At 44.6% G+C, this 57,671-nt stretch carries 61 protein-coding genes, 1 tRNA gene and 3 pseudogenes (1 of these 65 running past the window's edge); 21 read left to right on the top strand and 44 right to left on the bottom strand.

What is annotated here, in order from left to right; translation table 11 throughout:
* Positions 1-1,860, bottom strand: partial view of a selenocysteine-specific translation elongation factor gene (selB, locus tag MBEAL2_RS15690; RefSeq protein WP_052947755.1) — the 5' portion only. Its footprint begins 72 nt before the window's first position; only the first 1,860 of its 1,932 coding nucleotides appear in the window; it begins with the start codon at positions 1,858-1,860; its stop codon lies off the left edge, out of view.
* Between the two features lie 127 nt (positions 1,861-1,987).
* Positions 1,988-2,110: a hypothetical protein gene (locus MBEAL2_RS32950; RefSeq protein WP_439644878.1), complete on the bottom strand. Its 123-nt coding sequence runs from the start codon at positions 2,108-2,110 to the stop codon at positions 1,988-1,990.
* A 276-nt stretch (positions 2,111-2,386) separates the two neighbouring features.
* Here MBEAL2_RS32950 and MBEAL2_RS31140 point away from each other — a divergent pair.
* A tRNA-Sec gene (locus MBEAL2_RS31140) sits at positions 2,387-2,483 on the top strand.
* A gap of 173 nt (positions 2,484-2,656) precedes the next feature.
* On the opposite strand, the gene MBEAL2_RS15685 is transcribed toward MBEAL2_RS31140, so the two are convergent.
* Positions 2,657-3,004, bottom strand: a complete 348-nt coding sequence (locus tag MBEAL2_RS15685; RefSeq protein WP_047153218.1) for a type II toxin-antitoxin system HicB family antitoxin — start codon at positions 3,002-3,004, stop codon at positions 2,657-2,659.
* Between the two features lie 260 nt (positions 3,005-3,264).
* Between MBEAL2_RS15685 and MBEAL2_RS15680 the strand changes: the two genes are divergently transcribed.
* Entirely contained in the window at positions 3,265-3,768 is a 504-nt protein-coding gene (locus tag MBEAL2_RS15680; protein WP_047153217.1) for a hypothetical protein, read from the top strand.
* A 229-nt stretch (positions 3,769-3,997) separates the two neighbouring features.
* Here MBEAL2_RS15680 and MBEAL2_RS15675 read toward each other — a convergent pair whose 3' ends face one another.
* From MBEAL2_RS15675 to MBEAL2_RS15645, 7 genes are all read right to left on the bottom strand, one after another.
* Positions 3,998-4,243: a hypothetical protein gene (locus tag MBEAL2_RS15675; protein WP_201780823.1), complete on the bottom strand. Its 246-nt coding sequence runs from the start codon at positions 4,241-4,243 to the stop codon at positions 3,998-4,000.
* 238 nt (positions 4,244-4,481) lie between these two features.
* A complete protein-coding gene (locus MBEAL2_RS15670; RefSeq protein ID WP_047153215.1) occupies positions 4,482-4,988 on the bottom strand; it encodes a carbonic anhydrase in 507 nt (168 codons plus the stop codon).
* Between the two features lie 36 nt (positions 4,989-5,024).
* A complete protein-coding gene (locus MBEAL2_RS15665; protein ID WP_173427723.1) occupies positions 5,025-5,390 on the bottom strand; it encodes a Na-translocating system protein MpsC family protein in 366 nt (121 codons plus the stop codon).
* Positions 5,391-5,577: 187 nt separating this feature from the next.
* Positions 5,578-8,190: a DUF2309 domain-containing protein gene (locus MBEAL2_RS15660; RefSeq protein ID WP_236692899.1), complete on the bottom strand. Its 2,613-nt coding sequence runs from the start codon at positions 8,188-8,190 to the stop codon at positions 5,578-5,580.
* A 5-nt stretch (positions 8,191-8,195) separates the two neighbouring features.
* On the bottom strand, positions 8,196-9,713 hold the full coding sequence (locus MBEAL2_RS15655; protein ID WP_047153212.1) for an NADH dehydrogenase subunit 5: 1,518 nt from the start codon (positions 9,711-9,713) through the stop codon (positions 8,196-8,198).
* Positions 9,714-10,465: 752 nt separating this feature from the next.
* A complete protein-coding gene (locus tag MBEAL2_RS15650; protein ID WP_047153211.1) occupies positions 10,466-10,804 on the bottom strand; it encodes an SdpI family protein in 339 nt (112 codons plus the stop codon).
* 158 nt (positions 10,805-10,962) lie between these two features.
* Entirely contained in the window at positions 10,963-11,517 is a 555-nt protein-coding gene (locus MBEAL2_RS15645; protein ID WP_161798219.1) for a transposase, read from the bottom strand.
* 128 nt (positions 11,518-11,645) lie between these two features.
* On the opposite strand from MBEAL2_RS15645, the gene MBEAL2_RS15640 reads away from it, so the two are divergent.
* Positions 11,646-11,828, top strand: a complete 183-nt coding sequence (locus MBEAL2_RS15640; protein ID WP_047153209.1) for an aspartyl-phosphate phosphatase Spo0E family protein — start codon at positions 11,646-11,648, stop codon at positions 11,826-11,828.
* Between the two features lie 59 nt (positions 11,829-11,887).
* On the opposite strand, the gene MBEAL2_RS15635 is transcribed toward MBEAL2_RS15640, so the two are convergent.
* Together MBEAL2_RS15635 and MBEAL2_RS15630 are read right to left on the bottom strand one after the other, a co-directional pair.
* A complete protein-coding gene (locus tag MBEAL2_RS15635) occupies positions 11,888-13,162 on the bottom strand; it encodes a PAS domain S-box protein (RefSeq protein WP_047153208.1) in 1,275 nt (424 codons plus the stop codon).
* A 228-nt stretch (positions 13,163-13,390) separates the two neighbouring features.
* Complete coding sequence (locus tag MBEAL2_RS15630) at positions 13,391-13,774, bottom strand: YmaF family protein (RefSeq protein ID WP_047153207.1); 384 nt, start codon at positions 13,772-13,774, stop codon at positions 13,391-13,393.
* Between the two features lie 431 nt (positions 13,775-14,205).
* On the opposite strand from MBEAL2_RS15630, the gene MBEAL2_RS15625 reads away from it, so the two are divergent.
* A complete protein-coding gene (locus MBEAL2_RS15625; protein ID WP_052947754.1) occupies positions 14,206-15,006 on the top strand; it encodes a polysaccharide deacetylase family protein in 801 nt (266 codons plus the stop codon).
* A 63-nt stretch (positions 15,007-15,069) separates the two neighbouring features.
* On the opposite strand, the gene tkt is transcribed toward MBEAL2_RS15625, so the two are convergent.
* On the bottom strand, positions 15,070-17,085 hold the full coding sequence (gene tkt / locus MBEAL2_RS15620) for a transketolase (RefSeq protein ID WP_047153206.1): 2,016 nt from the start codon (positions 17,083-17,085) through the stop codon (positions 15,070-15,072).
* A gap of 188 nt (positions 17,086-17,273) precedes the next feature.
* Between tkt and MBEAL2_RS15615 the strand changes: the two genes are divergently transcribed.
* Complete coding sequence (locus MBEAL2_RS15615) at positions 17,274-18,488, top strand: S1C family serine protease (protein ID WP_047153205.1); 1,215 nt, start codon at positions 17,274-17,276, stop codon at positions 18,486-18,488.
* Between the two features lie 55 nt (positions 18,489-18,543).
* Here MBEAL2_RS15615 and MBEAL2_RS15610 read toward each other — a convergent pair whose 3' ends face one another.
* The 8 genes and pseudogenes from MBEAL2_RS15610 to MBEAL2_RS15575 form a co-directional block, all read right to left on the bottom strand.
* Positions 18,544-19,278 (bottom strand): glycerophosphodiester phosphodiesterase, encoded by a 735-nt coding sequence (locus MBEAL2_RS15610; RefSeq protein ID WP_369405506.1) that lies wholly within the window; start codon positions 19,276-19,278, stop codon positions 18,544-18,546.
* A gap of 59 nt (positions 19,279-19,337) precedes the next feature.
* Positions 19,338-20,618: an ABC transporter substrate-binding protein gene (locus tag MBEAL2_RS15605; protein ID WP_047153203.1), complete on the bottom strand. Its 1,281-nt coding sequence runs from the start codon at positions 20,616-20,618 to the stop codon at positions 19,338-19,340.
* Between the two features lie 23 nt (positions 20,619-20,641).
* Positions 20,642-21,469, bottom strand: coding sequence for a carbohydrate ABC transporter permease (locus MBEAL2_RS15600; RefSeq protein WP_047153202.1), 828 nt, complete (start codon positions 21,467-21,469; stop codon positions 20,642-20,644).
* A gap of 16 nt (positions 21,470-21,485) precedes the next feature.
* Positions 21,486-22,349, bottom strand: coding sequence for a carbohydrate ABC transporter permease (locus MBEAL2_RS15595; protein WP_047153201.1), 864 nt, complete (start codon positions 22,347-22,349; stop codon positions 21,486-21,488).
* Positions 22,346-23,385 (bottom strand): annotated as a pseudogene (locus tag MBEAL2_RS15590) (ABC transporter ATP-binding protein). Before MBEAL2_RS15590 ends, MBEAL2_RS15595 begins: the two are co-directional and overlap by 4 nt.
* A complete protein-coding gene (locus MBEAL2_RS15585; protein ID WP_052947753.1) occupies positions 23,367-24,059 on the bottom strand; it encodes an HAD family hydrolase in 693 nt (230 codons plus the stop codon). Before MBEAL2_RS15585 ends, MBEAL2_RS15590 begins: the two are co-directional and overlap by 19 nt.
* The gene (locus MBEAL2_RS15580) at positions 24,046-24,633 is read right to left on the bottom strand and encodes a glycerol-3-phosphate responsive antiterminator (RefSeq protein ID WP_047153200.1); all 588 of its coding nucleotides are present in this window, start codon (positions 24,631-24,633) and stop codon (positions 24,046-24,048) included. The genes MBEAL2_RS15585 and MBEAL2_RS15580 overlap by 14 nt, the downstream gene beginning before the upstream one ends.
* A gap of 251 nt (positions 24,634-24,884) precedes the next feature.
* Positions 24,885-26,084 (bottom strand): NupC/NupG family nucleoside CNT transporter, encoded by a 1,200-nt coding sequence (locus MBEAL2_RS15575; RefSeq protein WP_047153199.1) that lies wholly within the window; start codon positions 26,082-26,084, stop codon positions 24,885-24,887.
* An 87-nt stretch (positions 26,085-26,171) separates the two neighbouring features.
* Between MBEAL2_RS15575 and MBEAL2_RS30295 the strand changes: the two are divergent.
* Positions 26,172-26,467: pseudogene (locus MBEAL2_RS30295) on the top strand (YitT family protein); the annotation flags it as partial.
* A gap of 29 nt (positions 26,468-26,496) precedes the next feature.
* Positions 26,497-26,586 (top strand): annotated as a pseudogene (locus tag MBEAL2_RS34000) (hypothetical protein); the annotation flags it as partial.
* 114 nt (positions 26,587-26,700) lie between these two features.
* Here MBEAL2_RS34000 and MBEAL2_RS15570 read toward each other — a convergent pair.
* Both MBEAL2_RS15570 and MBEAL2_RS30285 read right to left on the bottom strand, forming a co-directional pair.
* Positions 26,701-27,435: an MBL fold metallo-hydrolase gene (locus MBEAL2_RS15570; protein WP_047153260.1), complete on the bottom strand. Its 735-nt coding sequence runs from the start codon at positions 27,433-27,435 to the stop codon at positions 26,701-26,703.
* 159 nt (positions 27,436-27,594) lie between these two features.
* Positions 27,595-27,768, bottom strand: coding sequence for an aspartyl-phosphate phosphatase Spo0E family protein (locus MBEAL2_RS30285; protein ID WP_161798218.1), 174 nt, complete (start codon positions 27,766-27,768; stop codon positions 27,595-27,597).
* 207 nt (positions 27,769-27,975) lie between these two features.
* Here MBEAL2_RS30285 and asd point away from each other — a divergent pair, with 207 nt between their 5' ends.
* Positions 27,976-28,824 (top strand): archaetidylserine decarboxylase, encoded by an 849-nt coding sequence (asd, locus tag MBEAL2_RS15565; RefSeq protein ID WP_047153198.1) that lies wholly within the window; start codon positions 27,976-27,978, stop codon positions 28,822-28,824.
* 35 nt (positions 28,825-28,859) lie between these two features.
* On the opposite strand, the gene MBEAL2_RS15560 is transcribed toward asd, so the two are convergent.
* The 3 genes from MBEAL2_RS15560 to MBEAL2_RS31815 form a co-directional block, all read right to left on the bottom strand.
* Complete coding sequence (locus MBEAL2_RS15560) at positions 28,860-29,315, bottom strand: endonuclease domain-containing protein (protein WP_047153197.1); 456 nt, start codon at positions 29,313-29,315, stop codon at positions 28,860-28,862.
* Positions 29,316-29,416: 101 nt separating this feature from the next.
* Positions 29,417-30,055 (bottom strand): class D sortase, LPxTATN-specific, encoded by a 639-nt coding sequence (gene srtD, locus MBEAL2_RS15555; RefSeq protein WP_047153196.1) that lies wholly within the window; start codon positions 30,053-30,055, stop codon positions 29,417-29,419.
* Positions 30,056-30,072: 17 nt separating this feature from the next.
* The gene (locus MBEAL2_RS31815; RefSeq protein ID WP_047153195.1) at positions 30,073-31,287 is read right to left on the bottom strand and encodes a hypothetical protein; all 1,215 of its coding nucleotides are present in this window, start codon (positions 31,285-31,287) and stop codon (positions 30,073-30,075) included.
* A gap of 387 nt (positions 31,288-31,674) precedes the next feature.
* Between MBEAL2_RS31815 and MBEAL2_RS29345 the strand changes: the two genes are divergently transcribed.
* From MBEAL2_RS29345 to MBEAL2_RS15515, 8 genes are all read left to right on the top strand, one after another.
* On the top strand, positions 31,675-32,721 hold the full coding sequence (locus MBEAL2_RS29345) for a YsnF/AvaK domain-containing protein (RefSeq protein ID WP_052947752.1): 1,047 nt from the start codon (positions 31,675-31,677) through the stop codon (positions 32,719-32,721).
* Between the two features lie 275 nt (positions 32,722-32,996).
* Positions 32,997-34,079, top strand: coding sequence for an ROK family transcriptional regulator (locus MBEAL2_RS15540; RefSeq protein ID WP_047153194.1), 1,083 nt, complete (start codon positions 32,997-32,999; stop codon positions 34,077-34,079).
* 12 nt (positions 34,080-34,091) lie between these two features.
* Positions 34,092-35,384 carry an extracellular solute-binding protein gene (locus tag MBEAL2_RS15535; protein WP_047153193.1) on the top strand — a complete coding sequence of 431 codons (1,293 nt, stop codon included), beginning with the start codon at positions 34,092-34,094 and terminating at the stop codon, positions 35,382-35,384.
* A 67-nt stretch (positions 35,385-35,451) separates the two neighbouring features.
* Entirely contained in the window at positions 35,452-35,811 is a 360-nt protein-coding gene (locus tag MBEAL2_RS29340) for a carbohydrate ABC transporter permease (RefSeq protein ID WP_052947751.1), read from the top strand.
* A complete protein-coding gene (locus tag MBEAL2_RS29335) occupies positions 35,778-36,335 on the top strand; it encodes a carbohydrate ABC transporter permease (protein ID WP_052947750.1) in 558 nt (185 codons plus the stop codon). Before MBEAL2_RS29340 ends, MBEAL2_RS29335 begins: the two co-directional genes overlap by 34 nt.
* A gap of 6 nt (positions 36,336-36,341) precedes the next feature.
* Positions 36,342-37,193, top strand: a complete 852-nt coding sequence (locus MBEAL2_RS15525; RefSeq protein WP_047153192.1) for a carbohydrate ABC transporter permease — start codon at positions 36,342-36,344, stop codon at positions 37,191-37,193.
* A gap of 4 nt (positions 37,194-37,197) precedes the next feature.
* Positions 37,198-38,190 carry an SIS domain-containing protein gene (locus MBEAL2_RS15520; protein ID WP_047153191.1) on the top strand — a complete coding sequence of 331 codons (993 nt, stop codon included), beginning with the start codon at positions 37,198-37,200 and terminating at the stop codon, positions 38,188-38,190.
* Position 38,191: 1 nt separating this feature from the next.
* Positions 38,192-39,115, top strand: a complete 924-nt coding sequence (locus tag MBEAL2_RS15515; protein ID WP_047153190.1) for a carbohydrate kinase family protein — start codon at positions 38,192-38,194, stop codon at positions 39,113-39,115.
* 78 nt (positions 39,116-39,193) lie between these two features.
* On the opposite strand, the gene MBEAL2_RS15510 is transcribed toward MBEAL2_RS15515, so the two are convergent.
* Entirely contained in the window at positions 39,194-39,529 is a 336-nt protein-coding gene (locus tag MBEAL2_RS15510) for a hypothetical protein (RefSeq protein WP_082129964.1), read from the bottom strand.
* A gap of 84 nt (positions 39,530-39,613) precedes the next feature.
* Here MBEAL2_RS15510 and MBEAL2_RS15505 point away from each other — a divergent pair, with 84 nt between their 5' ends.
* Entirely contained in the window at positions 39,614-39,820 is a 207-nt protein-coding gene (locus MBEAL2_RS15505; protein WP_047153188.1) for a YolD-like family protein, read from the top strand.
* 11 nt (positions 39,821-39,831) lie between these two features.
* Positions 39,832-40,092: a DUF2164 domain-containing protein gene (locus MBEAL2_RS15500; protein WP_047153187.1), complete on the top strand. Its 261-nt coding sequence runs from the start codon at positions 39,832-39,834 to the stop codon at positions 40,090-40,092.
* A 35-nt stretch (positions 40,093-40,127) separates the two neighbouring features.
* Here the strand turns inward: MBEAL2_RS15500 and MBEAL2_RS15495 are convergent, their stop codons facing one another.
* Genes MBEAL2_RS15495 through MBEAL2_RS15485 form a run of 3 tightly spaced genes read right to left on the bottom strand, consistent with a single transcriptional unit; the run spans position 40,128 to position 45,143 of the window.
* Complete coding sequence (locus tag MBEAL2_RS15495; RefSeq protein WP_047153186.1) at positions 40,128-40,358, bottom strand: hypothetical protein; 231 nt, start codon at positions 40,356-40,358, stop codon at positions 40,128-40,130.
* A 12-nt stretch (positions 40,359-40,370) separates the two neighbouring features.
* Positions 40,371-40,613, bottom strand: coding sequence for a hypothetical protein (locus tag MBEAL2_RS15490; RefSeq protein ID WP_047153185.1), 243 nt, complete (start codon positions 40,611-40,613; stop codon positions 40,371-40,373).
* Positions 40,614-40,628: 15 nt separating this feature from the next.
* Complete coding sequence (locus MBEAL2_RS15485) at positions 40,629-45,143, bottom strand: cation-translocating P-type ATPase (protein WP_047153184.1); 4,515 nt, start codon at positions 45,141-45,143, stop codon at positions 40,629-40,631.
* Between the two features lie 154 nt (positions 45,144-45,297).
* Between MBEAL2_RS15485 and MBEAL2_RS32285 the strand changes: the two genes are divergently transcribed.
* Positions 45,298-45,684 carry a hypothetical protein gene (locus MBEAL2_RS32285; RefSeq protein WP_152667811.1) on the top strand — a complete coding sequence of 129 codons (387 nt, stop codon included), beginning with the start codon at positions 45,298-45,300 and terminating at the stop codon, positions 45,682-45,684.
* 71 nt (positions 45,685-45,755) lie between these two features.
* Here MBEAL2_RS32285 and MBEAL2_RS15475 read toward each other — a convergent pair whose 3' ends face one another.
* The 5 genes from MBEAL2_RS15475 to MBEAL2_RS15455 all read right to left on the bottom strand — a co-directional run bounded on the left by MBEAL2_RS15475 (position 45,756) and on the right by MBEAL2_RS15455 (position 49,382).
* A complete protein-coding gene (locus tag MBEAL2_RS15475) occupies positions 45,756-46,076 on the bottom strand; it encodes a hypothetical protein (RefSeq protein ID WP_047153182.1) in 321 nt (106 codons plus the stop codon).
* Positions 46,077-46,175: 99 nt separating this feature from the next.
* On the bottom strand, positions 46,176-47,465 hold the full coding sequence (locus MBEAL2_RS15470) for a VTT domain-containing protein (protein WP_052947749.1): 1,290 nt from the start codon (positions 47,463-47,465) through the stop codon (positions 46,176-46,178).
* Between the two features lie 27 nt (positions 47,466-47,492).
* On the bottom strand, positions 47,493-48,335 hold the full coding sequence (locus MBEAL2_RS15465; RefSeq protein WP_047153181.1) for a hypothetical protein: 843 nt from the start codon (positions 48,333-48,335) through the stop codon (positions 47,493-47,495).
* Between the two features lie 13 nt (positions 48,336-48,348).
* A complete protein-coding gene (locus MBEAL2_RS15460; RefSeq protein WP_161798217.1) occupies positions 48,349-48,834 on the bottom strand; it encodes an anti-sigma factor family protein in 486 nt (161 codons plus the stop codon).
* Entirely contained in the window at positions 48,831-49,382 is a 552-nt protein-coding gene (locus MBEAL2_RS15455) for an RNA polymerase sigma factor (protein WP_047153179.1), read from the bottom strand. Before MBEAL2_RS15455 ends, MBEAL2_RS15460 begins: the two co-directional genes overlap by 4 nt.
* Before the next feature lie 255 nt (positions 49,383-49,637).
* Between MBEAL2_RS15455 and MBEAL2_RS15450 the strand changes: the two genes are divergently transcribed.
* Positions 49,638-50,033, top strand: a complete 396-nt coding sequence (locus tag MBEAL2_RS15450) for a hypothetical protein (RefSeq protein ID WP_047153178.1) — start codon at positions 49,638-49,640, stop codon at positions 50,031-50,033.
* Between the two features lie 86 nt (positions 50,034-50,119).
* Complete coding sequence (locus MBEAL2_RS15445) at positions 50,120-50,374, top strand: DUF1292 domain-containing protein (RefSeq protein WP_047153177.1); 255 nt, start codon at positions 50,120-50,122, stop codon at positions 50,372-50,374.
* Between the two features lie 73 nt (positions 50,375-50,447).
* On the opposite strand, the gene MBEAL2_RS15440 is transcribed toward MBEAL2_RS15445, so the two are convergent.
* The 9 genes from MBEAL2_RS15440 to sipW all read right to left on the bottom strand — a co-directional run bounded on the left by MBEAL2_RS15440 (position 50,448) and on the right by sipW (position 57,610).
* Positions 50,448-52,094: a thiamine pyrophosphate-binding protein gene (locus MBEAL2_RS15440; RefSeq protein WP_236692898.1), complete on the bottom strand. Its 1,647-nt coding sequence runs from the start codon at positions 52,092-52,094 to the stop codon at positions 50,448-50,450.
* A 17-nt stretch (positions 52,095-52,111) separates the two neighbouring features.
* The gene (locus MBEAL2_RS15435) at positions 52,112-52,363 is read right to left on the bottom strand and encodes a hypothetical protein (RefSeq protein ID WP_047153176.1); all 252 of its coding nucleotides are present in this window, start codon (positions 52,361-52,363) and stop codon (positions 52,112-52,114) included.
* 1 nt (position 52,364) lies between these two features.
* Positions 52,365-52,748, bottom strand: a complete 384-nt coding sequence (locus MBEAL2_RS15430) for a DUF1540 domain-containing protein (protein WP_047153175.1) — start codon at positions 52,746-52,748, stop codon at positions 52,365-52,367.
* Positions 52,749-52,905: 157 nt separating this feature from the next.
* Positions 52,906-53,940, bottom strand: a complete 1,035-nt coding sequence (locus MBEAL2_RS15425; protein WP_161798216.1) for a GGDEF domain-containing protein — start codon at positions 53,938-53,940, stop codon at positions 52,906-52,908.
* A 33-nt stretch (positions 53,941-53,973) separates the two neighbouring features.
* Complete coding sequence (locus tag MBEAL2_RS29330; RefSeq protein WP_052947747.1) at positions 53,974-54,825, bottom strand: M73 family metallopeptidase; 852 nt, start codon at positions 54,823-54,825, stop codon at positions 53,974-53,976.
* An 82-nt stretch (positions 54,826-54,907) separates the two neighbouring features.
* Complete coding sequence (locus MBEAL2_RS15415) at positions 54,908-55,504, bottom strand: CalY family protein (RefSeq protein ID WP_047153174.1); 597 nt, start codon at positions 55,502-55,504, stop codon at positions 54,908-54,910.
* A 105-nt stretch (positions 55,505-55,609) separates the two neighbouring features.
* Entirely contained in the window at positions 55,610-56,209 is a 600-nt protein-coding gene (locus tag MBEAL2_RS15410) for a CalY family protein (RefSeq protein WP_047153173.1), read from the bottom strand.
* A 104-nt stretch (positions 56,210-56,313) separates the two neighbouring features.
* Positions 56,314-56,904, bottom strand: coding sequence for a CalY family protein (locus MBEAL2_RS15405; RefSeq protein WP_047153172.1), 591 nt, complete (start codon positions 56,902-56,904; stop codon positions 56,314-56,316).
* A 115-nt stretch (positions 56,905-57,019) separates the two neighbouring features.
* On the bottom strand, positions 57,020-57,610 hold the full coding sequence (gene sipW / locus MBEAL2_RS15400; protein ID WP_047153171.1) for a signal peptidase I SipW: 591 nt from the start codon (positions 57,608-57,610) through the stop codon (positions 57,020-57,022).
* Between the last annotated feature and the right edge of the window lie 61 nt (positions 57,611-57,671).

Raw genomic sequence — 57,671 nt, 5'->3', positions numbered from 1 at the left:
AAACGGAATGAGGTATTTGCGGGATAAGCCAAGCACTTCCTTCGCAGCGGCAGGCGTTACCACCGGTTCTTTGCCAAGCGACGATTGCAGCTTTTCAATTCCTTTATCCCATTCCTTCCTATATATATAAAACTCATCCGTAATCTGAACAATCTCTCCCTTATTAAGAAGGTACGCTTTTAAGTCACCAGCTGCCGCTTCCGGAATCTTATACTCCTCCATAAGCGCGTTCCATGCCGGGGGAGTGATCCCCGCCCTCTCTAATTGTAGCAGCGCCTGCTCCATGGCCTGTTTATGCCTTTCAGGGAACTCGGCAGTAAAGGAAGGCAAAAAGATAACATCCGCTGTTTCGGCAAGCTTCCCACGCCGGCATGCCCATTGAATGAACAAACGCCACAGCTGCTCCGGCGTGTTTTTGAAACGCGCGCTTTTCAGCGCGGCCTTCCCCATACCCGGCCGGAGCGGGTGCTTCTCATGATACTCCTTCAAATCTCCCTCCACGCGCTCCATCCAGCGTTCTAACGTAGAGGCCAGCAGAAGAAAGCGCCCTTCCTTTCCGGAAGCATTTTCTGAGCCGCCAATGGACAGGATGGTTTCCTTTTGTCTTAGAATGGCTAACATTTCTTCTTCATTTACTGCAAGCTGCTGCATGGCGTCGTCCACCGTCGCAAACTGAACCTGTTCCAGGTATTGTTCTAATTGCTCGCGCGGGTCCCCCTCCGCAAGCCGCCGCAGCCTGGACGCTGTTTCTTCCCCGAAGCGATGCCGCTCTGCATACGGATCGATAACCTGGCCGCCGCCAATCGTTGCCATTGGAGAAAGCCTGCGAAGAATAAAGGGTTCGCCCTTCTTCGTAACAATGCTCTCTTCCAGCTGCAGCTGGCATACCGTTTCCTCTCCGGGCTCCAGCACGTTTCTGTCAAAAAAAATAACGGTGCCCATTACTTCCGACGTGCCAATGTGCAGGCGCACCCTTGCCCGCTGTTTCAACGAAAAAGAGAGGCTCTTTAACACAGCCAGGCGAATATCAATCCGTTCTGTCATTTGAAAATACCCTGGCGCTGCCAGCGTCGTGCCTCTCGCCGCTGTTTCCGATTGTCCACCCGTTATATTGACTGCAGCCCGCTGTCCGGCGAACGCTTCGCTTACCTGTTTATGGTGTACATGGACCTGTCTTACGCGCACGGTACCACCATCCGGCAGAAGCTGCAGTGAATCTCCTTCTGCTATCGTTCCTTCATAAACAGTCCCTGTGACAATCGTGCCGGCACCTTTTATTTTAAACGCCCGATCAATCGGCATCCGTGCAGGCGCGCCCTGCTTTCTGGAAGGAATCGAGGCAATGCCTGTCTGCATCTCTTGTTTTAGAAGGTCGATGCCCGCTCCGGTCTTTCCGCTCACCGCCACGATGGGAGCCCCGGATAAAAAGGTCGTATCCGCCCATTCCTTTACTTCCTCCCGAACCATGGCCAGCCACTCACTGTCAACGATATCCGTCTTCGTTAAAACGATAATGCCCTTATGAATGCCAAGAAAGCCGAGAATATCAGCGTGTTCCCTCGTCTGGGGCATCACACCTTCATCGGCGGCGATGACAAGCAGAACAAGATCGATGCCTGCTGCGCCCGCAATCATCTGCCGGATGAAACGTTCGTGCCCGGGTACATCCACTACCCCGACTGTTTCGCCTCCGGGCAGCGTACAGGGCGCAAAGCCAAGTTCAATGGAGATGCTCCGTTCCCTTTCTTCTTTAAGCCGGTCCGTATCAATGCCAGTAAGCTGTTTAGTCAGTGTAGTTTTACCGTGGTCAATATGGCCGGCAATGCCAATCGTATGGTATGTAAGGTCATTTGTGTTCAATCGTAATACCGCTCCTCTCCTCCCGCCTGGCGCAGCTCATTCGTAAGCAGGCGGCGGTAAAGCTTTTGATGCACTCTTCTCTTCATCTTAACGGTATTGTGTCTTTTTTTCAAAAAAGGTTACTTTTCTAATTAACTCTGGTTGTTTCGACACGAATTAAAACCTGTTTTGAGTTAATAGACGGCATGTCTGCATCCATGTACTCCATTGTTTCAGGTCCGCCAAATTCAGTAACCATTACTGCTTTCAAGCTGAATACCTCCTCATGGTATGATCTAGATAGTATATTTCACATCCAATCTGGAATTCCCTTCCTCTCTTACGCAAACAATTGGGCAATGTTGCAAAAATTCACTTTTGAAGGTTTTCCATTGAGTAAATCAGGCAAAAATAACAAAAGGATAGAAGAAGGTGCTCGAAAACGTTATGCAAAAGCACATGAAAAAGCTGGTTTATAGGATTTTTACGCGGGTTATGTTACAATAGTACGCATGGTTAAGACAGTTAACCGTTTCGAGTATGATTTGGGGGTGGATGGGGTGCTGGTGCCCTCCCCGGTCTTCAAAACCGAGTGGGACGTCCGTGAGGCGTCCGGTGGGTTCGATTCCCACCCTCTCCCGCCAATCCTTATATACCAAGGGTTTCATCCGCTTATACACATGTAATTCTTGTGGTCACAACTCTGTGGTTTTTTTCTATTTAGTCACAAATTGGTCACACGATTTTGAAATGATACCTTTTGCCAATAAATTATGAAAAAAGAGCCCTGGGTTTAACTATCCAAGACTCGTTCTATTTAGCGGGATAATTTATATAGTACATATTGATTCAAAGAAACTCCCTCTTTCTCCGCCATTACCGTTAGGTGCTTATGGAGAGATTTTGGAATTCGTACATTAAACTTACCACTATAATCATCATCCACAGGTTCTGGAACTGGATCTCCGTATTCCAATTTTACTTCAATCCATCCTTCCATCGCTTCACGAATAGATTCATACGCTTCTCGCAGGGTATCTCCATATGAAGCGCAACCCTCTAATTCCTTTACTCTAACGTAAAAATAATTATCTTCCCCAATTCCTTTGGTAAATTCCAATGTATAAGGTAAATTCATGTAATACTCAATATTTTTATTTTCCATACACTCACCTCATATAGATAGTATCATATATGGTACCAAATAATAAATAAAGTAAAGTTTTATATAAAATAAATGCTCTTTTCGCAAAGATTATTGCTATTAATATAAGATTTTTATTTAGCTACCATGTAAGATCCTAACACAACAAGTAATTTACTTGTTTAATCTTTGTCTTTATTCTTTCGCTACCCTTCTTACCAATATTGAAAAATCTTGATATAATTCATTTGTTTACTTAAAAAGGGAGGTCCCAAAATATAATGGATAGGTTAATACGATTTATAATTGCAGTAATTATTGGTTATATCATCACAAATGGAACCTATAATATTTTTGCAAGTTCTTTATTCAATAGCGTCCCGATCCTGGGAGATGTCTTAACCGGATTTGATATTGCCTATATAATGCAAAATACGCATGCTGGTATGGAATTAAGTGAAGCCGCCAACGTGATGGTTTCCGTGTTAGTATGGTATTTTTTTAATATCGTACTTGAAGGTATTATGCATAGAGAAAATTCACGACTCTTTATCACTATTCAAGTTATCAGCTTCTACCTGTTAAACTTGATTTTTCTTATATTACCAATATTCTTATTTTCAAGAACATTTATGAAATTATTCAACATATTATTGAAAACATTACAAAAGCATTATATGGATGATCCCTCTTTATTAAAGGGGTTGCAAAAAGCCTTATGGGTCCGTTTTGGAGTAGAAAATAAGAGCAATAAGCATCAGAAAAGGACTTTTATGTCGTTTTAACATAACTATAGAAAAAAGACCGACTTTATTTGTCCCTCCTAAAAATTTATTCTTTTGTAACAATTTTTACTTATCGAAAATTACAAAGAGGTATCCCGCAAAGTTTGAACTCACGAGATGCCTCTTATTTTTACACGTTGTGGTAAAGATGTGGTCAAGCTACCACATTGTTTCGAAAATCTAATAATATTTTCAAGTTATTGAACAACCAAATGAGTGTGATTTCTTATTACCCCAAAATTTTCCCAATCATGACTTCAATACAATCACTATTGTCAAGACAAAGTACGTTGCGTGCCTCACGCTCCGGTTTGCTCATATTCCACCACGTTTTCAAATCCGAAGAAGGTGTCCCGGACATGATAAAGGAATTAAGCATCATTCTCTTATCGTCACAGGAAGGCTGTAACCGTGCTTCTAACTCCTTTATTTTTAAATAGAAGCTAACTTTGGGGTCATCCGGCATAGTCCTCAACAAGCCCTTCGGGTCGATGAAGGATAAGTAAAACAAGAGCCATGTCGGCTCTTAAAAATATCGTTTATAAAGTTCACTGCGTCGCTCCCCCCGCAACTGGGCATAAATTTGAGTGGTTGATGCCTTTTCATGTCCCAGCATCTAAGAACGCCCTTTTCCTATATAATAGAAAAGGAGATGCGCTTATGTTTGAGAAATCAAAAAATCATGAGTGTGTGGGCGTATTTCATCAATTTACTTATGAAACTTTTAGTTCTGATAGATTCCCATTCGATTTGTCCATGATGATTCCGCGAACGTTCACATTGGATGGAACAAGTGAATGATTTCGAATAATCTGGACACTTGTTTGTACACCATCCATTATCGTTTTGCTGCCCTCTAACCATTCACGCATAGAGGTCTCAGGAAATTCAGGCATACAAGTTTTAAATAGATAATCTAATACTTCTCTTTGTTCTCGTAATTCTTCTTTTTCATAAATTTTGTCCAATACTTCTTGCATATTAACTGCATTTGTTGGTTTGCCTTTTGTGCCGACTACATAAATTTCCTCAACGTTTTCCTCATACACCGAAAGGATGATATCTCGCATGAGATCGCTATAGGGTTCTGTGATAACAGGACCATAAATTTGTAACACTAACATATCATCAGAATGGATATTGAACGCTTTTTGTACCTGTTCTATTGTGTTATCCATTCCTATAATAAATAAGCTTTTATTTATTTGCTCCTTAATCATTTTATTCACCCCTATAATAAAATTATATGAATCAATTTATGAAAATTGGGCTTCCAAATTCTTTGCAAATTTAAAAACCATGAGTCGTTCTCCCGTATTTGTACTAATATCGGTGTGGAAACTGGCGACCTCTTCACCTGTAATCTTGAAGATGATTTCTTTTAATTGTTCAATCCCCGATTCTACCAAGCCATTACGGTTCCTTTTGACAGACAACATTCCATCTTTATCTTTGCATAAGGAATATTCAGCGGGAGTTAAGACATGATCCAATTGAACAATAATCATGTTTCGTAAGATATCGGATTTTACAGCTACCGCTCCAACGCCTAGGTAATTTTTTTCCCATTGTGTTAACGCTTTACTGATTTCAGCTTCTGTAGCGCCTTTCGATTTTCTTATACTTATTTTCTTATCCCTCTTTGTTAATACTTTACTGATTTCAGCTTCTGTAGCCTCTTTTGATTTACTCATACTTATTTTCTTATCCCTCTCTCATAGAATTGACCTAATCAAGGAACACATTGGTATAGTATTGGAAAAACCAATCCTTTCTATCCCTGCTCCCGGTCGATTGGTGGGAAAGATGTCATGACCAACTTTCCCAGTTTCCCTCTGGTTCTATGCATGCAAGCCGAATCCATCCGTTTTGGACTTTTTGACGAAATTCAGGCACTTGTTCCAACAACCGTTCCACGTACTTTCTTGGCGCTTGAATCACCACCAACAAACGCAATGGTTCATGGTACATTTCATTATCCGATTGTGCGACAGACTGCCAAGGAAGTCCTGTCAATAAGTCACTGGCGTTCCCCTGCATAACACCAATCCCAGAGGTTACGGTTTGAGTCGCTTTATTCCCGCTTCCGTAATAATGAGGGGCAACGGTAGATGCATAATATTGCAGATTAATCCATTGGGCAACCGTTACCGGACCTGTAATGATGTTGGAAAGCAACGTGCCGGTCCTATCCTTTTTCCAGTCGTAGGTTTGGAGAAACGTTCTTCCATCCAAGTTGCAATTTCGGGTAAGTGTACGACTTCCAATGATAAAGGAGGCGTTACGCGCTAACCCCCATTCTGGCCGTATCTCACTCCAATCCTCAGCAAAGCGTTGTGCCTCCGCATTTGGATTTCTGAGCTGTGTGCGAATATTTGGTAAGCGTGAAAGTCGTTCTGCATTTGCCTTCTCACTCACCCTTTGCATCGTAGATTCAATTTGATTCAAAGCTTCTTGCGCTGCAGGAGAAAGTGCGGGAACATACAGCCAACGTAACGTATCCAATGATGTGATATGTTCGGCAGCCGCAAATAGGGTATCATCGGGAATCACAATACCCTCAGTTTTAAGTGCTTGCCTGACACTTGGCAGATTGCATAAGGTCGCAAGTACCCGGGCATTGAATCCACTTGACGTCCCTCCACATGCCCCACAATCCAAAGATGAAGCATAAGGATTATTGGTACTGTGGCTACCGTGACCGCAAATAACCACCAAAGGAGCGAAACGCTCGGTAAGCCCCATCATTTTTAGAGCTTGCCGTGCATAGTACACTTTTTCTTTCTCGGAAAAACCAATCGTTAACTCCGTTCCCGTAGTGTGTATCTGACTGAGTGTGAGTTCTGTTGAAGGTTTACGGAGCCATGTGTTCCGAAGTCTGCGCAAGGAAATCCCTATGCCCCGTGGAACAAAGCAGCGTGCCAAGGTCTGTAAACAAAGCCAAGGTCCGCTAATCTCCGGCAGTACGAGACTTGTAAACATGTTGTGTTTCATTGCGTCAAACGTAAAACTAAGAGAATTAGCCGCCTGTTGTCTCTGAAGATAGGAGTTATATTCCTTATCATGTGACATTTCTTTGACTTTATGTTTGGGCTTAAACATCACTGGTAATGAGTTATGGGTGTGTTGGTTCCCAAGTGTACAGGTTTCTATCGGAAGCCCGAAAAAGCCAGCTGTTCCAAAGGTTTCGAATGGACCTGCCTGTTCAAGGTGGCGGCGAAAGGACTCAGAACGTGTATCAATACAAAACACAAATTGAGCTAATGTAGGCGGCGTAGGTTTGGTTTCTGTGTGTGCTCCAGATGTGATCCTCTTCCTAACATTTTCTTCGTAGGTTTGTTCCCAAGCTTCCAGCCAAAGCCGATTCCGTACCGTTTTATCGAAACGATAAGCAAGGTTCAACCGTGCTTTTAATTCGGAATCGGATACCTTCGCCCATTCGTGAATTGGCAGGTCCCCCCATTGTACACAGGCAGCAATCAATGATTCCAAAAGTAAGGGTTCCTTCGTTCGTTCCTTCGACAAAGGAAGATACCGTTTGAGGAAGGCCCACTCCATACAAATTCGAACAGCCAAATATTCCAAAAGCAGGGAGCTTTCTTGATCGTTTTGTTGGGAACGCCAAAGCATCATCCCCGCCCACCCGGGCATGGTAAGCAAATGGGCCTCCAGGTAACCTTGTATATTCGACTCAGGGATTTCAAGTTTCAACAAAACTTCTTGTAATGCCCGGTCCGCCTCACTTGGTAGTCCTTTCAGTTGTTTCCGTACGCCGGATGATATTGCTGGGTCAAACTGAACAAATCTCTTCCACGCCTGATAGAATCCTTTTTCTCGTTGGGGCATGGACCAAACCGCTTGAGATTCATCCAAGAATAATTTGCACCACTTGATACAATGGCGATTGAGATTGGAAGCTACCTCTGTAATCCCATCCTGTTCCAAACGCTGACTGTAGGTTCGTACAACATCTGGTTTTGTAATCTGAGGGTTAAACCAGTTTAGTCGTTTTGCCAACCGTTTCACCTCAGGTGTTGTCAGAAGTTTCGAAGATGGCGCATTTAGTAAAGCAGTCAGGCAGAACTGTTCGGCAACTTTTCGCGGTAGGTTTAACGACTGGGAATCAAGCCATTTTTGAAGACCCATTTCAAGAAACGACATGTGAATCTCGCCATGATTCCACGCAGAATGGAATACGAAATCGCTCGGATACATATCTACATCACACGTCTCTTTGAATCGTCGTGCCACTTGCTCAAAAGAATGCCGCTCCAATCTCATCCACGGGTGACGTGCCGCAAATGTTTGTATAGGTCCAAGAGGTGCGATAACTTCACTCGCGGATTTGACATACTGCTCAATTTCTCGAATTTGGAAATCAGATTTCTTTTTTACCTGCACTGGTTGGGCAGTAGGAATCACATCTATTACCTCCTCGTTAGGGATTTTATTAGATATGTTGGATGGATCTCGACAGAATCGTTTTGAGGTTCACTCAGATGCACAAGCCATAAATAAAGAATGGCAAAAGACGTTGATGACTGCCGACGAACGAACCACGATCCTATAAAGCTTCCAAGGAACAATAGAAACACAAGCAAAATACCCGATAGTATGGGCGGTTGCAATCCTTTTTGTACGGCTGCCTGTAACAGTAGATAAAAGGCGTTATGAGTCATGTAAAATACGACTGCAACTCCTGCAAATAGGGAAGCCCCTGCAATACGCCCAATGCGGCCATATCCTTGAGCCACAAGTTTTGTCCATGCCAGTGATACAGACCAACCTAAGAATATGGCACTTACCAATTGATACACGTGACCGCGGGACGTAAGCCAAACAACTATACCTACGATAAGCCCTAATACAACGCCAATGACGTTCCAAAAAAGGGAATATGGTGCATAGCGAGATAGGGGTTTATTGTGCTCGATTGCAGAACCAGCTCGTAAGAATAAAGTTGCTTTGAAAACTCCGTGTAATATGGCGTGAGCAATCGCTGCCCAATATGCACCTAATGCACACTGAATTAACATGAAACCCATTTGTGCCATTGTAGATCCTACGAGTTGTCGTTTATAGTCCACCTGAACCAACATGATTCCGGTCCCAATCAGGACTGAAAGGCTACACCACACGAGCAAAACCATCTGTGCCGCACTGTCGTTAAAAATTGGAGCAAAAAGGGTCAGCAGAAGTCCTCCGGCATTCACAATGCCCGCATGCATGACAGCGGAAATTGGTGTGGGAGCCACGACCGAATCTAACAACCAGCGTTGGAACGGCCATTGAGCAGCTGGGATTATGACAGCTACGACAAGAAGTAGATTGATAGATGTCCTCTCCCATGAACTAAACTCTGCAAGACTGGTTGGGGTTAGAATAAGTGACACCTGCCAATGGCCTGTAACATGCGCCATCCAAAGTATCGCGACGAGCAAGATAAGCCAACTCATTAAAAACAGTCGCCCGGAAAGAAAAGCTGCATTTCGGGCGACATGCCACTCTTTTTTCAAACGGATGAGCCACGTGAGTCCAAGAAGCGTAGCTCCCCAACAGGCCAAAAGCCACCGTAAATCGTCACTCAGCCAAGCAACGGAATCCGCAACCGTAGTGAAGGTAAGAAGCGCAAAATAGGTTCGGTACGAACAATCGCCCAGTAAGTAATGAACCGAGTAACGCTGTACAAATAAATTAATGGTAAGAACGAACAATGCGATAAGCCAGGATAATGAATCAAACTGCCAAGGACCCAAAAAGACATTTCTATGATCAAAAACAAGAGCTAATAAGGCAACTATTGGCGGTAATGATATAAGGCCGATATGAATCCGAACAAAAGTTACGGGAACACGAGGGTAAAACAGAAATATCGCGCTAAGCAAAGAAATTGCAAGTACGATAAGAAATGCGATTGGGAATGAAATAAAGCTAAGGCCTATCATCCGGTTTCCTCCCTTGCAAGAATTAGATGAAAGCAACAAAAATACTAAAATCAGAAATAACCATTGGTATCATTTTAAAAACGCTCCTTTCCTTGTTTAGGCCCTTTTTTTCAAATAAAAAAAACCGACAAATCCAGAATTCATGGTCTTATAACCATTAATCTCTGAAACTTGTCGGTTTACTGTCAACTAACCAATTGGTTTTTTGAAAAGTCTACCTAATTTTCTATATTGAATTGCATTCGAAACTCCGCAAATCTCTTAACACCATTCATAATAGATTTCACGAATAGAGCATACGTAAGGATTTCACTTAATGATTCTCTGCCTATATTCTAGTATTTATTATATACCCCGTCAAGGGTTGTAATAAAACCAATTAAAAATCCCATCCTTTCTTTGTCATGGTTTCATAACTAAATTAAACAAATCCATGTTTTATTTCAAACTGTTGTACTCTTTTTTCGCTTGAAAAAAATAACTGCCATACCGAGTGCTAAAGCAAATGTTTGGAAATCGAAGGCTTGATTTTTCGTAAAATTATATACAACTTTTACAATTCCATACAATATCCAAAAACCTGTAAACCACCTTGCGTACTTCCAAAAAAGTTTCATTTATTTTTTCCCTTTCGTTCTTGAATAAATTGCGCTTTAATTAAAAGTTTACCATTTTATTTTACTAAGCTGCTCGTTAGTTAATTAAGCAACATCCTATATAACACTGAAAGATTACTCCTCTTTTAATCGTTTTTATTTATCCAACTGCTTTAGTCTTTTTTCTACTCTTACAAACATACAGATGATTAACACTAACATTAGACCCATAATAAAAAGCAAAGTAACAGACGCTTGTTTGAAAATAACGCTAAATAAACTTCCGATAATCATAAAAAAGTAACCATACTTTACCATAATTTCAGCACTGTATCTATTTCCTTCCCTCCACAACTTCGTGTTTTTCATGGAACGGAAAGTTCGATAGCCATAAATCGCGTTGATACTTCTTGGCGGTTTGTACTTTAAGAGCAGCCCAGACAGAATAAAGATAATTCCAATCAATACACTAATCCCAACATTCATAAGCAGCATTGTTTCCACTCCTCATAAAAAAAGGAATAATATTACAGTTTAAATAATAACATATATTTAGATTAGACCCCAAAAAGGATGGCTTTTTTGTAGTCTAAGATAAAGTAGTGGGTAAATTCATCCTGAGTTTTTGTTCTATATGACGAGATATGAGCATCTTACGATGCCCGGCGGGCATATTGGTTTACTCTTTTGATGTTATACGCCATGACTTTGAAATGAATCCATATTTTTGAGCGCACGAAACCGCGGATTGGTAATTCATCAATCCGGTAAACACGTCGAAGAACAGAAGGCACTCCCTCTACACCTGCACGAAAATTCGCGAGTGCTTTATGCCGTTCACTTCCCATTTTGGTACGCATTCGATCAGCCTGACGCTTTGTTTCTGTAAAGCGGAGCGTATTCATTTCTTTTTTTTCTTCCACAGGACAACGGTGTAAAAGAGGACAGTTTTCACAGTCTGGTTTTGCAAATTTAGCACGATACACTTCTTTTTCTGGCTTGTATTCTGAATATAAAGGGGCATGTCCAGCTGGACAACGAACAATTTGATGCGTTTCTTCGTTCATTTCGAATGTATCGACGCCCATTCGGTCATCCGGAACGGAAGACCCCGTCATCTTTGAAACATGGAACGCTACGTTTACTTTCTCTGCGTGTATCGCTGTACTTGCTCGGTAATAAGCACCATCAGCTACAAGCGTATCCAATTCACGGACTAAAGCATGTTCAGAAATGTCACGATTTGTCGAGAAAATATTATTGTTCGGAGAGCTTTAACATTAGATAATGTAAGATATGCTTGCAAAACTTGTTATTTATTGGGGAGAGGTCTAGGGTGATTGAAGAAGTGGAGTTAAGATTAACCATAGATGAACTAAAAAAAATTCTAGCGGATAAAGCAATACAGCATCATTTCAATTTTCAACATCCAGAGATCCTTCATCTTAGTCAAGAACTCGATTTTTTAATTGTAAAGTCAATGAAGCATAAAAAAAATCGCTATCTCTGTATAGAATAGCGATTTTATTTTGATTTTCTCTAGAACAAGGATATTAATTTCACGCCGGTAAAACAATCTCAACAATGGTTCCGAATTTCGTGGGCAATGCCGGCTGCCAATTCACCTATAACAGCTAACTTATCTGTTTTGCGTATGATTTCTTCCGTCTTTTTACGCTCAGTAATATCTCGACCAATGACCACAATTCCTTTCCGTTTACCATCAGGATAAAAAGTAGGTACTTTAATGACATCAAAAGTTCTAGATACCCCATCCGGTTGTGGAATAACCTCTTCCAACTGTATCATTCTCTGTGCTTTCCATGCTTCCTCGTCGCTACGTTGACAATTGAGAAATGCCTCTCCTGCAACTTGACTATAAATAGCTAATTCAGTATCCCTTTTTCCCTTATAAGGAGCATTCCCTAATTGAAAAAGGTGAAGTCCAGCATGATTCGCTTCTAACCATCGCCCCTCTCCATCCTTTAAAAATGCACCATCAGGAAGAGCATTAATTAATGTACGTAATTGTTTTTCACTTTCTTGTAATGCTTCTTCTGCTTGGCGTCGCTTTGTAATTTCTCTGGCGACAACTACAACATTTATAACTTCCCCATTTCCCCCAATTACAGGCATCCCATTTGCCTCAACAGCGATCCAATCCCCATTGCTATGTTTATATCGAAGCTCAACGAGGTGAGGCAATTTTGTTATTATCATTTTCTTGTATATATTTTGCACGAAAGAAATGTCCTCTGGATGAACCAAATCAAATACCATTCTACCTTCATAAACGGTTGGTGAGAATCCTAAGACCCTCTTATGTGACGGAGAAGCGTACTGAACAACACCTGTCTCATCCAAAACAATAATTAAATCTGACATGTTCTTTGCTATAAAACGGTAATTGTTTTCACTCTCACGAAGTTGTTCCTCCATCTGTTTTCGTTGCGTAATGTCTTTTGCAATGATATAGACACCTACAATTTTATTGCGAACAATAATTGGAACATTTTTAACACTCAGCTCAATCCGATGACCTTCCTTATGAGTGATGGTAACCTCATAATTTTGTGATTCACCTTGTGCCGTTCGCTTAAAATATCGTAGCACCTTCATAATATTTTCTTTAGTAATAAATGATTTTAATGAATGGTTAAGAATTTCTTGAGTTGAATACCCAGTAATCCTCTCAGTGGCTGGATTTACACTTGTAAATTTACCTTGTAAGTCAAGCGAACAAATAGAATCAGGATTATTTTCGAGAAGCGAGTTAAAACGATCCTCAATTTCTTTGGAACTTTGCTTGACTCGTTTACTCTTTGTGATAATTTTCAACCTTTTACTATCCATCTATACTGCTCCCTTATGTAATTATCTCCAAAAGCCCATGCTTCCTATCGACTTACATATAATTATAGAGCATACCAAAAAAATGATCCTTACTATTCTTAGTAAGGACATACCACTTTAGCTATTGGATTGTCGAAAATTATTTTGCTTTTTCCTTCTGGGAGAAAAGTGTCCCCAAATCAAAGTTCAATTTGTAATACAAATAAACATCAATTCACTATTTATCATTCAGATGAGGGGCTTTTGAATTAATGTGGCAAATACAAATTGATGGACGTGTCCATCGTCCAGTGTTGTTCTTCCTCTAACAAAATGTACATGTTTCCCATTACCGACAGGAATAGCAGGACCCGTTGTTATAGCAACTTCATGATGATGATCAAAAAAGTCCGTATTCGTTGATATGACATGCACATGACTATTACCCCTGGGAATGGCTTCACTTGTAACTCCTGCAAAACGATGGTTATGTCTCTCATCCCCTGCTTCTGCTAGCTTCGTACTGCCTAGAAATTCGTGTACATGGGTCTGTGTCGATCCTTTTGAATTTGTTTTGCGATTCGATTGACTTTTTATCTTAAAACTTTTTTTATTTGGTGTTTTTTTGTTCATAAAGACGTTTCCCCCTCCGTATGCATTCTTATATTACCGAATGTCCCCTTCTTTCTTGAGAAGCTCTTAATTAGCCCCGAAAGAGTTTCTTCGATGATATTACCTTATGTAAGCGGAGAGGTACGAGTGTTAGGCAAATGCCTTTTGCGTATTAAATGTATTTCACCTGAGAATATAAAATGGTTGGAAGGAAATATTAAGAAAAGCGAAAAAATCCCTGTTTGTATTTGACAGGTCTTAGCATCTTTTTTCCCTTTGTATTCAAGCCATTATTGTGCGCCGTTGGATTATTCGATTTACACGATGGAGCGAATTATGGGAAAACCGCCTCAAGGTACACCCATATTATGGAGAATATTTTCTAATAAAGAAAAAGAAGGATAAACTATATAAAGAAAACAGCCTACAAAAAAACGAAAGCTGGACCGATAATGAATGGTAAAAAAACACTCATAAACATATCACTACTTGTCCTTTTTTTATCTGCGATACTAGCAAAAGAAACGAATACAGAACATGCTTCAATGAATAGTTCGATGAATGTTAGACACAGAGGAATAAATTGCTTCTCCGCTTCTCCCCTTTATAAAGTCAATGTAAAAGAAAAACTCATCGCTTTTACTTTTGATGACGGTCCTCATCCTGTTTACACCCGAAACGTATTGAAAGTCTTAAACAAATACCAGGGAAAGGGAACTTTTTTTGTCACAGGACAACGTGCACAAAGCTTTTCGTCCGTCATTAAAGAACTGGACGGGCAGGGTCACGAAATTGGAAACCATACATTTTCACATCCTTCCATGAGAAAAATCACCTCATTACAGCTGCAGAAAGAAATTCAAAAGGCAGATGACACCATCTATTCTTTAACTGGAAAATATCCTGTTTTCTTTCGCCCCCCGGCAGGGATACAAAACAGTGCTGTTATCAGCGCAGCAAAAAAGAAAAACCATATCATTGTCATCTGGTCAAAAAATCAAGATCCAAAAGATTGGGCCAATCCCGGGATAGAAACGATAGTAAGACGGGTTACACAGCATGCAGAGCCCGGGCAGATTGTTTTAATGCATGATTCTGGCGTGAATCGAACACAAACCGTCAAAGCATTGGAGAAAATTCTTTCTATCCTTTCTAAACAAGGATACAAATTTGTTACGATTTCTGATTTAGTACGTCAAAGTACAAAAGAAAAGACAGGAGACGAATGCGTTGACCTTGTAATAAAACCCTAAAACGAGCAAGCAGCCGTCCCGATTGCAGGACGGCTGCTTTAGTTTAGAGGATGATATTTGTAATTATGCTTGTTTCGAGAGCACCTCTTCAACAGTGCTTACTACGTTATCAACTGTAAAGCCGTACTCCTGCATTACTTTATTGCCGGGTGCGGAAGCCCCAAATGTATTGATGCCCACAATCGCACCCTGCTGGCCTGCATACCGTTCCCAGCCGAACGGGGAAGCCATTTCAATCGCCACGCGCGCTTTTACACCGGAAGGTAAAACGGACTCTTTATAGTCTTCAGGCTGCTTTTCAAACAGTTCCCAGCTTGGCATGCTCACAATGCGTGCTTTCACGTTTTTGGCAGATAACGCCTTTTGTGCCTCAACAGCCAGCTGGACTTCAGATCCGGTTGCAATTAGGATGACTTGAGGTTCTCCGTCTGTATCGCTCAGTACGTAGGCACCGCGGCGTACATTCTTTCTTGCGAGCTCATCCGTTTTCTCAAGCACTGGAAGCCCTTGCCGGGAGAGCACCATCGCAACCGGCTCTTCGCTCTCACCTAACGCATAGTGGTAAGCCGCAAAGGTCTCATTTGCATCAGCAGGACGCAGGACCGTTAAGCCAGGGATCGCCCGCAGTGCCGGCAAATGTTCAACCGGTTCATGTGTAGGCCCGTCTTCCCCTACCGCAATACTATCATGGGTTAATACATAAATAACCGGCTGCTTCATTAAAGCAGCAAGGCGGATAGCCGGACGGAGGTAATCTGAGAATACGAAGAACGTTCCCCCGAATACTTTAACCCCGCCATGCAGCGACATACCATTCATAGCAGCCGCCATGCCGTGTTCACGTACACCAAACCAAATATTGCGCCCGCTGTAATCATGGCTGTTGAATACATTTTCCCCTTTGATATTCGTTTTAGTGGAAGAGGCCAGGTCGGCTGATCCTCCAAGGAAATACGGGATCGCTTGTGCCATTTCGTTGATCGCTTTTCCGGATGCATCACGCGTGGCAATTTTTCCGTCAGCCGGCGTAAATACAGTAAGGTCAGCATCCCAGTTTTCCGGCAGCCTGCCATGCATAGCAGCTTCCAGCATCCTGGCATCTTCCGGGTACTTCTGCCTGTAGGATTGCCATAGCTCATTCCATTCCGCTTCCAGCTTTGCACCCGCTTCTTTCAGCTTGTCAAAGTGGGCGCGAACTTCTGCCGGTACATGGAATGGCTCGTGTCCCCATTTATACGCTTCTTTGACGAGCTTCACCTCATCCGCGCCAAGCGGAGAACCATGGGCCGCCGACTTCCCGCCTTTATTTGGACTTCCGTATCCAATAACCGTACGAATTTCGACTAAGGAAGGGCGTGTGGTATCCTGTTTGGCTTCTTCGATGGCTTTAGCAAGCTGTTCAAGATCATTGCCATCTTCTACGCGCAGAACCTGCCAGCCATAAGCTTCAAAACGTTTCGCTACATTCTCGGTAAAGGCCTGATCGGTGTCTCCGTCAAGTGAAATGTTGTTGGAGTCATACAGGGCAATCAAACGGCCCAGTTTTAAGTGCCCGGCAAGGGAAGCCGCCTCCGCCTGTACGCCTTCCATTAAATCCCCGTCACCGCAGAGCGTATACGTGTAATGGTCAATAACATCATGGCCGTCACGATTGTATGTAGCAGCCAGGAATCGTTCTGCCATAGCCATCCCTACGGCCATGCCAAAGCCCTGACCGAGCGGACCAGTAGTTGCTTCTACACCAGATGTGTGGCCAAACTCAGGATGTCCCGGCGTACGGCTTCCCCACTGACGGAAGTTTTTCAGATCTTCAATGCTAAGGTCATAGCCGCTTAGGTGAAGGAGGCTGTAAAGCAACGCGGAACCGTGGCCGGCAGACAGGACAAAACGGTCGCGATTAAACCAGTTTGGATTTGCCGGGTTATGCTTCATAAAACGAGTCCAGGCTACATAAGTCATCGGGGCTGCCCCCATCGGCAGGCCCGGATGGCCAGAGTTCGCTGCTTCTACCTGGTCAATCGACAACGTACGAATCGTAGCAACTGCGAGTTCATCGATAATCTTCAGTTCTTCTTTCATTTCTTATAAGCTCCTTTCGCTGCATTCACTTCATATCGTATCCATGCTTAGTAATAGTATACTACTTTCCTTTTCCATGTCTGCCTCCTGGTTCAATTTTGCTCCCGCAAATTTTCACCGTTTTTTCACCTTTCTTGGTTAAAGTAAAGAAAGTTCAAAACTACAAAAACAGCCAGGGAGGAAGCGACATGGGATTCTATGATGATAAAACGAGCAGAAGCACAGGATGGAAAAAGTCGATTGCTCTAGTTGCACTATCAGCGTTTGTCGGGTCAGCGTCTACCTTTGCTATGATGAAATCAAGTCCAATATCCACTACCCAGCCAATCTCAACTCAACAAACGAGCAGCAAAGCAGCTGCTTCTACACCTGTTCCCGTAAGCAATGTATCCGTAAATGTAAATGGCGGAATCGTTGAAGCCGTTAAAAAGGTAAAGCCGGCTATCGTCGGCATTGTTAATTACGGAAAAACTTCTTCGGATCCGTTTAATCAAGGATCAGCCATTCAGGAACAAGGAGAAGGTTCCGGAATTATTTTTGATAAAGAAGGATACATCGTAACGAATAACCATGTTGTGGAGGGAGCCTCAAAGGTAGAAGTTCTGCTGCCTAATGAAAAGAAGGCACAGGCAACTGTAGTCGGCACCGATCCATATAGCGATCTGGCCGTACTTAAAATTCCTACTGCTTATATAACTACGGTTGCAACTTTAGGTGACTCAGGCAAACTGCAGGTTGGTGAACCGGCTATTGCTATCGGGAATCCGCTTGGGCAAGAGTTTAATCAAACGGTAACGACTGGAGTGATCAGTGCCACCCAGCGGATGATGCCCGTTACCGATGAGCAAAGCGGCCAGACGCTTAATCAGCAGGCCGTCTTACAAACAGACGCCGCCATCAATCCCGGGAACAGCGGCGGGGCACTGTGTAATGTAGAAGGACAGGTTATCGGGATTAACAGTTCTAAAATTGCAAAGAGCGGTGTGGAAGGAATGGGATTCGCCATTCCGATTAATGAGGCCCGCCAGATCATCGATCGTATTGTAAAGTCGGGACACATAGATTATCCCGCACTAGGGATTAGCGTAAGTGATGTACAGCAAAATGCAAATGAACAAAATTTAAATCTTCCCGTTGCCCAGGGTGTCCTGATTACCCAGGTACAGTCACTTGAAGCGAAACGTGGCGGACTGCAAAGAGGGGATGTAATTACAGCCATGAACGGGGCGAAGATTACTGACTCCTTCAGCCTGCACTCGGAGCTTTTTAAGCAAAAAATCGGGGATACCGTAACACTAACCGTTTACCGCAGTAACGGTAAAGAACAAACGCTGTCAGTCAAGCTGACCTCGTTATCTGCCGCCGCAAGCAGCGGAGATAGTTCGAATACTATACTACCTTAAATGAAGAGGCGGACAATCATCCGCCTCTCCCTATCTCGATTTTCCTTAAAGCAAATTATATCTCTCTTGCTGAAAACCAGCGCTCGGGGTAATTCGTACAAATGGCGATTCGTTCACCCATCCTTGCGATCTGTTGCATATCTTCAGGCTGATCAATCGTCCATGCAATCAAATCCACTCCATGGTTAAGACAGCTTTGTACTAAATTGTCTGTGATATACTGGTAGCCCATGGACAGGATAGAGGCACCTGTATAAGCAAGAAGCTCCTCAATTAAAGCAGGGTACCCATAGATGATGAGCCCGGTTTTGATACTGGGGGCAACTTTTGAAAGCGTATGAATCGTTTCGTGATTGAAGCTTGTCATGATAACATCTGATTCCATAGCATATTGCCGGACCAGATCTGCCACTTTCTTTTCAATGCCAGGGTACCAGTCGCCTCCGCGTTTGATTTCAAGATTTAGTTTTACCTTCCCCCTGGTTTCCTGCAAAACCTCTTCCAGGGTCGGGATCGCTTCACCCGCAGCAGCCGTACTAAACCAGGAGCCTGCATCCAGCTCTTTTAATTCTTTGAGCGTGAAATCCCCAACTTTTCCTGCACCATTCGTTGTACGTTCTAATGTATAGTCATGGATAATCACAGGTATACCGTCCCGGCTCAGTTGAACATCGATTTCCAGCATAGCAATGTCAGGGTGATTGGCAGCCATCTTAATCGCTGCAAGCGTGTTTTCAGGTGCCTGGCCGGACCATCCCCGGTGGGCAACACATACGTTGTTTAACATCATGTTCTCCTTTTTCAGAAAAGAGACTGCCTTAATTACCAGCAGTCTCTTTCTTTTATTCTTTATTTTTGCAGCAATTGATTTCCTTTGTCTGCTGCTGTCTTCAGTGCGTCTGCCGGAGTAGCCTGACCTAAAATGGCACGTTGGATTTCATTCATAATGACTTCCTGTAATTCTTTATATCCAGGCGATGCTGGGCGAGGCTGAGCATATTGCAGTTGATCGACGGCTACTTTGAACTGTGGATGCTCAGTGAAGAATTGCTTCATCTCCGGGCTTTCAATTGCAGACTGACGAACTGGCATGTATCCTGTATTCTTCGCCACAGTGGTTGTTTGTTCCTTGTCTGTCATATATTTAATGAATTTCCAGGCCGCATCTTTCTTCTCGGATTTAGCAAGCATAACCAGGTTGGCTCCGCCGGCAGCTACCCCATAGTTTTCTTTCTTTGGTAAGAAGGCTGTTCCGACATTGAATTTCGCCTTATCGAGAAGCATGTTTAAACTTCCTGTAGAATCAAAAATCATCGCTACTTTCCCGTTTACAAAGTCATTTTCGGCGACTTCCCAGGCATCGTACTTGGCACCCGGCGGCATTTTCATCGCTCCCTGGTCGATGAGCGATTTCCAGTAGGCAATCGGCTCGATTGCCTTAGGAGAGTTGAAGAGAGCCTGTTTTCCGTCTTCACTTAAGAACTTCCCGCCATTTTCAAACACCATCGCTTCATAGAACCAGATGTCGATGGGTGTAGAGAATCCCCATTCCTGTCCTTTTTTAGACAGTTTCGCAGCGTAGGTTCTTAGTTCATCCCACGTTTTCGGGCCGTTCTCATCTAACCCTGCAGCTTTTAATTTGTCTTTATTTACGTAAAGAACTGGAGTTGAACGGTTAAATGGAACACCGTAGAACTTGCCTTTCCAATTAGAGTTTCCTAGTAATCCCGGAACGAAATCTTCCTTATCCTTTATATATGGCGTTAAGTCTTCTAATGCTCCATTATCTGCAAAAGAGGCCATAGAAGCCACCTCGATTTGTGTTACATCGGGCTGATTCCCGGCGGCAATGGCAGACATTACTTTACTGTGATTTTGATAATAGTCACCCTGGAAGGAAGCATTAACCTTGACTTCCTTCTGTGAATGGTTGAAGTCATCCACCATCTTCTTGATGACTTCACCGTTTTTTCCGCTCATCGCATACCAGAAGTCAATGCTTGTCGCTTCTTTCGGTGAATTTGCCTGTTTTTCTGAAGCAGTGCCTGTGCTAGGTGCAGAACCACAGCCTGTTAGGACCGTTCCAAGTAAGAGTACGGATGAAAGTACAGAAAGAATGCCTTTTTTCACGTTATAAGCCTCCAAGTAATTTTTTATTTTACTCCTGAATAAACAAATGCTTTAATGATTTGGCGTTGTGCAAAGAAAAAGATAAGCAGAATCGGTATGACTAAAATCATGTTGCCTGCCATCACGATATTCCAGGCCACCCCCCCTTCAGACGCTTTTAATCTTGCGATCCCGACGGGCAGTGTCCGAACCGAATCCTGATTCGCCATAACGAGTGTCCAGAAATAGTCATTCCAATGGTAAATAAAGCTGAACAATCCAAACGTCACAAGAACAGGCCGAGCCATTGGGACCATGATTTTCCATAAAACCTTCCACTCACTTGCCTGGTCTAACCGCGCCGCTTCGAGAAGCTCCTCCGGCACCTGCATGAAGGACTGGCGTAGCATAAAAATCCCAAAGGCACTCGCGGCATACGGCAAAATAAGCGGGGCATATGTGTTAACTAATCCCCAACCGCTCATCTGTATAAAAACAGGCAGAAACGTGATTTGGGGTGGAATCATGAGAGCAATTAAGGTAAGGCCAAACAATAGTTTAGAACCTTTAAACTGAAACCTTGCAAAGGCGTAAGCAGCCGGGATTCCCGTGGCGAACTGGAGCAGGAGAATCCCAAACGTCACCAGAATACTATTCATAAAATAGTTCATGAACGGACCCGCTTGCCATGCATGAACAAAGTTTTCCCAGTGGAATACGTGAGGGATCCACTTCGGCGGGAAGACGGTTGCCTCGTCCAGGCTTTTTACGGAAGTTAATATCATCCAGACAAACGGAAAGAGAAAGATCAAAGCGACGAGGGCAAACCCGAACCATTCTATCCCTTTAAATGCCAATCGCACTACATTCATTTCTTCACCTCCCGCGTTAGCGATAATGGACACGCTTAGATAAGAATTTAAAATGGAAAACAGTCACAAGTGCCACTAACAGAAGAAGGATGACTCCTGCCGCTGAGGCGTATCCAATCTTAAAGAAGTCAAAACCGTACTGGTAAACATAATACACCAGCATATTGGTGCTATTGACCGGTCCGCCTTGCGTCATAATTTGCACATTGTCAAACACTTGAAACGAGTTAATCGTATTAATAATAAGAAGAAAGAATAATGTCGGTGACAGCATCGGAATCGTAATTCGTGTCAGTTTCCTCCACCAGGGGGTGCGGTCAATCAGTGCAGCTTCATAAATTTCCTTCGGGATACTCTGTAATCCCGCAATAAACACAAGCGTGTTATAGCCAATATGCTTCCACACATTCACGAGTACAAGAGAATAGAGAGCAGACCCCGTATCAGCCAGCCATTTGGATGGAGGCAGACCCACCAGGGAGAGCACCCAGTTCAACAAACCGTACTGCGGATCCATCATCCACATCCAGAGAAGTGAAATGGAAACCAGGGAGATAACGTAAGGACTAAAGATAGCCCCCTGCAAAAACCGGAAAATCCAGCCTTTCCGGTTTAACCAAATCGCACAAAGCAAGGAAAGAGCAACCGATATGACAACGGTTAACACGGTATAAATAACCGTATTGGATAGGACTGTCCAAAACTCCGGGTTCTGGAATAGACTTTTATAGTTTTCAAAACCTACAAACTCTTTGGTTGGACTAATCAGGTTCCACGATGTAAAGCTAAGATAAATCATGTAAATGATCGGGTAAATAAAAAACAGCAGGAAGATGACAATCGCCGGTGTCGTGTAGAGATAAGGAACCCAGCGTCTCATACCTTTATAACCTCCCGTAGGCGAACCCCATTTTCATCAAAAATATGAAGCGAGCCTGCGGGTATTTCTACTTGAACGTGATTTCCATACGCCGCCTGTTCACCATGGGACTTGACCGCAAATCGCCCAATGGAGGAATCCACATAATACAGCGTTTCTGATCCCAGCAGTTCCTTAGCAATGATGGTCCCCTGGATGTAAAGCGGATTGCTGCTCATCCGCAGTTCATCGTTCGTATGCAATTTCATATGTTCCGGACGAATACCTACTTTCGCTGCAACATTCAAGTCAATGCCTACTTCATCAGCCAAAAAAATATTCATCGGTGGACTTCCAATAAATCGGGCTACAAATTCGTTTGCCGGCTCGTGGTACACTTCCATCGGAGCGGCAGCTTGTTGAATATTTCCCTTGTCCATAATGACAATTTGGCTTCCCATCGACATGGCTTCAACCTGATCGTGGGTCACGTAAATGAAAGTTGCCTTTAATTTATGATGTAGTTCCATTAACTCAAAACGCATTTGCTGGCGAAGCTGTGCATCTAAATTCGATAACGGTTCATCCATTAGGAAAACCTTTGGCTTCTTAACCATGGCACGAGCTAAGGCTACCCTTTGCCGTTGGCCCCCTGATAATTCAGAAGGTTTTCTTGATAGATAATCCGTTAAGCCGACTGTTTCAGCCATTTCCTTAATCATTTCCTCTCGCTCCGCCTTAGGACCTTGCGATTTTTCAACCCGAACTCAATGTTCTCTTTTACCGTCATGGTAGGATACAATGCGTAGTTCTGGAATACCATGGCAATATCCCGTTTGCCCGGATCAAGCTGGTTTACCTTCTGGCCATCAATGACGATTTCGCCGCTGGTTGGATGCTCAAGCCCGGCTATCATTCTCAGCGTCGTCGATTTCCCGCAGCCCGACGGACCTACAAGGACGGTAAAAGAACCGGAAGGAATGGTTACATTAATATTTGGAATAACATCCTTCCCACTAAACGTTTTCCTAACCTGTCTCAAAGCGACTTGCGACAAAGTGAGCCCTCCTTATTCCTTTTGTGTGACTGCTTTAAAAATGTAACAAAACCGTAAAAATCCCGAAAACAATACGTAGCCTGAAAGGGATTCGAGCGGGGATGCTCCTCATATTGAAGATGGGCACTTGCGGTCCCTGCCCGAAGAGCAGCCTGAATATCAAAAACGGTATCGCCAATCATAAGCGTTTCCCTTGGATTGCATTGCATGATGGACATTGCTTTTAAAATCGGCTCAGCTTCCGGTTTTCCTGTTTTCACGTCTTCTATACATATAACTGCCTGGAATAAATCGGCTGCATCCAGAAGGATGAGCCCCATTTCTGCCAGTTCGCGCTCTTTATTTGTTACAATCCCCAGCTGGTACCCTAACCTATGAAGCAGAGTAAGTCCTTCTTTAACAAACGGGTACGGTTTGACAAGCAAATCGTGGTTCTTTTTCACTCGTTCCATATAGGAATTAAGCATCTCATCCTGTAAATGATGAAGGCCTGTAAACTGAACAAATGAAGAAAAGGGTTCGCCAAATCGTCTGTTAATCTCATCGAACGTCAATTTTCCCGGAAGGTAGGAACTGGCTACTTTGTACGTTGCCTCAACTACCGATAGCCGGCTGTTCAGAAGCGTTCCATCTAAATCAAACAAAAGAGTCTTGTATGCTTCAGATGCCACCATGCAGGTTAACCTCCCATAAATCCGGATTACCTGTTGAGACGGCAATGGCTCCGTGCTCTAAAGGTTTTCTCATTTCTTCAGCCGTTGAGATAAGGCCGCCCATAATAATCGGTATATCTGTTAACGTGCGAACTTTCTCAACCATGGTCGGAATAATCCCCGGCATCAATTCAATTGCATCCGGCTGCACGGTGTTACACATCTCAACCCCATGCTGCAAGGCATCAGTATCCACAAGGAAAACACGCTGAATGGTACGTAAGCCCAGCTTCTTAGCCTGCTTAATCGTTGAACTCTTCGTGCTGATAATGCCTGTTGGTTTCACATAAGAAGCAATAAACTCAAGACCTTCCCTGTCAACCTGAAGCCCGCCGATTTTCTCGACATGAAGAAAGACGAACCGTTCTCTTGAAAGGAACAAATCCACATAACGCTTAATGACTCCGATATTTCCTGTGAGTAAGAAGACACCGCTCACATCGCTTTCAAGCGCCTTTTCTAAATGCTTCGTATATTTAACGGATGCAATTTTTCTGTGTGTTCTAATTTGCTCATATAGTGCCTGCTGCTTCACAGAAAAGCCCAGCTCCTTTAGCGAACGAAAGAAAAAGAACCCATAGTGACAGTAAAGCCCATGATGAGCGCTTACTGTACTAGGGGTTCTCTGATTTCTCCGCCCGAATGTGTATCTACTTGTCACTTACTATAGTAGTCTCGTTTCATTAAGGCAGTTTATGAAAAATATAAAGTAAATCTTAATTTATGTTAAGGGACTGTGAAAGCAACCGGGAAAAATCAAAAAAAACAGTTCCTTACTTCAGAAAATCACCAGACAAACAGCCCTACAACCATCCCGGTTAAAAAGGAAACTAGAATACCGGAAGCGAGCAATCTCCACGTGTTTTCAGCAATAAATATGGCCTGCTCTTCAGAAAATAACGCCCTGACACTTCCCAGGATAATCCCGACTGTTGAGAAGTTACAGAAGGAAACAAGGAAAGTAGAGATAGTAGCTTCCGTATGCCTGTCTAACGTATGAAGGATCGGTTTTAAACTTCCCATTGCAATAAATTCATTCGTGGCTAGCTTCTCACCCATAAACTGGGCAACCGTAAAGATTTGCGACCACGTAACCCCCATGAGGAAGGCAAAGGGTGAAAAAATAACGGCAAATATATTTTCCAGTGAAGCATTCCCGTGGATCAGCCCCAGGATGGTATTAATGCAGGCAATTAAGGCTGTAAACCCCATCAGCATGGCAGCAATAATCAGGGCCATTCTTCCTCCCGTCAGCATACTCACTGATAACATGTCAAAGAAATTCTTCCTCCTGCCGGATTTCATTGGGTTATGGACAACATCTTCTTCCTTCGGCACCTTATAAGGGTTCATGATGGACGTAATGATCAAAGCTCCGACTGCATTTAGCGGGATAGCGATTAAAACGTAGGTTGGATTAATCATTTGCATGTATCCGCCCAAAACCCCAACACTAACGCAGGACATCCCGAGCATACAAGCCGTTAATAGCCGCCTGTTATCCATTTTGTTTAATTGGTCTCTGGTAATGGCCAGTACTTCATTGTTTCCTAAAAACATAACCTGGGTAGCGAAGAAGCTCTCAAAGCGGGGAGAACGCGTCACTTTAGAAAGAACCCAGCCGATCGTGTTAATTAAAGCGGGCAGGATACCGAAATAAGTGAGGATATCAAAGAACGCCACAATAAAAATAATTGGCATGAGCACGCTGATAAAAAAGGAAGCAGGTCCATTCGTAGGAGCAAGATCCCCAAAGACGAAATGAATACCGGACATCGAGCAGCTAATGAGCCACAAGAAGAAGCTGGCGATAGCCTGTATAACCTTCCCGCCCACTGCAGTCCACAGCATAAACCACGTAACAAGCAATTGGATAACAAGCATGATAAGCACCGAAGTGAAGTCAACCTTCCTTCGTTCCCTGGAACAAAAATAGGCAATAACCAGCACAACAATAATGCCAATTATGTTAATAATAAAGTACAATGAAGTTCCTCCTTAATCCCCATGCCGAATTTACTTTTTATCGTTCCCTGGTTCATTGAATTTATAACTTGTTCATCTGTTCCCGAAATTAAATTGCCGGACATTTGTAAGGTATACTGGTATAGGTTAGCTAAAAGAATTATCTTTATCTTTTTAGGCGGCTTACTGTTTTCCGTAGGCCTGGAAATTTTTCTGATTCCCAATAATATTATCGAGGGTATAAACAAATCGGGAAAACCTTTGCTCTTTCTACTTTGTTTGGCATCGCTGTTATGTCTGTTGGTACATCATTTCTTAAGCCGGTACCCGGACTAACAGGAGACCCTCTTCTGGCAGCTGTGTTTGGCGGTATTATTTTGGGGGTTGGCGTGGGGTTACGTATTTAAACGGGGAAGGAGCTTATACAGGAGATAATAAAAAAATTATTTTCTGTGTAATCACCCGGTTAGAATTAAAAAAGAAAAAAAGGAAATTCATTCTACTTGCCTTTCCCTTCCGCTAGGTCAGGAAGGCCAGTCTGCGTGGACTGCCCTTCCTTTTTCTAACGTTTTTGACCTTGCGGTCTTTTTCTCTACAACTTTAAAGCAACGTGCGCTTTCCTATACTACAAACAGATTCACATTATGTAAGCCTCAAGATGCTGGAGCTGGTCTTTCACATTCGCAGCACATAAACCTCCGTGATAGCAAATGACCGATTCAATGTCAAAATCCGAAAACTTCCCTAGGGAACGAAGAGCGGTATCCATATCGAGCGTGGTTTGCTGAACAGGCCCTCGCAATGTACCATTCAAGCTTATCATGGCATCTCCAGCAACAAGAGTTTTGCTTCGCTGCAAATAGAGGCTGATGTGGCCAGGAGTATGGCCGGGAGTAAAGATAACGTGAATGCCCCCGCAAAAGGAGAGCTCCTGGCCATCCGCCAGCGTCTTATCTACTTTCGCTTTGGGCGGATTTTCATATAAGGCCCGCGCCTCTTTAGGGAGCGATTCCAGCGCTTCTTTGCTCATCCGGCTTGTATCCGTTTTAATGAGCGGTAAGGCTCCCTCAATATACGGTTTGTCAAGTTCATGCGCATACACTTCAATATGCTCGCCGCATTCTTGCAGGATTTCAGGAAGACTGCCGATGTGGTCAAGATCCTGATGCGTCAGGATGACCGCTTTCAATTGTGCGAAAGAGACGCCGACCTCGCTCATTGCCGCACGTATTTGCTCCAATTGTCCGGGCATACCGGCATCAATCAAAATCGCGCCTTCATCGTCCCAAATGAGTGTCGGGTTGAATGTTGCACGATTACCGAAAGCCTCTATTTTTAATTCAACCATGGCCAGACCATCCGAAATTTTCATAAATTCCTCCTCCTCAACGGGTAAATCTATCCTTATAATAAAAGCCATTTCATTTAAAGTCAACAAATATTTAATTATAACATAATTATTTAAATTTGTCAAGATATTTTTTATAAAAAAAAGAAAATGCTTAAATAACAGCATCTTCTTTAAGAAAGGCTACACAGGACAAAGTTCCTTACCTTTCATTGCCTTTAAAATCAAGCGGTCAAGTTCCCGGCTAATGTGTAATACGCTTGGATGCTGAAAGTTGAAATCGTGTTCTATTGTTGTCTTCACGAGAATCTTCTTTAGATCATCCACAGCTAACCTTAACTCTGCTTCCTCATTCACTTTTAATCTCTCCCTAAAAGCAATTGACTTTGCTAACGCATTTTCCATTATGTATCACAGGAGGGAGATAGACCACAAAATTTTCTCAACAAATTACGACATTCCTCGAAATTATTTAATCCAATGGGAAATAAATTTTACAAAGCGCAAATCGTTGTTTTATACTTTATCGAGCGGAAGTAATATTGATCAGGAAGGAATAAGCTAATGAAAAGAATAGCCAAGGCTATTATCACCCTTCTCCCTCAAAACCAGATCTCATCTCTTGCGGGAAAACTAATGCGTTCACCGCTCAGCAAATCATTCATAAAGCGCTATGTTAATCATTACGGCATTGATATAAGCGGCATCGAAAAGCCGGTGGAGCACTATAAAAATTTAAATGAATTTTTCACAAGGAAGCTTGCCCCTGGTGTACGCCCCATCGATCCGGCCCCAGAAAGCATCGTAAGCCCTGTTGACGGGACGGTTGCTCAGGCAGGAAAAATTGAGAACGGGTCCATTATACAGGCGAAAGGCGTGTACTATACAGTGGAACAGCTGCTAGGCAGCAAAGAAAAGGCGCAGCGTTTCCTCAACGGCGATTTTATTACGATTTATCTCAGCCCGAGGGATTACCATCGCATTCACATCCCGGTATCCGGAAAAATTACCGGTTACCACTACATTCCCGGGCGGCTTCACCCTGTCAATGAGATCGGTGTGCTTCACGTTCCCGGGCTTTTTACAAAGAACGAACGTCTTACAACGTATATTGACTCGGAATTCGGTGAGATCGCTCTGGTAAAAGTCGGAGCCTTTATCGTTGGAAGTGTTCAAATTGCCTATGAAGACAATATCCACTCCAAACACAGGGGACAAGAGCTTGTTCATTCGATGGAGATGCACGCCCAATACAAAAAAGGAGAGGAACTGGGGTTCTTTGAATTCGGTTCTACTGTCATTTTATTGTTTGAAGAATCTACCGTAGAACTAAGCAGTGAGCTGAAAGAAGGAATAACCATAAAAATGGGGGAAAGACTGGGGACTTTCTCTACAAAAAGCCGCCTGGAATGAATTCCATGGCGGCTTTTATTACTGACTGTTACGCGTTACTCAGGTACAGGCTCATGTTCTGCTGTCAACTCAGCTTCCTCATACCAGCCTGCTGCCGTAAGTATTTTCGATACAACCCCATCAACGTCCTGCCTGACATCCGCTGCGGAAACCCGAATGACTTCCCATCCTTTTTCACGAACCGATGTATCCTTCCGATTCATTCGATTTTGTATCTCGGGATCGCTGTAGACAGTGGAATCCACTTCAATCGCTATGTCATAGTCAAGGAGAAAGAAGTCAACTTTTTGCCGCTTGCCAACCGGAACTTGAGTAAGCATCCGGAAATCGTGGCGGGCGAGTTCATCGAACAGAATATGTTCGGCAGCGCTGCCGCATTTACGGCGTTGGCTCCAATCCGTGCCTGTGATTTCTCGCTTCGTGTTAAGCGCCGCTGCCGTAAGAAACGAGACACCCAGGGCAAAGAGAAAAAGAAATAGCTCCCAGTTCATAAGATAATACCTCCGCTTTTCCCTAGTATGAGCAAAATAAAAATAGATAATGCTGCCCAGGTGCGAGGTAAAATCTTGAAACAAGCAGGGTGTCGGCCGGCCTATAAATTTTCTCCCTGCCGCTCTAATTCAGCATAAAGAATATACCGTTTGGGAGCTGGACCGACAAAATGAAACGGGTAGCACGTAATTAATGTTACCATTGATTTATCACTTGGCATAATAACCGTTGTGTCATCGCTGTCTACAATCTTATAGTCCGACACTTTATATTGATAAACCCCCGACTCGGTTTCGATACGAATGAGGTCGCCTTTTTTTACTTCCCCTAATTTCTTAAATACCGTATCCCTGTGTCCGGCTAATACAGCATTGTCCTTCTCCCCCGGCAGAGCTGTTCCTTCGTAATGGCCTATCCCTTCAGACAAACTTCGTTCATCTGTTCCTTCTATAATCGGCAGCTTTTTATCGGAGACAGGAAGCTCCAGTAAACCAATTACATTCCCTTTCCCGATGTTTGCATGAGCTTTTTTCTTATTTTCCTCCGCCGTTTTTTCTGTTGCTCGGGTCCTATTTTGTGGAATTTGAATCGCTTTCTGCAGCTGCTTGCTCTCCCACTCTTTTACCTTTTGATCTGCCCGATGTTCAAGCACGTATATTTCTATGCCTGCCCAGCCACAGGTAAGAAGCGAGAGGAGAAGAAGAAAGACAGGAACTTTGTTTTTAGATAAAAAACGCATCCCTTCTTCTCCTTTCCTTACATTTTCATGTCTTTGTCGCTTTTGCGCCTGTATGCCAAATAAGCAGCCAGGGCAAATACTGACGTTCCACTTATCGCCAGTACGTTGTACCACGGTGTTGAAGTGCCTGGCAGCTTTTTGCCTGTGTGGCGTTTGTCGCCCGATGGCTGCTGTGGCTGTGGTTGTGGCTGTTGTGGCTGTTGTGGTTGTTGCGACTGTTTAGGCGGAGCTGGCTGATCCGCAGGCTGTCCTGGCTCCTCATTCGGCGGATTATCCCCTGGTTGAACCGGTTCTCCAGCTTCTTCTGGCGGTGTTTCCGGTTCGGCTGGCGGGGGATTATTCGGTGGGTTTACTATGTCATCTGTAGCTGGGGGTTCTTTAACCGTTCCACCGCCGCCCCCCGGAGGGTTCTTTTCGCCTCCGCCACCGCCTCCATCTCCTCCGCCTCCCGGATTGCCACCAGGCAGCGCGGAAAAAATAAATTGAAGCGAGTGCTGCGCCTTTTTTCCTTGAAGCTTGTTATTTGAATCAGGTATTAAATTTAAAAAGTGAAAGGTGTACGTTATGTACATCTCCTCTCCGCTCTTCAATTCATAGCTGCCGCCAAGAACAGAAACTTCCCTATTGTATAGGTTTTTAAGCAACCCGCTATAAAGAGAAGTAATTTTTAAACCATTATCTTCATTTTCACGGTTTGTTTTTACTTCCTTATCAATATGCTCCCCTGCTTTAGAAATAGCTCTTTCAATATCGGGGGGAGGATTATAAAAGTCAGGGTCATCAAATGCAGCATGATCTCGATTCATTTTTTCAATTAATTCCTTAAACTTGTTCCCATCTATCTTGTAGCCATCCTTACGTTGGATGAGTTGAACATAAACAACAGCTTGCTCGCCAAATTCCTCATTATCCTCCTTATCTCCGGTATACTCCGGCTTGCAGTAGATTCTCTCCAGGTGCCCAACAAGGCTGCCAGTATTTTTTATAATGAAGCCCCTTGTTGCCGTTTCTCCAGGCGCCCAATTTTTTCTAGGATTTACTCCATCTGAATCGTTTGAGTAAAATAAGGGGCCTTTTCCGCCTTCACTTCGCTCCCCATCGATTTTGAGCTCCTGCTCATGAATGGTTTCCGCATACACATGCGTATTGTAATAGAAGATTGCTGTGCTTAAGGTCATAACACTTATCATTAGAATGGAGGCTATTATAAATTTTGGCCATCGTTTTTTCACTCTGCTCCCCCTTTGTATAAGTGAAGAAGCCTCACAATTTCTTGAATTCATCAATTTAAAATATTCAGATAAACATTTGTAGTTATTAGTATGCCTCCATCTTTCCTGGAAATATCAGGAATCAGGATGAATATGGGGAACTTCAGAATGATTTCTTGCCATACCAAAGTACCGGGCCGTATCATCCCGAAGGCTGAAATGGCTCTCATCCTTTTTGGACACAAAAAAGAGCCCGCTTTAAACACAGGTTTCGGACAACTTTCCCTTCTCACTTATTGCAGCTTAAACGAGTGAGCCATAACATCGTTGGACACAATACATACGGGATTCGATCTGGGCCCCGCAGTAACCTTGCACAAAATGCATCAATTCCAGGAGGAGCTAAAAATGAAAAATAAAATTGTCGGCGTTTTCAGTACACAACAGGATGCGATTAAAGCAATTAACCAAATTAAACAACAGGGCTACAATGCCAGCGATATTTCTGTAGTTGTGAAAAATACAGGAACGATGTCCGCAATTGAAAGCCAAACCGGAGCCACGGCGAAAAGTGGATTAACCAGTGGCGGTGCAAGCACGAGTGCAGGTACAAACGGAAATACAGGTACAAACAGCGGTGGAAATAATGGGAATGGCGGGTTCCTTGAAGAAATTGCTTCCTTCTTTGTGGGTGATACAGATAACATGTTTGGTGACACAAACACAAAGACAAATGCAAATACAAATACAAAGCAAGGCGGATCAGCGAATCAATTAACGCAAATGGGCCTGTCTCAAAATCAAGCAAAGGAATACGGTTCTTACGCGGACAAAGGAAACATCCTGGTGTTTGTAAATGCAGATTCCAACCAGGCGGATCAGGTATATCAGGCTTTCACTGCTAACCATTCGCTGGACACAACAACAGCCGGCGAAAACCAGGCGTCCCAGACTGCTGCCAGCGGGCAAACAGGTACCGGAAGTACACAAAACACAGCCAAACAGCAGCAAACACTCCAGCTTCATGAGGAGCAACTCACGATATCAAAGAATCAGGTGCAAGCGGGTGAAGTTCAAATCCGCAGGGAAGCCGTAGAGGAACAAAAAACACTTACGGTTCCGGTTACCCACGAAGAAGTGTATATTGAACGCCGTCCTGTTACTGGCAGCCAGGCCGCAAATTCAACAACAGCCAGTGCAGCAGGTAATACTGCAGCAGGCGGCACTGCAATGGGCAAGAATGAGGTCATCCGGATTCCCGTTATGGAAGAGCACATTACAGTAAATAAAACACCTGTTGTTACTGAGGAAATCATTATTAGCAAACGGGAAGTGCAGGAAATGCAGCAGGTTACGGACACAGTTAAGCATGAGGAAGCGCACCTTGAGAGCACGGGCAACCCCGTTATCCAGGGAGAAGACACGTTAAATCAGGCATCAAACACTACACAGTAACAACAGTAATTCTTCAGCGAAGGTAAAAGAAGCGCCCGCGAATTCTAAATCGAATTTACGGGCGCTTTCTGACGTTTAGCCATGTTTTTTACAAAGCGTAATGAATTCCGTCTCCCTTTACGCTCGATTTTTCTCTTCCTTGGATATGTATATGTTGCGGTCCACCAGCTCAATGCAACGCTTACATTTATTAGTTGAAATATTTTCTCTCATCCGATAATATTAAAATATCAGTTAGTTTTGTCACTGAACAAACAAAAAGGAAGAAGGGAAAAATGAATACGACCGGAAACCTGGACTTAATTAAAAAGATGAATCGTTCCCTTGTCTTAGAAACCGTTCGTTCCCACCAGCCTATCAGCCGGGCGGCTCTTTCCAGGAAGCTGGGTTTAAGTCGCTCTACTATCTCTTCTATCGTGGACGAACTTCTGTCGAAAAAATTCGTCATCGAGCTTGGTCTCGGTGATTCGACAAAAGAAGGCGGGAGAAGGGGCATGGAACTTGGTTTTAATCCCATGTCTGCATTTGGATTGGGCCTAGATATTGGGGATAATAGAATTTTGCATATTGTTACAGACCTAAATGGAGAGATCGTTTTCGAAAAGGAGTGCCCTGCGACAAGCAATATAAAACAAATGATAAACAATATACATAACTTTATTAGGGAATCCGGCATTGAACAGCACTTGCTCCTCGGTATCGGAATTGCGGTCCCTTCTATCGTTAACGGCAACAAGGAGGTCGTTGTCGATGCGCCCGCTTTAGGCTGGAAGGACATTAATCTGAAGGAAGAAATGAAGGCGCACTTTCCTTTTCCTGTCTTCGTAAACAATGATGTAAATTGTGCTGCCCTGGGAGAAAGATGGGTAGGACAGGGGGCACAAACGAATGACATGTTTTTTATCTCAATAGGTACGGGTGTAGGAAGTGCCATCATCGCTAATGGCGGGCTCGTGCAGGGACACCAATTCTCAGCTGGAGAAATTGGATACTTTCTGGATAAGGAAGACATAGAGGAAAAGGATATTAATCAATTTGGCGGGTTTGGCATTTTTGAAAGAAAAATTTCCGAATTGATCGGGTGTATGCACCATTCAAGGGAGGCCTCCTCTCAGCTTACACTGTATCTCTCTCTTGTTCTCTCTAATGTAGTTAGTCTCCTCAACCCGGAGAGAGTGATTATAGGCGGACCAATGGCACTATCCCTTTCGCCTATCATTGAAGAAATAAGAAACAGGGTCGCTTTGTTGAGTCCTTTAAAAACCAACATCGAACTCGCATGTTTAGATGACCGTGCCAGCGCGCTTGGTGCTGTCTCCTATGTTTTCGAACAAATTCAAGAAAATATAATTATATAAGGGGGATTACAAATGAAAAAGATTTTGGGGGTAGCGTTAGCGTCTGTCTTAGCTTTATCTGTAACGGCTGCCTGTTCCACGAGCAGTAAAAGCGAACCTGCGGCTGGCAAGGAAGATGCAAACCAGCCGGTAACGATTCGCGTTCTATCCAGTGATGACTTTGCCGGATTTAGAGAAGAAGCGATTAAAGAATTCAACAAAAAATATCCGAACATTAAAGTTCAATTGGAACATGTTGCTTATGATCAATTGCACGATAAGGAGCTTGCTTCCTTCAATGCCAAAGGCGATGCTTCGTATGATGTAGTAGACACAGATGAGATTTGGACAGCGGAGTATGCCAATGCCGGTTTTATCCAGCCTGTCACAGCGCGGTACACAGATGAGATGAAGAGCGGCATTCTGCCTGCAGCTTTGAACATTACCAAACTAAAAGGTGATTACTATGGGGTCCCGATGTTCAATGATGTTCTGTTCTTCTATTATAACGAGGACATGCTGAAAAAAGCGGGGTTCGATCATCCGCCAAAAACATGGGATGAATTCACTGCAATGTCCAAAACCCTCCAGCAGAAGAAAATCGTTGAAGATGCCGCAAGTACATGGGGCTGGAGCGCAAACGAGGGCCTTGTTTGTTACTTCTCTCAATTCCTTGCTTCCCACGGCGGTAAATTCCTTGATGAAAAAGGAAACCCGGTCTTTAATGATGCTAAAGGAGTGCAGGCCCTCCAGTACATGGTAGATTCCATGAATAAAGACGGAATTGTAAGCAAATCTTCTTTAAATAGCAACGACCGCCAGATTCTTGACGCATTCAAGAATGGCAAAACTGCTTTTGTTTCCGGATGGTCCTTCTACTGGGGTGAATTGAACGGTAAAGACTCTAAGATTAAAGGAAAAGCAAAGGTAGGTCTTGTTCCTTCCGCAAATGGAGCCCCTAACTCAACGGTGACCGGTTCCATGTATCTTGGTATTAGTGCACAAACGCAGCATGCGGACGCAGCCTGGAAATTCATTGAGTTCCTGGGAAGTAAAGAAATCCAGAAACAACAATCTCTTAAAGCCGGCGCTCTCCCTATTTGGAAGGATTTATACAACGATGAGGAGCTAAACAAAAATCATGGCGCCATGAAGGAAATGGTAAAACAGTTAGAAAACACAACCTCTCGTCCTTCTTTAGAATCTTATAGCGAATTCTCGAAGGATTTACAGATTCGTCTACAGGAAGCGCTAACCGGAAAGACGCCTGTAAAAACAGCTCTAGACCAGGCAGTTGCAAAAGCGAAAGAATTAAATCAGCAGTAATAAACAAATAGGCAGGCTCCTATGCAGGCACCTGCCTATTTGCCTCAATAATCCAGGGAGCAAAAACATGATTAAAAAAATAAGACCGTATTTTTACTTACTTCCAAGCTTTGCTGTTATTTTGGGTGTAATCTTAATCCCTCTTCTCTACGCGGTATTTATCAGCTTTATCGATTTGAGTAAAAATGTAAACAAGCTTGATAACCCAAACCTCTGGCATTTTATTGGACTTGAAAATTATATAAAGGTGTTAACCGGGGACTTCTTTTGGTCTGCTCTGGGGAAAACCCTTTACTTTACGGTTACATCCGTAGGATTAGAATTTATTATCGGGCTGGCGATTGCCTCATTCTCAATGAACAGTTTCGCGGAAGAGGCCTTGTCCGCGGAGTCATGCTCATTCCCTGGGCTTTCCCGACCATCGTAAATGCCGTGCTCTGGAAATGGCTATACGATGCTGATCATGGAACCGTTCCTGCTATCCTGGCAAAGCTAGGCTTTACCAATGGTTATTTTAATATTTTAGGAAGCTCTTTTTCCGCTATGAATGCCGTTATTGTTGCAGATGTATGGAAAAACACGGCTTTTGTTTCGTTAATTCTTCTCGCGGCACTTCAATCACTTCCAAAGGAACCTTACGAAGCGGCAATGGTGGATGGAGCCAGTGCATTTAAGCGTTTTTTCTCTCTCACTCTTCCCCTGTTAAGCCCTGCTATTATGGTTGCCCTGGTGATGAGAACGATGGAAGCCTTTAAAGTATTCGACATTATTTATATTATGACAAGTGGCGGCCCGGCGGGTGGTACACAGGTTCTTTCCTTCTATACGTACCAATCTTCCATGATGTTCGGAAAATTCAGTTACGGTGCTTCCATCGCTTTTCTGATGTCGTTATTCATTATGCTATTCGCCTTAATTTACGTCAAAATTCTGTATAAGAACATGGAGTAACCGCTTATGAAAAGAACAAAAAAACAGCAGTTCTTTATCTACATAGGTGTAATTGGCGTTCTACTCTTTACGCTTACTCCTATTTTTCTGCTTATCGTTGCGACATTCTCTTCCAATGCTGACCTGAACGCCAAAACGCTTCATCTGATGCCTCAAAATTGGACAGTGGATAACTATACAAACATATTTTCAGGAAAAGCAAGTGACGGAAGCTTGCCTCCGTTCTTCACTGCCCTTAAAAATAGTTTTATTGTATCCTTATCGACTACGATTTTATCGTTATTTATAGGGATCTTTGCAGCCTATGCCTACGCCCGCTTTCGCTTTAAAGGAAAGGATACGCTTTTGATTTCCGTTCTTGGTTTTCGAATGGTACCTGAAATCGTATTGCTTATCCCGCTTTACATTATTTTTGCCCGGATGGGTATGATTAATCAGCTTCCAACCCTTATCTTAATTTATACAGCTTTTAACCTTCCTTTTGTCATCTGGATGCTCCAGGGATACTTCCGTTCCATCCCTGAATCAATGGAGGAATCAGCGCTCATGGACGGCGTTTCCCGTCTGGGCGTATTGTTTCGGTTCGTCCTCCCGTTATCAGTGCCTGGCATTATTGCGACCAGTATCTTCGTATTCCTTGTTTCCTGGGATGAGTTTATGTTTGCCAGTATTTTCACCTCTACCTATGATGCAAAGACGTTAACCGTGGCAATTTCTGAGTTCTCTAAGCGGGGGATGATCGATTTTGGAATGCAAATCGCCGGAGGGCTTATGGCTTCTCTCCCCCCTATTATTTTAGCTCTATTCTTCCAAAAAAATATTATAAGCGGTCTCTCTGAAGGCTCGGAAAAGGGGTAACATCATGAGTAAATTTTATGAAGAAGTATTTGAACAGCCACAGGTGATTCGGAATACGATTCATTTTAATAAAGAAAGTTCCTTCACAAACGCTGGGAAACCTTATCTTTTTACTGGAATGGGCAGTTCGCTGGCAGCGTCTGAACTTCTAACCGCTTATTTCAACCAGCATGGAATTTCGTCTATCGCAATCGATAATTCGGAACTCCTTCATTATTATACGGCTATGTTAGAACAGCATTATGTCGTTGTCGTTTCGCAAAGCGGTGAAAGCTTTGAAGCGAAAGAAATTGTAAAAAGGTATCCCCATGCCGTCAGTGTTACAAATACGAAAGGAAGTACAGTAGCTGATCATGTTTATCATGTATTCTATACGTATGCTCAGAAAGAAGAAGCGATTGCTTCCTCTAAGTCTTTCACAACAACAGTGGCTCTCCTCTTGTTGCTCGGCTCCAAAGCTGCAGGGCTGACAATGGAGGATGATTTATACAAAGCCGCAGATGTTCTGGAAAAAGAACTGGAAAAGGCAGATGAATACAAAAAACAGATTGGAGAAGCATTGGATCCTAATCGCCCTCTCCTCTTACTCGGAAGGGGGCCCAGCGTTTTCACTGCCCGACAGGGAGCCTTAACTTTAAAGGAAACAGCGAGGATGTACACAGAAGCCATGTCAGCTTCTCAATTCCGCCATGGTCCTTTTGAGTTGATTAAAGAGAATCTACAGGTGCTTTTCTTTAATCCAAAAGGGAAGACTTATGAAATTAACCAGCGATATGTGCTAGAAATGGCGGAACTTGGCGCAAAAATGCTATATGTATCAGATGAAAAATTAAATCACAAAAACATCTGTTCCCTCGCCATTCCTTCCGTAAATGAATATGTGAGCACAATTCCTTACTCGCTTGTTACCCAACTGGCAGCAGTAGAGCTCTCAGCACAAAAAGGTCTTGTCGCGGGGCAGGCGGAGCTTATCAGCAAAGTTACAGGGAGAGAATAGGATGATTAATCTGATCGGCAACTTGAATGCAGACTTGATCTTAGCCCATGTGAAAGAGAGGCCGAACTTTGGTGAAGAGCATATGGTCGATCATATGATGTTCCGGCCTGGCGGGCTTGCTAATCTTATCTATCCCCTGGTAAAGCTCGGGGTAAAACCTAGAGTCATTGCAACCCTTGGAAAGGATGACTTCGGGGAAAAAATTTATCAGGAAATGCTGCCAATGGTGGAGGATGGGATCACACGCACAGGAACCCCTACAGCTATTTCTGTAGGCGTCGTAAACCAGGCTGGGTCCCGCTACTTCGTCACATATAGCGGAAATCTATATGATTTTACTAAAGAAGTGGTACAAAATGCACGGGATTTCAATAAAGCAAAAGCCAGCTTTTTCTACGGGTATTTCCTCCTGCCTAATTTCGGATTTGAAGGAACATTAACTTGTTTAAAACAGGCGAAGGCAAATTATCACCTGACATTTTTCGATTCGAACTCAGATATCGGAGGCTGGTCTGAAAAAAGCCGCAATGAAATCATAAACCTTCTTCCTTATATCGATTACTTTATGCCAAACGATGAGGAGTTACTTCATTTAACGGGATTATCTACCATTGAAGAATCAATCTCACTGCTTTTTGAAAAAGGGGCAAAGTCCATTATCCTCAAACAAGGAAGCAAAGGGGCTACAGCTTTTATAAATGGCGAGGCCGTTTATCATAAAGGGTTTCCTACAGAGGCTTTTGATACAACGGGAGCGGGAGACGGCTTTAATGCAGGCTTTATGTTTAAGCTTTTAACAGGGGGAAGCATCGAAGATTCTCTCGCCTTCGGAAATGCTCTGGCCAGTATTGTTGTATCCCGAAAAGAAAATCGCTATCCGCATCTTGATGAAATAACAGCCCTTTTAAAAAACCCCTTCAAATGATAGTATTTGAAGGGGTTTTTTCCGGAGTGCTTAACCCTTCCCCTTTTGTTAAAATTATGGGAGCATAGTGGTATCCGCTCATCCAGCGATAAGATAGTAGATAACGGAGAAGATAGGCATTGCAACCATCATAAGCAGCGGGATTGCCGTTAATGTAATACCTGCTACCGCCAGCCCTCTTCCCTTGGTCGTTCTCCTGGCGCTTAATCCGGTGACAAAGCCGACAAGCGAGAAGATAATAGACAAAATGAGCCATAGCACGGCCGCTTTAGAGCGCATGAATAGATTTGGAACGAATAAGATTAAAAAGGTCATCGCAAAAATGCCTGCAATAAGTGCAAGTACCGCCCGGCCCAATCTGTTCTGCAATTCTTCCTCATGTTCCTCCGTCTGAAATGAATCAATATCTGTCATAAAAGCATTCCTTTCCTGAACATCGTAATGATGGCTTATTATGATCCCCATATTAACATAAACAGCAATTGTGGAGGTGAAAGCATGAAAGAAAAAATAAACGAGGTTATCCAACGTTCCCTCGAACATTATGAGCCGGTTACCATCTCCTTTTACGAGGATGCGGCTATCCATACGCTTAAAGGAGTCGTGACGCAGTTTAACTATGTAAGAAGCACACTTCGAGTTATAACGATGGACGAAAGAATACATAATCTTCGCGTGGAAAATATAACGGACGCCGTTCTTTAAAGGAGAGAGCCATGCTCATTAAGAAAATTCCCCTGGAACATAAACAGCAAGTAATAAGAAGCATTCAACAGTACTTTGAAACAGAAAGAGGCGAAACGATCGGTGATTTAGCATCAGAGGATTTATTTGACTTCATCGTCGAACAAATTGCGCCTATTCTTTACAATCAGGCCATTGGCGATGCCCGCAAGGTAGCCCAGCAGCAAATGCTTTCCCTTGAAGAAGAATTGTACGCTTTAGAAGCTCCTATCCGCCCTTCGAAAAGAAAATAACGTTTCTATGTGGTAAAGGGGAGTTCCTTCTCCCTTTACCATTTCCAAAGCTTGGAGAAGGATATCCAAGAAAGCAAATTTAGTTTATGTTCTTTCCCCTTCGTTTTGACCATGTTAATAAATTCTCCAAAAAACACTTCCCATCTTTTCCCCATCTCTGATTTATTGGCCTGATTCTGCTCTACCATCCCGATGCTCAAATTGAGCGCTTCTTTAAGGTGAGCGAATGCCTGCTGGAGATGATGATCTACTTTACTGCTTTCCATGTCATACCCTCCTTATTCCATTATTTCTTTATCCAGCCGCTTGCTCATACGCTCGAATTGCGCCTCTGCTACCATGTCTTCCACTTCTTCCCGCGCCGTTTGGAGCGTTGTCCGCAGACCGGACCATGTACCTGCTGCTGCTTTTCCTCCCACGCGTCCCGCTGTGCTGAGTGTTGCCTTCGCAATCGGCAGAATAACAGATGCGCTAAGCGCCAGCGCTGTACCTATAACAAGGCGTTCTACATGCATCTTCATTAATTTTCACTTCCTTTATGCAGCTTGTAATTGTGATATCAGATAAGACGAAAGAGACGGGCGTTCTCCCGTCAAAGCCTTTAGTATCGGCCTTGACAGGAGATTCACCGAGCCGCTTACAAGGAGTACCTGCGCCAACTGGACAAAGCTCAATGGTGCAGTGTGGAAAAACTGGGCGAATGCAGGAACATACATGACAGAAAGCAGAGCGAGCCATGAGATGCCGAGGGAGCCGATAAAAAACCTGTCTTTTATCCAGTTGGAGAATTGTTGGCCGTTCTCCTGTCTCCATGAGAATGTCTGCATTAGCTGCCCTGCGACAAGCGTTACGAACGCCATCGTACGAGCGGCAGGAAGCGATGCACCCGTTGCCAGGCCGCCCGCAAAAACCCCAACGGCTGCCAGGCCGAGAATCAGCCCTCGGACTGCCACTTTCCTGTACAAGTTCTTGTCTACGATATCCTGTCTTTCCGTTACAAGTTCCTTATTCCCTGGATTCACAGCTAAAACAGCCGCAGGGAGTGCATCCGTAAGTAAATTCATTAACAAAATCTGAATCGGGACGAGAGGAATCGGCAGGCCGGCAAGAACAGCCACACTGCTTACTAATATTTCAGCCAGATTTCCGGTTAACAAGCATCCGATTGCCTTACGGATGTTGCTGATAATCGTACGGCCTTCCTTCACCCCATCAAGAATGGAACCAAAATGGTCTTCCTTTAATACCATATCAGCCGTTTGCTTGGTTACTTCTGTCCCCGTTTTCCCCATGGCGATCCCGACATTCGCTTTCTTAATCGCCGGTGCGTCATTGACGCCATCTCCTGTCATTGCAACGATGTGGCCTGCATTCTGGTATGCCTGGACAATGCGCAGTTTATGTTCCGGAGATACACGGGCAAAGATGGAGACATGCGCAATCATCGCCGCTAACTGCTCCTCGCTCATTTCATTTAGTTCTTTGCCGGTAATGACGCGATCCCCTTCCCTGTAAATCCCTAATTGTCTGCCGATGGAAATCGCTGTGACAGGGTGATCGCCTGTGATCATGACCGGTTTAACCCCTAAATGGAAGGTCTCTTCAATTGCCTGGGCCACTTCCGCTTTGGGTGGATCAATCATGCCTACCATACCGATATAAATTAACTGCTCTTCTTTTGCTTCTTCATGCGCTTCGTCTTGCTGAATAGGGCGGTAAGCAAACCCCAGAACACGCAAAGCCTGCGAAGCAAACACATCGTTTTGCTTTAGGATAGCGGTTCTTATCTCTTCCGTTAAAGGGTAAACCCGGCCGTTCTGCTCATAAGAAGCACATCTGTGTACAATCGTTTCAACCGAGCCCTTTGACATGATAAAGCAGGACTCATGGTCTTCTTCTTCATGGCAAATCACACTCATCGTGCCTCGATTTGAATCAAACGGAATTTCCCTTTTTCGCTTCCACTTAGACATGTCGTCCAGCAGAAGGCCCGCTTTTGCCCCGGCTACCAGCAGCGCCCCTTCCGTCGGGTCCCCCTTCACCGTCTGTACGCCCTGTTCTTCTACAAGCTGGCTGTTGTTGCAAAGAAAGCCGATATGCAAAAGCTTATGGACGTCCTTATTATCAAGCGGTCCTTTGTTCTCCTGGTGGCTAAACTCTCCATCTATACTGTATCCGTTGCCTGTGACAGCCCATGTCTCATTCACCGTTGCAACCTTTGTAACGGTCATTTCATTTTTGGTTAACGTTCCTGTTTTATCGGTACAGATGACGGTTACCCGCCCTAATGTTTCCAGTGCCGAAAGCTTTCGCACGATTGCATTGCGCCTTGCCATTCGGTAAATCCCCGCGCTTAACGCGATCGTAATCGTTACCGGCAAGCCTTCCGGTATGGCGGAAGCAATGAGCGCCACAGAAGTAGAAATCATTTGCCGCATCGTATTACCCCGGAGCAGTCCGACAGCAAAAACAAGTGTTCCGGCGAAGATAGCTCCACGCACGAAAAGCTTGCTAATTGAGGTAACCTGCTGCTGCAGCAGTGTCTGCTCCTTCTCTCCGTCTTTCAGCAATGCCGTTAAATAGCCGATTTCCGTATTCATTCCTGTTCCGATGACGACGCCAATTCCTTTTCCTCTCGTCACATTGGTGCCCATATAGATAAGATTGCTTCTTTCTGCAAGCGGAGTATCCGCGGCCTGTGTCCCGGCTGTCTTTCTAACGGCCAGTGACTCACCCGTCAGCGGTGCTTCATTTACCTCAAAATTCCAATCAGAAAGCATACGGATATCCGCGGGCACGCAATCACCAGCCTCCAGGACAACGACATCGCCAGGCACCAGTTCAATCGCAGATACCTCCTGTTCCTGGCCTGAACGGATGACTTTACATAACGGCGGCTGGAACTGGTTCAGTTCATTAACGACTTGCTCCGCTTTTCTTTCCTGGATTGTGCTCACAACAGCGTTCATAAACAAAACCGCGGACATCGCTATCCCGTCAAATACATCGCCGGAAAATACAGAAACAGCGGCCGTACCGAGGAGCAGCAGCGTGGTGAACTCTGTAAATTGCTTCGCAAGCGAAAAGATCCAATGCCGCTTTTCCGCCGGTTGGATTTCATTGCATCCTAAAGCCGAACGGGCTTTCATTACCTCTTCTTCGGAGAGGCCTTGATTCAGGTTTGTTTCCAACCGGGCCGCCAGTTCTTCTTCTGAGAATGCATGCCAGGTATGGCTGTTCTTAACCCAGCGCGGCGGATTCAAACCTTTGCCTGAAGGTTGCTTGTCCAACAGCTTTTTCGAGCGGGCTAGCATGATAAGCTTGCACGCGTCGGTAATTAGATTGGCAAGCGGCGGAGCCAGCCTTCCCGGAATCACGAGAGCCGTTCCAATGATATTCCATAGCCTGTTCCACTTCCGGTGCTGCTTATTCAGCAGATCGACTTTTTTGGAGTACACCATTGCTTCTTCTATCTTCCTGAAATCAGCCTGCTCTCGAATGAAAACATTCTTGACGGGAGGATAGTGCAACGATTCAAAAGCGCCAGGGGGCAATAGCTCCCATGAGGGTTCCCACAACGACGGTTGTTTCTTAACACCAATGGAGTCATATAAAAAAGAAACCTGTACAGAAGGGAATTTTTCCCGCAGGCTTTTTATATGGTACATTTCTTCCCTTGCCTGAAAAGGGGATGAGTAAAGGATAATTCCTATGCATTCATCCTGCCTTCCAAGAAAATAAACCGTATACCCTTCCCTCTCATATCGTTTTGCTTTATCTTCATACTCATGCGAGCAAACGTTGTTCCTTTGCATCCACTTCTTTGAACCAAAGAAAACATTCTGTCCGTTAACGATTCCTTTTATACCCTCCTCTGTTTCTTCCACATGGAAAGCCGTTCGCTTTGTCCTTCTTGTTTCCTCCGCTCTGGCTTTAATGGCAAACATAAGAGGATGGTTCGTTTTCTCGGTGAGGCTCCTGGCTAAACACCATACCTTCTCTTCGCTGTCCTCGGTTATGCAGGATAGCACCTCGTCCTGTTTTGTAAACAACAGGGACGTATCTTCAATCACGATTTTCTCTGTTTGTGCAAGCTGGCATAACGTTTGATTTTGCGGCAGGGTAAGCCCTGCCTGCTTTGCGGACAGTTCCGCCTGCCTCCACGCATATTCTTCTGCGGCTAAAGAGGGGCGGGGGTTTGCGGTAAGCAGGACACCCATCGTCTGTAACGGGTTTCTCGTTACAAGATACGTCATGCCCGCCAGGCCAAACGCCCACTTCGTCGCACGCTCCGCGTATGCTTTCGTTTCGGCGGATAGATAGAGGGCGGGGTCTCCGCCTGCCACGTTGTTCTTTTTCCGCTGCCAGTCCAGGAACTGAATAATACTAACTCCCGCCAGAGCCACAATATTTTCATGAACAAGGGCCATGCCGAACGCGGCCGCACCTAAAACAAGATCAGCATTAAACCGCCCTTCACGGGCAAATCGTTCAAATCCTTTTTTCAGAATCGGGTACCCGGTTACCATCGCTAAAATCCCTGATGTATAGAACATCCCCGGGCTTCTTGCCAGCGGTGACTTCCCATAAAGTACTTGTTTGGCTCCAAGAACACCCAATCCAATCACAGAAGCTGTCAGAATAAGAGGAGCGCTCTCTGGCTTTTCCCGTTTTGCAACCGGAATTTCCTGAAAGGTTTCAGGAACACCACTCTGCTCATCTACCGGGATAGCGACAGCAGCAGCCACTTCTTCAAGCGTTTGGTCGTCTATCTCTTTCTTCCATTGCGGATGTTGCTCTATATATTCCTGCTCCTCCAGCCGATGAAGGAAATGGCAAATTTTTTGCAGGGAAATTATTTTCTCGTTGTAGGTGAGCAGCATCCTCCCCGTATCGGTGCAAGCTCGGATGGTGAGAATCCCTTCCTCGCCCTGAAAGAGCACCTGCAGCTTCTCAGCGAAAGAAGGATTCGCTTTCAAGCCATACACTTCTACCCGGAGTCTTCCCGGTAAGGAACGGATGAACCTCTCTTTGGATACAATCTGCTCCACTGCCTTATCCCCCCTTTCCTCTCGAACTAAAATACATACATATTATCAACCGGGCAAAGCATCTTTATGTATTGGGAGAAGCATGTGCGGATGCATAATTAAGCCAGAAAAGGGAAGTGTAATGCTTATCTTAATTGAAAACGGAGGAACCCTTATGTTGAAAAGAATGCTTCCCAAAACCCCCTGGGGGATGGCTCTTACAGCCGCCACTGTCATTTTATCTGTATCCCCGGAAACCAGAAAAGCCGCCAGAAGAGCGGCCGTAAAAGGGATCGCAGCCGTTCTGTCTCTCGGAGATCAGCTAAAGGAGGCGACAGCCAGTACACGCGGCCAGCTAGCGGGATTAATGGAAGATGCAAAAAACGGGGGACCAGATGAAACGGCCCGACAGAATAAAGACCTGTCTTTTACGTACGATGTCGATATAGAACCAGAGGACTTTAAAACAAATGATGTAAATTCCCCACTGCGGGCGGTGAATGTAATGGATGAAGGGTATGTAAAAAAACAAATGACAGACCTGCATAATCAGCATCATTAAAAAATGGCATTATAAAAAAGACCGGAAGCGTACGTGCCGCTTTACCGGTCTTTTGCATATAAATCTTGTTTTTATTGCTCTTCTTTATTTGCTGTACGATTCTGGAACATTATACCGGATGCCTGGGAGCCCACCACGCGTCCTACCTGGTTTCCTATCATGCCGCCGATAATCGTACCGGCAACCGTTCCGATACCGGGCAGAAGGGAAGTACCCAGCATCGCCCCGTATTCGATTCCCGCCATAACGCCTACAGCACCTGTCACATTCGTGGCCGTATTAGCGGCGAATTCACTTTTTTTCATGTGGCCATTCGCTAATGCCCGAGTATCCTGAAGTTGGGACACTCCTCCTGAGACAACTCCGGCCCATAAAGAACCTCCACGAAACATAGGAACCCCTCCCTTAGATTGCTTAGATATAACGTAACGCTATGGTTATGTTGTACAAACCATGCCAGAATCATACGGAATAAAACATTCCAGGAAACGCTACGTAACCTTTTGTAACAATCGATTCATCTCAAGTAGTACAGCATTTAAACTCAGCCAGACACCGCCAAAAATATACCCTGCAGTTACATCACTCGGATACTCAATTTGAAAATATATCCGGCTTAGCCCAACAAGAGCGACAACTAGAAAAAAGCCTGTGCCGATGGCGATTCTTCCCACTGGGCTTCTACTGTGGCGAATTAATAAAAAGGCGGCAAAACCGTAAACAACAACAGCCATCAGGGTGTGTGCACTTGGAAAGGCAGCCGAGACATAGGCGGGAACAGGCGACAAAACCCAGGGCAAATGGTAAAAAGCATAGCGCAATCCCTGTTCAAACAATCCACCGCCCAGAACAGCGAAACATAAGAATGCCATTTCCGTTCCCCGATTTTCTCCCTTTACCGCAATTCCCAGGAGGGTGAGGACCGCAACAGCAGCAAGCATCTGAACGGACGACATGTAATCGAACCACCGAAACTCCGGAGTCCAATCCCCGCTAAAAATCAACGGAATGAGCGTTAAGACGACCGTATCGAATTGTTTAAATTCATTGCTCAAATAATCTTCGATAAAGCTAACGGCGAAAATGAACAGAATGACGCCCATAATTGCCGTTCCGGTAACGAGGAGCTTTACGCGGCCCAGGGAATGAAACGTATCTAACAGGCCGGCAAACATAGTTAACACGGCTGCTTTAATTCTTTCTTTGCTGCTTTTATATAATAGATAGAGGATAAGAATAGCACCGATGACGATACCTGCAATAAGCAAATATTTCTTAATTGCCCCGTGGAAATGCTCCCACTGCGGGCCCAGTACCTTACCGAGGGAAATAAAAGTCGCTGTCCAGATAAAAGCACCTGTATAAGCATAAAGCGCGAACGTACGGAAAGGCAGCCGGTTTATCCCTGAGAAATACCCTGTAAAATGCCTCACACCTGGAATAAAATACGCAATAACGAGCAGCTTATTTCCATATCGGCTGAACCATCCGGAAACCTTCTCCAACCTCTCGGGTCCCAAATGAATATAGTGGCCATATTTATAAAAAAAAGGAGTACCCAGCTTAAACCCGATCCAGTAGGACAGTGTCATTCCGAGTGCACTCCCCGCTCCTGCCATCAAAATGCTGGTAACCCAGTTTAACTTCCCCTGGAAAACAAGAAGCCCGGCATAACCCATCAGGGCTTCTCCGGGAAACGGAAGAGCGAGCAACTCCAGCATCAGAGCAAAGAACAACACGCTATAACCGTATTGATTTACCCATATTGTCAAATGTCCCAAAATTGCCCCTCCTTAAAATCACCTGTATCAAACTGTCTTCTTTCTTTCTTTTATCTTTCCCCACATCCAGAATGTCATAATTCCAAGCGAAATCCAGAACAGGCACAACAGAGACAGCCCTCCGACAAAAGGCACGTTTACGCCTGCCACTACGACAGCCGCTCCCGTCATGACCTGCAGCCACAACGGCTTCTCAACACCCGCCTGCACCCGCTGGCCGATTTTCATACAGATAGCACCCAAACCTGTTACAAAGAAAACCAGCACGGCCAGCCATAATAAAATAACAATCGGAATGCCAACGACAGTCACAGCCAGCATCATCGTAATGGCGAGGAGCAAGAGACAGGCGACAAAACCGGTTACAAGCAGCCGAACTGGGGGCCACTCAATTTGCGAGACCAAAGGCTGCAGCCGGGACTTCAGCACATACACCACGGGAAGCGGCAGGACAAACAACAGAAGGCTAAAGGCAATGCGCAAAAGCCAAACAAGCACCACAGCTGCTCCACCGGCAAATAAGTTGCTTCTTGTTGCTGTATCAAAGGAAAAATTGACAACATTGTGGGCGAATGCTGCACCAGGCTCCTGAATGATTTTCCCTCCGATAACGAACACTTCCCCTTTGATTGCAGCATTTTTCTTAACGTAAAGGTTACCGTTAAAAACAACGACCGCATCCTGTACCCTTCCGTAGATGGTTGCGTCCCCGCCAAGAACAATCACATTAGAAACCTGTTGCCCCTCACGAATAACGGTATCCTGGTGCATAAATAAGTTTTCATTTGCAGCCAGCGCCCTTCCCGCCGGAAAAAACAGCCCAAGCAAAAGCATAAAAGACAGCAGACTGCCATAATAAAGTTTCCTCAATTGATTCACTTCCTTACCCCGTTGCCTTTATTACAAGCAGTCGACGCAGTGACCATAGCGACAGTAACATGAGAACAAGCGCTGTCCCGACAACGGCCTGTAAAAGCAAAGGAACAGACGAGACAAGAAGAGGAACGATGTGAACAATACCGATAAATGCGCTTGCCAGCGAAGAGATAAACCCTATGCTTACAAAGGTAGCGGATGAAAGAATCAGGACAAAAAAGACGACGGACAGAATCGCGGCAGCCGGGATGTATGCGCGAAGCTTTCCGTATACCGGTTCACTAAAAATCGAGGATATAATTTTTTGCTCTAAGAAGCTCGGAATTTCAATGGATTGGTACGTTGTGTATACCTGGTTTCTTATCGCTGAAATCTCATCCACTGTTTCCCGGCACTCTTCGCAGCGGCGCAGATGATGTTCAACAAGCATCCGCTGCTCTTCTGTGAGCTCTCCGTCAATATAACCGGAAAGCAAATCTTCTATATGGTTCACATGCATTCTCCCCTTTCTCCGCTGGTCAGTTCGCTTCTTAAAGTTAAACGGGCTGTGTGAAGGCGCGACTTTATCGTCCCCACAGGTATTTGCAGCATATCGGCCATTTCGTCATAAGAGAATCCCTGTATATCCCGAAGTACGATGACCGAACGATGTTCCGGGGAAAGCTTCTGCATCGCTTCTTCGATGCTTAGCTGCATATGCTTATATTCCACTGATTCCCCGAACGAAGAAGGGATATTCTCTTCCAGCCCTTCCGTAAAAATAACTTTTTCCTTCTTTTTCTTTTCAATGCGATCGTAGCATAACCGGAAAACAATACGCGTGAGCCAGGAAGTGAAAGCATATTCGTTTTCTAATTTCGCAAGAGAAGAATGTACCTTCAGAAACACTTCCTGCGAAACGTCCTCCGCCTCCATTCTATCATGCAGCATCGCATAAGCCTGCCGAAACACAGCACCATTGTAGCGCCTGATTAACTGGACAAACGCTTCCTTGTTTCCCCGCTTTGCCTCCCTGATTAGCGTATAAAGTTCTTCGTTCACCCGCTCTCAACCCCTGCTTTTCGTTCCTGCGCTTGCCTGCCTGTCACCTTACATCCCATTTTTCTATTATTCCACAAAAGAGCGAAAGCCAACGAAAAATAGTATCAACTGAAAAGACCGGGAAAGAATAGGGAAAGTTCATTTTAAAGCAAAAAAACAGCAGGGAAATGTATCCAGCCCTTGTAAAAGTGTGGTGGACTTTTCAAAACACTTCGTGCCATAGTAGATAAGAGACACGAAGAAAGGAATGGAGCAATGAGCATCGTTAAAAAACTGCTGATAAAACAAGGATATCACCTAGCAATCGTAAATGCGCCCGAAGCTTTCTCGCTGCCCGCGGAGGAACTCCCGGAAAGGGTGGAAGTGACGGATCAGGTGGAAGGAACGTTCGATTTCGCTCTGTTATTTGCCCACAACCAGGAGGAACTGCGGCGTCATGTGCCCAAAGTGCTGCCTCATTTGAAGGAAGACGCCCTCCTGTGGATCGCTTACCCGAAGAAAAGCTCGAAAATCAAATCGGACATCAGCCGGGATTCCGGGTGGGAAGTATTGAAGGAAGCCGGTTATGACGGGGTTTCCCTTGTTTCCATTGATGAAACCTGGTCCGCGTTCCGCTGCCGCCAGAAACAGTACATTAAAACAAAAAAATAACAGGTAAAGTTTCCACAACGGGCAGCAAATAATCAGGTGCCCTTCCGGGTACATTATCGATGACTACTTTCTGTGAGGTGGAAGCAATGACTGGAGACGCACCGAGAGATTATGTAACTGTTGAAGACAGAGATGGAAAAGAAAAGCAATATGCAATCGAGGCGCTGTTTGATATGGAGGAGCAATCCTATGCCCTTCTTTCATCCGAAGAAGAAACGATCCTTATGCGTGTAGAAGGCGAAGAGGAAAATCAGTATCTTGTTGGAATTACCGATGAAATTGAACGAGATTCCATTTTGAACGCTTACCAGATTGCCGTGGAGGCTGCTCCCGCAGAATAGAACGGCAAGCACAAAAGAAAAGCATCGAATGGCTTCCGCTGGAAACTGTTAGCCACTCGATGCTTTTATTATTTCATCCTTTTGTCTCGGGATGGACGATAGGGGCCGTATTTACATCAACAAGCACCGGACCGTCCGAAGAAAATGCCCGCTGCAGCGTTTCCTCCAGCTGCTCGTCTGATTCAATGCGGTATCCCGTCCAGCCGCACGCTTCAGCCAGCCGGACGAAGTCAGGGTTCGTTAATTCAACCCCCAGCTGGCGGTAATCGCCAACGATCATTTTATCCCGCTCCATTTGCAGCATGCCGTTATTAAAGACAATGACTGTTATGTCCAATTCATATCGTTTGGCTGTCAGCAAATCGGCAAGAACCATCTCCAATCCGCCATCCCCAACTACCGCTACAACCTGTTTGTCCGGTGCACTTAATTTGGCGGCAATGGCCGCAGGCAAACCAAATCCCATGGTCCGCCAATCACCCGAGAACAGCATCTCCTGCTGCCGGGGTCTGAAATTTCGATTCATCCAGACCGTTACATCTCCCGTATCAATGGTAAGGACCGCATCCGGCTGCACTGTTCTTTCAATTGCCCGGGCGATTCTTGAAGGATGGAGAGGAGAGCCTGAGCGGGTTCCTTCCTGCTCATTTTCTTCAAGCCATCTGCGCCTTGCTTCCTGCCAACTGGCCAGCCAGTCCGAGTCTGTACTCTCCTTCTCCAGCCCTCGCACAAGCAGCGGTACGACAGAGGCGGAATCCCCAACAATTCCGAGTTCCACAGGGATGCCCTTTCCGATGTTCTGCCGCATAAAGTCAATTTGAATAACGCGCGTGTTTTTCGGTACGTACCCTTCCGGCCACCATGTATCTCCCACCAGGAGAACAACATCTGCTTTTTCAAATACTTCTGGTGCGTAGGGATTTCCTCCCTGTCCGATCCCACCGAGAACGTGGGGGGATGTTTCTGGCAGCATTCCTTTTGCTCCAAGGCTTAACAGAAGTCCCGCTCCCCATTTTTCCGCAAGTTCTTCTACGGATGAAGCGGCGCTGCGGGCTCCTACACCCGCGACAATCATGGGGCGGCGGGCGGTACGCATAATCGCAAGCGCCTGCCTCAAATCCTCTTCCTGGAACGTCGTCGTACCCTGCAACACAACCGGTTTCTGCCGGATTTGCAGCTCTATTTTCATGTCAAAGATGTCTTTAGGAACCGATAAGTGTGTTACAACGCCGCTAGAAAGCGACATATGCATCGCCTTGGCAAGTACTTCTATCGCTGCATCCGGGCTTGCAAGCAACGTGCTGTAGCTAGCAAAGGGCTTTATGAGTTCCTGCTGGTCCACGTATTGTTTATAATCGGTCCCGATTTTATTGGTGGGGGCCTGTCCGGAGATGGCGAGAACCGGAGCTTTATCAAGGTAGGCATCACCCAGGCCGTTCAGCAGATTGGCAAGCCCCGGCCCCATGGTCGATACACATACGCCAAGGTTCCCGGTGAGCTTCGCTTCGGCGGACGCCATCATCGCGGCAGCTGATTCATGTTTCACTGCAATAAACTGGATTTCATCCTGTTTTGCGAGGGCATCGGTCAAACCGAGAATGGCATCGCCAATCACCCCATACATGCGCCTTACACCCCAGCTTCGCAGCTGTTCTAACATGAGCTCCGCTACCGTTTTCATACCATCCGAATTTGCGTTCGTTTGTACATTTTGCGGCATCGTATCTCTCCCTGGTATTATCTTTCGTTTACCTTCATTGTCTTGTATTCTGTTTTTTCTACTTCTATCGTATGGCTAACCGAGTCGGCCCATTGCATGAATTCCTTGCCACTTATCGTTTGTGTCCCTTCTTTTTCATGGATAGAGAAGTTCCCTTGCTGAGCCAGGTTTCGAATCGTATCCTGTCCAAGTCCTGTAAGCCCGGAAAGAACAAGCAGTGGATAGTCTGTTCCTTTGTCGACTTCCTTTACCTTCATCTTATACTGCATTCTAGCCCCTCCTTTCGAATGTGATGCAGTTTGTATCCTGGCATTCGTTGCTGGCCGCTCCGTTTACTTCAATTGCTTCCGCTATGCAAACAGCGCCCTCTCCCCAATATTTGCAGGAAGCGACGGTACACGTTATGCTCGGGCTTACCTTATAATCAGGGTTTACAAGACCAATGGCCGAGCCTGTCCAGTTCACATTGTCGGCAGAACCCAAATAGTTAAAAATGCTCTGGTTATGACAAAACGATTTGCACATCGTCTGTTCTTTTGCAGCAGACATTTCCGTCTCCTGCTCGTGCATAATATCAATATTTCCGGCACCGCATCGGTCCCCGTATAAATAATGTGTACATGTATCAACAATACACTTCACTTCAGGTTTCATGATTCACTCCCGCCTTCTATAATAAAGTTCAATCGCATGTACTCTTCCGAAGTATGTCCTTTTCCTCCAATGAATATGAGAAATAGCCTGCTCTCTTAAATCGCTTCCTTTCGCGCAAAAAAAGCGAGGCAGCACATTTCCCGTGCGGCACTCGCTTTTACAGCATGCAAACCTTATATTTTTTATGAACAACATACCTTGTATGAGAAGAATGCGAGGAACAGACCCGGTTCCTCCCCTGTTGCTTCGCCTTATAAAGCGCGCTGTCCGCGGCCTTTAGTATGTCTTCACGCATGCCCGCTGCACCAGGAAGCAGAGTAGCAACTCCGGCGCTGATCGTAACATGCCTGCCAGCCTTTGATTGTGCGTGCGGGATGTGCAGGGCTTCCACCGCTGCCCGCAGCTGTTCTGCCAGCATGAGTGCCCCTTTCCGATTTGTTTCCGGCAAGATAATGGCGAATTCTTCCCCGCCGTACCGGGCGATGCTATCCGCCGGGCGTTTTAATACACCCGCAAGCGCACCGGCCACCTGTTTTAAACATTCATCACCGTTTACATGGCCGTATGTGTCGTTATAGGCTTTAAAAAAGTCGACATCGATCATGCAAAGTGAAAGGGGCAGCGTACTGCGTACAGCGCGCTTCCACTCCTTATCAAAAAGCTCTTCAAAACTTCGGCGGTTCGCCACGCCGGTGAGTCCATCAACAGATGAAAGGTGCTGGAGCTGCTCATTCAGCTCACGAAGCCTACGTTCCATTTCTTTACGTTCGCTAATATCCCGGATAACAGCCTGTATCATTAGCTTTCGATCGTAAGAAATAGGAACAGCTGATATTTCCACGTTGATTATCGTTCCGTCTACCCGTATCATCTTTTGTTCAAAAAGGCGGGCTTTCCTTTCTGACTTGTGGATTGCTTCCATACAGTATTCGATGAATTCCGTACTGCCGGGATGGAGGGATTCCTGTATATGCTTGCCGATGATTTCTTCCGGGCTTGCTGCGCCAAGCAGCTTCGCACCGGCAGGATTGATAAAAGCAGTCGTTCCATTATCATACACCGCGATTGTTTCCGGGGAAGATTCAACAAGGCAGCGGAATTGGTCCTGCCTTTCCTTCGCCTGCAAAAACTCCTTCATTCCTTTAGGTTTATACTGTTCGATTGAAGACTGCCTAGCATTCACCCTTTTCACCTGCATGCACCTCCGGATTCCACAGTATGTTTTCTATGGAGCATTTGAACGGCTCCCCTGTTCAAGCACGGTAAATTCTTTTTCGCAAATCACCTTGTTGCCGTCGTATACGATGGCTTTATATTTTCCATTTGTAAGGACAGGGTAGTCTTTCGTAGAAAATTGAGCGTGGTAATGTTTTTGATTGAAGTCGAGCTTCCCATTGCGTTGTGTAAATTCATAATTTACGGTTGTTCCGTTTGGTCCAGGCCCCGTTATGACTAAGCGTATATTGTCGGTTGGTTTGTCATCCATGTTTCCGTCTTTATCAGAGATGTGAAACTTAATCGGAACCGTAGAACCCTGCTGGAGCGTAAAATTTCGATTGCTGAAGGGCGGTTCAAAGCCATTATTGCCCGGCAGTAACTGTTCCGCTATCAGAGAGAATTTCACTGAAGTTTTTAGCCCTTGATACTCATTCCCTGTTTCAGGAGGAAGTTCCGAGGTGAACGTAAGCGTTTCATTCTCGTGGCTGGCAATGACACCGGCGGGTATTTGCTGCAAGCCGCTAAGCTGCCCTTCATAAATCGTTCCTTCCGGGTCGGAGACGGTCATACGCAGTTTTTTGTACAGGTCCTCGGAGCCAGATTGTTTATCTACGTTGATTCTATAGGTAAAATCAACATTGCCATCGTTCAGTATTTTTAGCGTCGCCTTGACCTCTTCACCAGGCGCCATGTTTTCCGCTCGCATAAAGGTGTCAATTGTACCGGTCGGGCTTTCTGCATTAATGTCGAGTTTGTATTCTGATACTTTAGCGTACGTGTCGCCGAACGGAAGGTATACAACGAGGACACATAATGCGGGAACGGCACCAAATAATAGGTTGACAAATTTTGATTTCATTTCTTTTCCCCTCACAATAATTACTGCAATTTATATGTAAGAAAAGGCGGGAAAATCCCGCCTTTCCGTAATGGAAGCTGTATTATTTCGCTTCTCCAGCACCTTGCTTGCCGTCAAATGTCCATTTAAGTTCCAGCTTATCGCCCTGGAATTTGTTTTGGTCTTGGCCGTTATCTACAAATTCATACTGAACGTAAAGTTTATCCGATGAATGTGCCGCTAATTTTCCGCCTCTTTCACCAAACCACTGGCTCCAGAAATTCCCTGCAATTGCATCAGGTGTCATGTTTTTCAACTGATCCAGAGTCGTGTACCAGATAACACCATCAGCTTTATCAGCATTGATTAAGAAGTTTACCCGGATATGCTTTCCGAAATCTTCTCCAGCGTTGTTACCATTTGCATCCGTAACTGTGTAGTCAGTTTTTAAATCAATTTTTGAAATATCAAGGCTGCCGTCGTTTTTAAGGTCGAAAGAACGATTCATCCAGTCACCTGGTTTGATGTTGTTTACATCAATGATAGTAGTAGGAGCAGCGTTCAAATCCAATGTACCTGCCGCAAATGCTGCGTTTGTTTGTACGCTGTCGCTAAAGTACGCAAACGTTCCTCCGCCAATGAGTGCTGCTCCAAGTGCTGTTGTTGCCAGTGCCATCCCGATTTTTGATTTAATCGACATTATTACTTCCTCCTCTGATTTTTCCGCTGTTATCCAGGGCTTAATTTTTATTTAAAATTCCCATAGTAAATCTAGAATGAATACCTGCCATTGATGGAAGCTGTATTATTTCGCTTCTCCGGCGCCTTGCTTGCCGTCAAATGTCCATTTAAGTTCCAGCTTATCGCCCTGGAATTTGTTTTGATCTTGCCCGTTATCAACGAATTGATATTGAACATAAAGTTTATCCGATGTATGTGCCGCTAATTTTCCGCCTGCTTCTCTACCAAACCACGGAGCCCAAAGATTTCCTTGAATTGCATCCGGTGTCATATTTTTTAACTGATCCAGAGTAGTGTACCAAATGACGTCATCGAGTTTGTCATCATTCCACAGGAAGTTTACCCGGATATGCTTTGCGAAATCTTCTCCAGCGTTGTTACCATTTGCATCCGTAACTGTGTAGTCAGTTTTTAAATCGATTTTTGAAATATCAAGGCTGCCATCGTTTTTAAGGTCGAAAGAACGATTCATCCAGTCACCTGGTTTGATGTTGTTTACATCAATAATCGTTGTAGGAGCAGCGTTCAAATCGAGTGTACCTGCCGTAAATGCTGCATTTGTTTGTACGCTGTCGCTAAAATATGCAAACGTTCCTCCACCAATGAGTGCTGCTCCAAGTGCTGTTGTTGCCAGTGCCATCCCGATTTTTGACTTAATTGACATTATTACTTCCTCCTCTGATTTTCCCCCCCGTTACCCAGGGCTTAATTTTTATTTAAAATTCCTAGTAAACTTGGAATGTTTACTCATAGTTAGTCAAGCCTCTATCACTTTGCCTCACCGGCTTTTTGCTTGCCTTCAAATGTCCAGGTAAGCTGTAGGGAATCACCCTGGAACTGGTTTTGATCCCTGTCATTATCAACAAACTCAAATTCCACACTGAGTGTATCCGCTGTGCCGGCTTTCAGGCCGCCCTTCTCATCCCATTTAGGAATGAAAACCGCATTCCCAATTGCCTCAGGCGTCATCTTTTTGAGCTGATCCAGCGTTGTGCTATAGACCACTCGGGAGCTTTTATCCCCGTTGTATAAGAAGTTAACCCGAATATGTTTACCGAAGTCTTCTATGTTGTCACCTTTCACGTCCGTAACTTTATAATCAGTAGTTAATAGAACTTTTGCGATGTCCAGTGAGCCATCATTTTTAAGCTGGAAGTTGCGATCCACCCAGTCGCCTGGTTTAATATTGTTTACATCAATAATGGTTGTCGGATTTGCACTTAAATCCAGCGTACCTGCCGAGAATTTGCTCGTTGTTTGCGCCGTATCGTTGAAGTAGGCGAACGTCCCTCCACCAATGAGTGCTGCTCCGAGTGCTGTCGTTGCCAGTACCATACCGATTTTTCCTTTTATACCCACTTATCCTTTCCTCCTTTAAATCCCCCCTCTTGCTTTCTAGGGCTTGTTGATTTATTTTGAACCTCCAGGGGACTTTCGAGATAGTAGATACCCCCGTATTTCCCCTGGAAAGCATTCAAACATTTCGAGTCGGTTCCTGTCCTGAAGTTGCCTTTGCAGCTGTCTTTTCCTTCTCCAGCCTGGCAACCGCGAGGAATAAACTGCCCAGCTGCCATACGACCAGGAGTGCTCCTGGCACAATCATCAGCCAGATAAGGCCAGCTTTGGATTTCGCAAAGCTGAGCATGTAGCCAACGTACGGAACGGTGAAGTTTGCGTACTGTCCAACGATGTTGCCTGCCGGAACCGGCTCTAAATCAGCTGTTTTGTTGGCATCGCCCTTCGTAATGTACTCAACGAGGTCGCCTTTTGGCTTGACTTCCTTAATCCGGTGCGTAATGAGTTTTTGTTTATCATCCGGCGCCTTAAAAGTGATAACATCTCCCACTTTGTAATGTTTTGGGTCATCAACCGGTTTAATCGCGATGACTGAACCGGTGTGTATAGCAGGCTCCATGGAGCCTGATAGAACGGTCATTACTTCATATCCCATCATTTTGGGTGTTCCTCCGGATACCTTAGAGGAAATCGCAAACCAGGCTACTGTAAGGAAAGCCACGACTAGCAATCCGTTTATTATTCTACTTATCCATTTTCTTACTGCCATTTTTCACACCACCCTATTGGATTACTCGTTGCCTTATCTTCCACTCGAACCACTGCCGCCT

Source organism: Aneurinibacillus tyrosinisolvens (assembly GCF_001015055.1).
Lineage (GTDB): Bacteria > Bacillota > Bacilli > Aneurinibacillales > Aneurinibacillaceae > Aneurinibacillus_A > Aneurinibacillus_A tyrosinisolvens.
This window is presented reverse-complemented; position numbering and strand designations above follow the sequence as displayed.

Coding starts and splice junctions, on each gene's coding strand:
- MBEAL2_RS15685 (WP_047153218.1), bottom strand. CDS start 3,004: ATGGAAAATAAAAATATTGAGTATTACATGAATTTACCTTATACATTG.
- MBEAL2_RS15680 (WP_047153217.1), top strand. CDS start 3,265: ATGGATAGGTTAATACGATTTATAATTGCAGTAATTATTGGTTATATC.
- MBEAL2_RS15670 (WP_047153215.1), bottom strand. CDS start 4,988: ATGATTAAGGAGCAAATAAATAAAAGCTTATTTATTATAGGAATGGAT.
- MBEAL2_RS15655 (WP_047153212.1), bottom strand. CDS start 9,713: ATGATAGGCCTTAGCTTTATTTCATTCCCAATCGCATTTCTTATCGTA.
- MBEAL2_RS15650 (WP_047153211.1), bottom strand. CDS start 10,804: ATGCTGCTTATGAATGTTGGGATTAGTGTATTGATTGGAATTATCTTT.
- MBEAL2_RS15635 (WP_047153208.1), bottom strand. CDS start 13,162: ATGGATAGTAAAAGGTTGAAAATTATCACAAAGAGTAAACGAGTCAAG.
- MBEAL2_RS15630 (WP_047153207.1), bottom strand. CDS start 13,774: ATGAACAAAAAAACACCAAATAAAAAAAGTTTTAAGATAAAAAGTCAA.
- MBEAL2_RS15625 (WP_052947754.1), top strand. CDS start 14,206: ATGAATGGTAAAAAAACACTCATAAACATATCACTACTTGTCCTTTTT.
- tkt (WP_047153206.1), bottom strand. CDS start 17,085: ATGAAAGAAGAACTGAAGATTATCGATGAACTCGCAGTTGCTACGATT.
- MBEAL2_RS15615 (WP_047153205.1), top strand. CDS start 17,274: ATGGGATTCTATGATGATAAAACGAGCAGAAGCACAGGATGGAAAAAG.
- MBEAL2_RS15610 (WP_369405506.1), bottom strand. CDS start 19,278: ATGATGTTAAACAACGTATGTGTTGCCCACCGGGGATGGTCCGGCCAG.
- MBEAL2_RS15600 (WP_047153202.1), bottom strand. CDS start 21,469: ATGAATGTAGTGCGATTGGCATTTAAAGGGATAGAATGGTTCGGGTTT.
- MBEAL2_RS15595 (WP_047153201.1), bottom strand. CDS start 22,349: ATGAGACGCTGGGTTCCTTATCTCTACACGACACCGGCGATTGTCATC.
- MBEAL2_RS15585 (WP_052947753.1), bottom strand. CDS start 24,059: ATGGTGGCATCTGAAGCATACAAGACTCTTTTGTTTGATTTAGATGGA.
- MBEAL2_RS15570 (WP_047153260.1), bottom strand. CDS start 27,435: ATGAAAATTTCGGATGGTCTGGCCATGGTTGAATTAAAAATAGAGGCT.
- asd (WP_047153198.1), top strand. CDS start 27,976: ATGAAAAGAATAGCCAAGGCTATTATCACCCTTCTCCCTCAAAACCAG.
- MBEAL2_RS15560 (WP_047153197.1), bottom strand. CDS start 29,315: ATGAACTGGGAGCTATTTCTTTTTCTCTTTGCCCTGGGTGTCTCGTTT.
- srtD (WP_047153196.1), bottom strand. CDS start 30,055: ATGCGTTTTTTATCTAAAAACAAAGTTCCTGTCTTTCTTCTTCTCCTC.
- MBEAL2_RS29345 (WP_052947752.1), top strand. CDS start 31,675: ATGAAAAATAAAATTGTCGGCGTTTTCAGTACACAACAGGATGCGATT.
- MBEAL2_RS15540 (WP_047153194.1), top strand. CDS start 32,997: ATGAATACGACCGGAAACCTGGACTTAATTAAAAAGATGAATCGTTCC.
- MBEAL2_RS15535 (WP_047153193.1), top strand. CDS start 34,092: ATGAAAAAGATTTTGGGGGTAGCGTTAGCGTCTGTCTTAGCTTTATCT.
- MBEAL2_RS29340 (WP_052947751.1), top strand. CDS start 35,452: ATGATTAAAAAAATAAGACCGTATTTTTACTTACTTCCAAGCTTTGCT.
- MBEAL2_RS29335 (WP_052947750.1), top strand. CDS start 35,778: ATGCTCATTCCCTGGGCTTTCCCGACCATCGTAAATGCCGTGCTCTGG.
- MBEAL2_RS15525 (WP_047153192.1), top strand. CDS start 36,342: ATGAAAAGAACAAAAAAACAGCAGTTCTTTATCTACATAGGTGTAATT.
- MBEAL2_RS15520 (WP_047153191.1), top strand. CDS start 37,198: ATGAGTAAATTTTATGAAGAAGTATTTGAACAGCCACAGGTGATTCGG.
- MBEAL2_RS15515 (WP_047153190.1), top strand. CDS start 38,192: ATGATTAATCTGATCGGCAACTTGAATGCAGACTTGATCTTAGCCCAT.
- MBEAL2_RS15510 (WP_082129964.1), bottom strand. CDS start 39,529: ATGACAGATATTGATTCATTTCAGACGGAGGAACATGAGGAAGAATTG.
- MBEAL2_RS15505 (WP_047153188.1), top strand. CDS start 39,614: ATGAAAGAAAAAATAAACGAGGTTATCCAACGTTCCCTCGAACATTAT.
- MBEAL2_RS15500 (WP_047153187.1), top strand. CDS start 39,832: ATGCTCATTAAGAAAATTCCCCTGGAACATAAACAGCAAGTAATAAGA.
- MBEAL2_RS15495 (WP_047153186.1), bottom strand. CDS start 40,358: ATGGAAAGCAGTAAAGTAGATCATCATCTCCAGCAGGCATTCGCTCAC.
- MBEAL2_RS15490 (WP_047153185.1), bottom strand. CDS start 40,613: ATGAAGATGCATGTAGAACGCCTTGTTATAGGTACAGCGCTGGCGCTT.
- MBEAL2_RS32285 (WP_152667811.1), top strand. CDS start 45,298: ATGTTGAAAAGAATGCTTCCCAAAACCCCCTGGGGGATGGCTCTTACA.
- MBEAL2_RS15475 (WP_047153182.1), bottom strand. CDS start 46,076: ATGTTTCGTGGAGGTTCTTTATGGGCCGGAGTTGTCTCAGGAGGAGTG.
- MBEAL2_RS15450 (WP_047153178.1), top strand. CDS start 49,638: ATGAGCATCGTTAAAAAACTGCTGATAAAACAAGGATATCACCTAGCA.
- MBEAL2_RS15445 (WP_047153177.1), top strand. CDS start 50,120: ATGACTGGAGACGCACCGAGAGATTATGTAACTGTTGAAGACAGAGAT.
- MBEAL2_RS15440 (WP_236692898.1), bottom strand. CDS start 52,094: ATGCCGCAAAATGTACAAACGAACGCAAATTCGGATGGTATGAAAACG.
- MBEAL2_RS15435 (WP_047153176.1), bottom strand. CDS start 52,363: ATGCAGTATAAGATGAAGGTAAAGGAAGTCGACAAAGGAACAGACTAT.
- MBEAL2_RS15430 (WP_047153175.1), bottom strand. CDS start 52,748: ATGAAACCTGAAGTGAAGTGTATTGTTGATACATGTACACATTATTTA.
- MBEAL2_RS29330 (WP_052947747.1), bottom strand. CDS start 54,825: ATGAAATCAAAATTTGTCAACCTATTATTTGGTGCCGTTCCCGCATTA.
- MBEAL2_RS15415 (WP_047153174.1), bottom strand. CDS start 55,504: ATGTCGATTAAATCAAAAATCGGGATGGCACTGGCAACAACAGCACTT.
- MBEAL2_RS15410 (WP_047153173.1), bottom strand. CDS start 56,209: ATGTCAATTAAGTCAAAAATCGGGATGGCACTGGCAACAACAGCACTT.
- sipW (WP_047153171.1), bottom strand. CDS start 57,610: ATGGCAGTAAGAAAATGGATAAGTAGAATAATAAACGGATTGCTAGTC.